Source organism: Pedobacter miscanthi (assembly GCF_032678605.1).
Taxonomy (GTDB): Bacteria; Bacteroidota; Bacteroidia; order Sphingobacteriales; family Sphingobacteriaceae; genus Pedobacter; species Pedobacter miscanthi_A.
The window spans coordinates 1-57,671 of the sequence record NZ_JAVTSU010000027.1 but is presented as its reverse complement, the minus strand read 5'-3'; the positions used below and the strand labels follow the sequence as shown (position 1 = coordinate 57,671).

Sequence of the window (57,671 nt, the reverse complement as noted above, 5' to 3'; positions counted from 1 at the left end):
ATCTGATTTTTTGCAGCCCGCCATAAACAGGAGTACCGCCAAAGAAAGGATGATTGCCGTAAAAGACTTTTTCATATCGTTGCTGATTAGTTTAATTTTATGGCTCAAAATTAGAACGGACAGCACAGGCAATCAATACCCCCTCGGGGGTATATTTATAATTGATCTAAATAAAGATATCGTTTAGGTAACTTAAAATCAGGATCAGTTCGGAGGCATGTTTAAAGGTAAAACCCAACTTTTTGATGATGTTTTTGCGGTGTGTTTTGATGGTGTGTACACTCAAAAATAGCTTATCGGCAATGTCCTTATTGGTCATCCCATCGGCTATAAGCTGTACAATTTCCACCTCTCGGTACGAAAGATTGGGTTCTATGCCATGAAAAGGATTAACAGCATCCCGGCCACGTATGGTTTGTAAAGTTTGTTCACAATAAAAACGCTCTCCTTTGGCAGTTGCATAGATGGCCTGAATAATTTCGTCGCGACTGCATCTTTTGAATACCAAATTCTTCGCGCCTTTATTGATGAGTTCTAGAATATGGTCTCTGCTTTCTTTGTTGGAGAGTAAAAGAACCCGAGAGTCTTCCAAATGAGGATAAACAAGAGTGTCATCGCTAAAATCGTTGTCCATCAAGACTACATCAGGCTTAAGGTCGTTTACCAGTTTCACCAGTTCAGTAATGTTTAATGCCGTGCCGGAAATACCGATATCGTCAACTGTAGATAAAATAGATACCAGGCCTTCTTGGGTAAGAATTTGGTTATCTGCAATTACTACGTTGATCATTGTTGTTATTTAGACTTTGTATAAACAAAACTACGTAAATTATATGTCCATTGGAAAATTGTAATAGTATTAATAGGGTTTAATAAAAAAACTATGATTTTTCCTTTGTGGCAATACGTGAGAAACGACTAAGGAGTTGCCTCAGTAAATTTTTTCCCTGATCAGTTTGATCAACAAATCAGGTTTGTCGTTTTATGGAGTAATATGGTTATGGCTGGGAAATAAAATTTCCAATGTAATTGTTTAACCGATAATTTTTCTCTTAAAATCTGAAAATATCATCTAATTCTACAATGTGTTTCCCATTTGGAAGACTATTTGGGGCCTTGGCCAGTTTTTCGGCCAGCAAGGAAGTGGGGAGGGGCTTGAATTTTTTGATCAAACCTAAAGCGTTCAGGAATTTTAACACACCAGCCGATATCTTTTCACCCAGTCGATCAGAGTCTTTTCGCAATAAAAGTCCCGGTCTGAAAATGATGTACTGATCCAGGGCCAATTTTGAAATATCCTCTTCCAGTTCGCCTTTTAATTTAGAATAAAATACTTTGCTGGTAGCAGAGGCACCATAAGCAGATAATAAAACTACCCTGGTCATATGGTTTCTTTTGGCAATCTCTGCAAATTTCAATGGGATGGCATAATCGATATGCCGTTGTTTATCTTTTGATCCGGCCGCTTTTAGTATGGTGCCAAGGCATATAAATAATACATCGCCATTAATCTGTGCGGATACTTTTTCCAGATCATCAAAATCAGTCAGAATTTCTTCCAGTTTGGGATGGGTGATTTGAGTAGTACGGCGTACAAATATGACAACCTCTGTATAGGTGTTATCCTGCAACAATACATTCACTAGGTCTTTTCCGGTAGCACCCGTGGCTCCGATGATCAGCGCTTTAAAACCTTTAATCACGTATTGGAAGATGAGATCGTGAAACGCGCGTTCGGTGAGGAGACCGTCTATTATTTCAAAGTATTGTTTACGGATCCACGGGGCTGGAATTTAAGAAATCAGGTAGCGCATGGCTTGCTAGAGCCGGAGCACTTTAACCAGCAAACGGCCCAGCGCCTGATGCATGCGTTCTTCTGCCTCGGTATGATTCGTTGGCAGAACGACCCACCTATTACCCTAGAGGAAGAATAGAGACATGAGCATCGAATTAGCGCAAGAACACAACTTGAACTATTACAGGGAATTAGCACTGATTATGAACAATGATTAAGAGAGGAGACTTTAAGGCATGCTTTCCCTTTACGGATGCAAGGGTACATTATATTTTCCTTGCCCGTTGTTCTGCCTGACATGGATGCTAAAAATATATTCCAGTAAACGAATTACGATTCCATCAGCATCTTCGATACGGTTTACTACTTTGACAACGACAACTTGCAATTGCGCAGTAGATTAGATAGAATTAAAGTCAATACCTAGCAGTTCTACATCTTATCTATTTGGGCGAAACTTACAGAATAAAATTTTACTATTTTAGTATTGAAATAATTATCTAAAAAATGACCGGCTTAATTCAATTCTTAACCAAAATACAAACTTTCAACCTCCTTATTGTTACCACAGGTGAACTGAAGAGCCCCATGAAAGAAGATGGAAATAAGCCAGCTTATAGCCTTGCGCACGAAACCCACTATTATGATTCGTTTACCTATAAGAGTGAATCCATTGTATTGCCTTTATCAAGCACCCGTTCGATAACGGTTTTGTAACTCCTGTTCCAGTCCAGTTTGTCAAAATCAAAGTCCCAGAACAGTACCTTTGGAAGGTCTGGTCTTCTGACCTTTTGTATCAGTGGCTGTCTTTCAATCTTGATTTCATCGTTTTCGAATGGAACCTGGATAAACCGCTTCAAAGTGACCCCATCTCGCCAGAAATAAATTCTATATAAAGTATTGTTTGTCATTGGGTTATGAATTTGGCGACAAGGGGTCAAATAAATTGGTTTGTCCACTATTGGAGTTCTACCCTCTTTAGTGGCTGATTATCGGGAGATGTTGGTGGAAGCGGGAGAACTGGATGACGAACCAAGCTGTTCGCTTGCCGAGGCATTGAACAAACAGGATCTTTTTATCAATTCGGTTCTGGCCAATATGGGGTCATCATTTCTGTGGCAGATGTTGCGTACAGGGATAATAGAAAACCGTGGTTTCTTCCTTAATCTTGGCGGTTTAAGGACACAGCCTATAGGGATGTAGTTGTTTTTTAAAACTTTCCGGCGGCGGGCTTCGCCCGCCCGTTTTTCGGCAGCGGTTTTCCCTGGCACCACGCCCTGTCAAAAACAGACTGCCGCGTTTAAGATGTGCCTAAATCATCAATGTAGTCTATCAATAAGTTGGACGCATTAAGGATTTATAGTATTTGCCTGTTTTTGTTGAGTTATCTACTGATTCAATCCTTATCGTAAATGTCATATTCACTACTGCAAAGTACCTCGAACTTTTTGAAAAATTCGCCCCGATGGTAAAACATGTAGGTAACCGGGCTGGTCTTTAAACCTGTTCCCGCTATGTGCCAGTCTGATTCACATATTATCTCCATCAATTGGTCTTCCGTAAAATTGTATATATCTTCATTTTGCACGTAAATCAGTATACAGTTGTTTTTTCCTGCGGTTACCAGCCATCCGCGCTGAATGAAATATTCGGCCAGGAGCAACGCTCTCGCCTTAACATAATCGCTTGACTCATTATAATCCTCGCTACTTCATTAACTCTAACGGTTCGAAGTGTTCTCATGAACTTTTTTTTCTAACCTCTCGGGGTTTGATGTCAAAGCCCGAAAAACAACATTGAACTGTGATGGCAAAGCTGATCCCCAAAGGTCATTAGCCCGGTCTTCCGGAAGTCTCGAAGTGCGTCCTATCTTGATAATGCCGGGCATCGCTTCGTTGGTCAGGATATAAACAAAGCCTACAGAGAATTCTATCATAATTGGTAGCTGGTTGAACAAATTTTAAATTAACCTGCAAATCACCATGCTGAAAAACAAGTGGCCAATTTTTGGGATATCCAGGCTTAAATTTCGTTATATTCCCACACGCCGGAAATGGTAAGCAAAGTCAGTCCAGGTTGTTTTTCACCATAGCTGAAAACACAAATATATTTTGAATGACAAGACGGACAATCTGTTCCAAAGTACAATGTTGGTAAATTATTTACTGTCAATTCTCCAAAGTGAAGTAAATTTATGGAGGTTTCGGAGACAATTTTATTTTCTAATAATTCATTTTTAGCTAAAACCTTTTCGTTATTGTACAATTGGAAAATCGGAAAGCCTGATTCATAAGGTGTTATTTTGATGATATTTTCGTGGCTACAGTCAGAACATTTGAATTTTACCTCTGCTGAGTTACCAATCTCTGCATTACTGAACGTGTTTTTAGCAACAGAAGCCTGTTTTTTAACGAATATTTTTTTTGAAATCGAATACATCTAAATGATTTTATTGTGCAATAACTACGCCAACAGCCCCCGGGTATTTTCCACTCGGGTTTTTCTTAATTGTTACTTTAATATACCCTTCCTGAGCCAATTTATTCCAGGTTTTTTGGTAGCCAGTCGCTGGATCGATCGGGATTTTCCACATCGTCTGTTTTCCATAACCCGCCTGATTAAACCAGGGGATAATATCTGCTGTTTGGCCTTTGAAATTTAATGAATTATTTAAAACTTCTATTTCATAATAAAAATCATAAGTATTTTCCGGTTGATTCAAGGCCCTTTGCCCGAAGGTATACACAATTCCATTGATAACTGGACTCGTAAAACTTCCTCCTAAGGTTGGAGCTCCTGTTCCGCTGTAGGTTCCAATCGCACCACTGTATCTATCGTATTTCTGTCCCATTGTGATTGGTGTATCATCTACTGTATTAAAACCTCCGTTTGCAGGTGGCCATTTTTCGTTTAAATTGTTGTTTATAAATAGCATTTCCAGTTCGCCCCACTTTTGTTTCTTATATAAATCGTAAACCTGGTCCCTCATCGTCTGGCTTACAGTGTTTGAAGGATCATAGGTCGCAGCCAGTTGGTTTGCGTTTTTGTAAAATTCAGTGGTTACCGTAACTGGTGGTTCATCTAAAAGACCATCCTTATCTGAGCGACAAGCCACAGAGAATAGTGCAATGTTTAAAAGTAATAGGTACTTTAATAAATTTTTCATAGCTGTTAATTTAGTTTGGTAAAGGGATGATTTTAAAAATGGATTGGTAATGACAGTAGAATAAGACATCAAACTGCATTGCGAATCTAATATTTTTTAATGATAAAAAATACAACTTAACAACATTATCAACTATATATTGCCCTCACTGGCTCATGTATGCGACTTGTGAAAATATGCAGAAGGCATGCTTACACCAAAGCGCCGAAATAAAAAAACTGAAATTATGCGATTTTAGACTTAACATTTCGAAATGATAGATGAGCTTAAACCGGAAACACCGGGTAAGTCCCAGCTACTGGAATATCCAGGTGAATCTTAAAAATGTAAAGCGAACTGTATTTGAACCGACGGTAATGGCAAATAGGAATTTGATCTTTTATTAAGTAATTTTAGAATAAAAAAATATGAAAGCACTGATCATCGGAGCTACTGGCGCTACAGGAAAAGACCTGGTTAATGTACTTTTGCGAGATCCTGAATATACAGCAGTGACAATATTTGTACGATGTCCAACGGGGATTTCAAACCTGAAGCTGACTGAAGTCCTAACCGACTTTGAAAATTTGGATGAAGTTTCTGGTCAAATTAATGGAGAGGTGCTATTCTGTTGTCTTGGAACGACATTAAAAGCTGCCGGTTCGAAAGATAACCAACAACATATCGATTATGAAATTCCGTTAGATTTCGCTGTACTTGCCAAAAGCAATGGCGTTAAGCGCATGGTATTGTTATCTGCCTATGGCGCTTCCGCCAAAAGCAGGGTATTTTATTCGAGGCTCAAAGGTATGCTTGAAGACGGCGTTGCAAAGCTTGGATTCGATCAATACATTACCTTCAGGCCTGGTTTATTGGTGCGGAAAAACTCAGATAGGGTAGGCGAACGTATATCAGAAGGCCTGTTGAACTTTCTCAATGGGATAGGAATAGCCAGAAAATTCAAGCCGCTACCCACCGCATTACTGGCAGAAAAAATGGCCATGGCACCAAAGGTTTTTAATGGCGGTCAGCTCTTTTTGGAGCTGGATGAAATCTTTAAAGACAAATTGGAAGCAGGTGCGCCTAAGAAGCAATAGTGGAGACAGGTCTGTTCATTTTTGATACTTATTTGCCAATCACACCATTCTATATCCTGGTCAGAAACGAATATTCTTATTGTCCGTTTACATATTTACTTTAATCCTTGAAAGCCTTAACCGATTAAAGAATGCAGCGTAACTGGATAGGGAAAAGTTTTGGTGCATCTGTTAAGTTTAAAATTGAGACTTCAGACTCCGGACTATATTGAAGTTTTCACCACGCGTGTAGATACCATTTTTGGTGTTTCTTACCTGGTACGCTGTTTTTAACAGGGTATGTGTAAATTTTTGCCATTGGTATGTAATTGGTATTGCTTTAACAGTTAATTTACAAATGCCCGGTATGAACCGATTTATACTAACGCGAAACAGGCTGTTGTTCTTTTTCTACTTCTTAGCAGACGCTGTTATTCACAGGTAAATATTGACGCTGGATAATATTTTTTCAAGATATAAACAAAGGAGTCCTGGTTGCCAGTTTTCTTGATGATGAATAATCGGTTAATATGTAAGATCATGTCTCAAAATGGTGGTCAATTGTTTTTTTTAAGGGCCTGTATGTATTGTAGGGGTGATTTTCCGAACTCTTTTTTAAACGCCCTTGAAAAAGTAGAGCTGCTTTGGAGCCCGGTTCGTTCGGCTACTTCATAAAGTGGAACATCCTCATGGGTCATAATTTTAATGGCTTTTTTTAACCGTGTTGTTCTGATGAAGTCTCCAACTGATTGATTGGATATACTTTTAATCTTCTGATAGAGCTTTGTTCGGCTAATGAAAAGGCTGTTACAAAGATAGTCGACGTCTAACCCCGGATCTTTGATGTTGTCCTCTATCACATTCAAAAGTTTGCTGACAAATTCTTTATCTTTATCAGAATGCACAAGTTCCGTTGCTTCGCTTAGGTAATTTTTAGCATACTTATCTTTTATTCGCTCCGATTGTTCGAAAAGGTTATGTATGGTTAGCAGCAGGAGCTCAGCGCTTATGGGTTTTGCAAAATAAAAATCTGCACCCGATTCCATACCGGCAATTTTGGCATCAATGGCATCCCTTGCAGATAAAATAATGAAAGGAATGTGTCGGGTTTCAAATTTTTCTTTGATCAGTCTGCAAAATTCAATTCCATTCATTCCAGGCATCATCACATCACTGATAATCAAATCAGGGATGTGTTCTATGGCGAGTTTAAGGCCATCATTGCCATTTCCGGCCTGATAAATTTGATAGGTGTCTGATAATGTTGATTTTAAATAAGCTAAGAGTTCATCGTTATCTTCTACAATTAAAACCCGTTTTCCGGATTTCTCCTTAGAAAAAAGGCTGTTATCTTCTTTTTTAACTGATGGGGCAAGTATCGAATGGTCTATTGGTTCAAGTTTGTGCTCCAGGGAATGATCGCCTGATAAAATTTCGTTTTCCAAGTAATCGCCCTTACCGATTGGGATGCCGATAATGATTTCAGTTCCCTGATTTCTTTCGCTATAGACATAAATGTCGCCTTTATGCAATTCGGTAAGACTTTTTACCAACGCCAAACCAACTCCGGATCCTAAATGCTCTGTGCTGACGCGATAGTAGCGGTCAAAAATCTTATGGATGGATTCATTGGATATTCCGATGCCTGAATCATAGATACGGAAATAGATATGCGCTTTTCCATTATGGGTTTCGTTGATCAGTTTAAAACCGGTACCATATGCAGGCTCAAACTTGTTGATGTCAGTCAATATTTCAAATAAAATCTCTCCGCCTTCTGGTGTATATTTAAAGGAGTTGTTCAGCAGATTGAAGAGGATCTTTTCTACGAGTTGAATATCCAGAAATCCTGTTAATGATAGGAAAGCATCCGGTGTGGTCCTTGTGGTAAATGAGATGTTTTTTTTAGTTGCTAATGCATTAAATTCTTGTGCCAGATTATTGGCGAAATCTTTAATAGTAACTTCCTGCACCTGAAGTTTGATGATTTGGTCGGCAATCTTCCTAAAGTTCATAATCTCACTGATAAGATTTAACAGCCTTTTTGCATTTCGGTGCATCAGCTGATATGAACTGTCGAGTATTTCACTTTGGTTCTGTTTGATTAAAGTTTCCAGGGGTCCAAGGATCAGCGTAAGCGGCGTTCTGAATTCATGTGAAATATTAGTAAAAAACATCAATTGCTGATCGGAAAGTTCTTCCTTATGCCTGTGCATTTCTGCTCTTCGGTTTTCATTTACTTCCCTGATTGCGATTTCTCGTTTAAGCCTGTACCAACGTGCCTGAGCAATGTAAATAGCGGCCAGGCCGGCAATAAGAATAATAATATAGAGCGATTTAGCCAGGGTTGATTTCCACCATGGAGGTGAGATTAAAATAGATGTTTCTGTGGTAATATTACTCCAGATTCCATCATTATTTGTTGCCTGAAGGATAAATTTATAAGTTTTAAAATCCAGGTTGCTGTAAGCTGCACTTGGGTTTTTTCCATCTGTATATTTCCATTCGCTGTCGAATCCTGTTAGCTTGTACCTGTAGTTACATTTTAACGGATTTGCAAAATGCATGGCCGAGAAAAAAATGATAAAATTATTCTGTTTATGGTCAATCTCAATTGCATTCCCATAACCGATTGCATCACTGCTTAAATGTGCTGTAGAATTAAGGTTGTTATAATCAGGTTTAAGGTTGTTGATCAATATATCGGTAAGAATGGGTTTTGCCTCAATGGTATTTGGTTTAATATCCATTGGATAGAAATAATTTAAACCGTTAATCCCACCAAAATATAAGGTTCCGTCCTCACCTTTAAAAGATGCCCCTACCTTAAAACTATTGCCCTGTAAACCATCATTTTTATCATATCGCGTTAATTTTCCTGTTTTAGGATCAAGACATTCCAGTCCGTTTCCGCCCATCCAGATATTTCCATCATCATCGATTTCCAAACTCTCAACATCATTAAATACGCCGTATTTCCCGTTGTAAATTTTTATGGAATAAGAATTATCTTCTTTCAGGTCAAGCCGGTTTAATCCACCCCCTATGGTACCGATCCAGTAGGTATTGTCACGCTGTTTACTTATCGGGTAGGTATAATCAGAACTTAGCGAATTCTTTTTCTCCGATCCCCGGTATTCAAAGGTTTTTGTAATATTGCCCTGTTTGTCAATGTAAAGCCTTTTTAAACCATTGGTACTCGAAACAAAAAGCTGCGGTTTATTTCCATCTGCAAAAATAAAATAACCCTCACCATAATATTTAACTTTGAAATTGTTTTCGCCGTCTCGGTATATAACACCAAATTTCTGGGTATGGTTACCAAACCAGATATTTCCATAATAATCTTTAACCAGTGTTTCGATTACATAAGATGGGAAATTTTCATATCCTTTTGGTTTATAAATGGTGGTTCTATTTGGTGCCAGTATCTCTATTCCCCCGTTTGTACCTATCCATAAGTTTCCGTCGTTATCTTTCGTTAATGCCGTTACCACATCATTTTTTAACCGAGTGGACGAATTGTATGTATTATAAAAAGTAAAGTTTTTCGACTTAAAATCATACCGGTTTAAGCCATTTCCTCCCGTTCCGATCCATAAATAATTTTTCTCCGAAAAGATCGATCTTACAAAATTTCCGGAAAGGGAATTAGCAGATTTAGGATCGTTTTTGAGGGTGTAAAAAAGTTTTTCGTTTAAGTCACAATAATTTACACCGTTGCCAAAGGTGCCGAGCCAGAGGCAGCCAGATCTGTCGATTATTGCCTTGGTAAATGAATCTGAACTCAGGCTGGGCGTATTCTTGTTATTTACGGACTGAATAAAATCCAGATTATGATTTAACCTGATTAACCCATTGCCTGTATTTAGCCAATAATCTGATTTTCCGTTCTGAAATATGTCTTTTATCCTGCTAATCTCCCGATGGGTAAATTGTTTGGTCACTGTTAATTGTTTGTTGGTTTTTGCGGGAACCAAATAAATAGTGCTTGCGTCTGCCGTAATCAGGTTGTTCTCCTGGTCAATATAAACGAGTGATAAGTTTTGCCCTGGCAAGCCTGTAATCTTAATGCGATTTAGGTGCTGGGTTTTATCAATCGTCCAGATCCCCGTATTGCTCGATAAATAGATGGTTCCGTTGTTGCCAAGAAACAGATCAGAAAACCTGGTTTCGTTAGGTTGATTGACTTTTAATGGCATTAAAAAAGTATCTTGAAGGTTGTAGACCTTAAGCACTCCGTTAATGAGTCCATAAATGCGGTTATCAGAAGATTTCACCATTTTACCTAAATATGGAGAGATCTTACTTGTTGTTTCTACCAGATCGTGATAACGTTCTTTGCGTGGATCAAAATACTGCAGTCCATCTTCAGTACCCAGCCAGATATTTCCATCGCTGTCTGGATAAACAAAGCGGATCCTGTTTTTGTAGGCATTTTTTATCGGGTGGTTATTATTATAATACTTATTAATAGTATAACCATCAAATCTATCAAGGCCAAAATAAGTGGCAACCCAGATATAGCCTCTATTGTCTTGTGCGATATCGTTGGCATCAGTATGCGATAGCCCTTCATCAACAGTAAGGTGCTTAAAGTTAAACGAATATGGTTGTGCTGAAATATTGGAACTTCCTCCAAGGATGATCAGAAATATTAAAAGAGCCATTTTAGCTACCTCTGTGGCAATCAGCGATGACCGGTTTTTACTCATCATTTAAGCGTTTGGGTTTTGGTGGTGGAATAGCTATTTATATCCTTAGTTGAATTAGCAATTTAATGACAAAAGTTCAAATATCTTTTCTGCGATTGTAATTTATTTCTTGCGCTATAGGGTTAGATAAGGATATAAAGCAAAAATGAATTTATAAGTTGAATAATCAGTTTTTCGGCCCGATAAAATGTACATGCGGCTAAAAAAAATGCATGATTGGACAATCAGGCAAGGTTATTATTTGGAGTAATTTGTAACAACCAAATAGGGGAGATCAAACAGCGGCGAAATTATCCCGTACCTGAAGGTTAAAAAAATGAAACACAAACCTGTCATCATTATAGATCATGGTGATGATACACACAAATAACCAACCTAATAATCAATTTCTTAAAGCCTTTATGTGCAAATTATTCCTTAACAAACCCATCTGGATCCTCGTTCTTTTACTTGCCTACTTTACTGATTCAGATGCTCAACATAAAGAAGGCAATTTTTTATCTAAACAGGATACCGCATCGGTTCCCAGAGAGATCGAAGATCCTGAGAACATCGGCATCAATAAAGAGGCAGCCCATGCAACCTTAATGCCTTATGCCAGCTTAAAGCAGGCGCTTGCAGCCAACAGGCATGCCTCAACTTTTAGTAGAAGTTTAAATGGCATGTGGAAATTTAATTGGGTAGACTGGCCTCAGAAACGTCCGGTTAATTTCTATAAACCCAGTTACGATGTTTCTGGCTGGAAAGAAATCAAGGTGCCATCCAATTTTCAGGTAGAAGGATATGGTACACCTTATTACAGTAATTTCAACTATATTTTTCAAAAGGATTTTCCCCGTGTGATGAGCACACCTCCTGAAAAATTTACCGCTTTTAAAGAGCGAAACCCGGTGGGGAGTTACCGCCGCGATTTCACCGTTCCGGCAGAATGGAAAGGCCGCAGGATCTTGATCACCTTTGATGGGGTAGATGCAGGCTTTTTTATCTGGGTAAACGGACGCAAGGTTGGCTATAGTGTAAATAGCCGCAATGCCGCAGAGTTCGATTTAACGAAATACCTGCAAGCGGGCAAAAATACTTTGGCTGTAGAAGTTTACCGTTTTACCACAGGAAGTTACCTGGAAGATCAGGATATGTGGCGTTTGAGTGGCATCTTCAGAAATGTTACCCTTTGGAGCGCGCCATTACAGCACATCCGCGATTTCTTTGTTAAAACAAATCTCGATAAGCAGTTTAAAAATGCTGAAGTAGTAGTGTCTTCAAAAATAAAAAATTATGGTACCACAATTACCAAAGCTAAATTTATTGATGTTTCACTGTACAACGGCTTAACATTGGTTGCCGGTGCTTCTAATAAAAAAATGATACCAGCCTTAAAGCCTGGCGAAGAGGTAACGGTCGATTTAAAATTTAATGTCAGCAATCCCAAAAAGTGGACTGCCGAGACACCAATACTTTACACCACGGTAATCAAGCTCAAAGAGGGCAATAAAGATATAGAAATGCTATCATCTAAAACTGGTTTCCGACAGATCAAAATAAAAGGAAGGCAGTTTTTAGTCAATGGCGTGCCTATCAAATTAAAAGGTGTCAACCGTCATGAAAACTGGCCTGATGTTGGTCACGCGGTAACAGAAGCACAGATGATCAAAGACATAGTGCTGATTAAACAGGCCAATTGTAACCACGTTCGTACCAGTCATTATTCTAACGATCCACGTTGGTATGAACTCTGTGATGAATATGGAATTTATCTTGTGGCAGAAGCCAATGTGGAATGCCATGGGGCGATGAACGAATTTAACGATGAGCCGCGTATTAAGGCCGCTATTATTGACCGGAATGTGGCCAATACGGAAAATTTCAAAAATCATCCTTCCGTAGTCATCTGGTCGTTAGGCAATGAAAATGGCAGTGGGGGTAAAAATTTCAGGGCAGCATTACAGGCCATAAAGGATATCGACTCCACACGCCCAACCCATTATGAAGGTTTTGGTATCGGTAAAAATAATCCTGCAGATATCGACAGTCAGATGTATACCGATGTGGCAAGCCTTGAGCGACATGCGAATGATCAAAACCTGAGTAAACCTTTTTACCTGTGCGAATATGCGCATGCCATGTTCAACTCCATGGGCTCGGTTGATATTTATAATGAACTTTTCGATAAATACCCGGCTTTACTCGGTGGAGCCATTTGGGAATGGCAAGATCAGGGTATTTATAACAACCGTGATCCAAAGCATCCGATTACCGCATTTGGCGGTGGTTTTGGCGAGTATCCCAATGATCAGTACTTCATTCATAAAGGCGTGGTGTTTTCTGACCGTTCGCTTAAACCGCACTTTCCTGAATTAAAACATGCTTACCAATGGATCAGTATCCGCGAAAAAGACCTTAAAAATGGTGTTATAACGATTAAAAACCGTTATCAGTTTACCGATATCACCAGTTTAAATGCCAAATGGGAATTAACAGAAGATGGAAAAATACTTTCTTCGGGTGTATTTGTAACTGGATCAATCAAGCCAAATAATGAAAAAGAGATCAAAATTCCCTATACGGTTAAACCTAAAGCAGGTGCTGAATATTTTGTAAGGATTTCTTTCGAACTTTCTGCTGATAAAAACTGGGCGAAAAAAGGATATGAAGTTGCATCTCAACAATTTGAACTTCCGGTTGCTATTCCTGCCGCATCTACACAGGTTTCGGGTAGTTTAACCATGAACGATTCGAAAGAAACCATAGCGATTAAAGGAAGTGGTTTCGCCCTTGAATTTGATAAAGCGAGGGGTACTTTTTCTAAAATGGAAAAAGATGGCAAAAACATTCTTCAATCTGGAGGTGGCCCAATGTTGCACCTGTGGCGCGCACCACACCGTAAAGATGATATGTGGGCCTATCCAGATTGGGAGAAAAAAGGTTTAAAGTCGATCAGTTGGGTAGCCAGCGATCTTAGTGCCAAACAAATTGATAAAGGTACAATCGAAATTAAAGTAAAGCTTACCGGATCGGGTAAGCAGGATTTTACGGTGCATCACCAGGTTACTTATACCATTAATGCAAATGGATTGATCAACGCAGAAAATAGTGTCGATTTTAGTGATCCTAAATTAATATTGGCAAGAATTGGTGTACGTATGTTTTTAGATCGGGATCTGAATAAAATCGACTATTTGGGCCGCGGACCAATGGAAAATTATGCCGATCGGAAGAGTGGCTTTGATATCGGTCACTATTCTGGCAGTGTGGTAAGCCAAATGACACCTTATGAGAAACCGATGGAAAGTGGAAACCATGAAGATGTAAGATGGGCGAAAATCACTACGCAGGGCGGACTTGGATTAAACATCAAACGCGGAAAAGATCTTTTTCAACTTGGCGTTCTGCCTTACAGTGATGAGGAAATGGAAAATGTGGAATATAAAATCGATTTGCCTAAAAGCAAGGGAACGGTATTGTGTATCAGCCATAAAACATTGGGCGTAGGCTCTTGGGGCTGCGGACCAAAACCGTTAGAACCATACCTCGTTTATGCAAAACCAACCTCTTTTAGTTATCAGATTTTACTTACTGGCAAACAATAAAAAGCAATTTAACCGGGTCTATAGTTCGCTATAGGCCTGCAATTGTATTAAAGTAGTTAGCTAGTATTACCTAAGCGCAAATTCCATTATCTTGTAAACGCCAGATTTAAAGACGGTAAAAAGTTTCTAAATCCAAAAACGGTTACTCATGCTAATTCCAGATATCTCATGATTAAAAAATTACTTTCTTTGATTTTATTATTGGTTTCATACCAAGCTTTTTCGCAAGAAACCATAAGAACTTACCTTTCTGGTACTGATAAAGACCATACCAAACAGTGGGATTTTTATTGTACAGAAGGCCGTAAAAGTGGTGTGTGGACCAAGATTGCTGTACCATCCAACTGGGAATTGCAGGGTTTCGGTAGTTACAACTATGGTCATGATAAAGATAAAGCCAAAGAGCAAGGTATCTATCGACACGAGTTTAACCCAGGTAAAATAACGGGTAAAAAGGTATTTCTTGTTTTTGAAGGCGCCATGACCGATACCAGGGTTACCATTAATGGAAAACTTGCCGGAGATGTTCACCAGGGAGGATTTTATCGTTTTAAATATGATATCACTACCCTGTTAAAGCCAGAGGGTAAGAATTTACTGGAGGTTACGGTTAATAAAATGTCCGATAATACTTCCATTAATAACGCTGAACGGAAAAGTGACTTTTGGGTGTTTGGTGGTATTTTTAGACCAGTTTATCTTGAAACCGTTCCCGATAAATTTATCGAACGCGTAGCAATTGATGCAAAGGCAGATGGTTCGTTCCAGCTTGATGTATATGGTCAAAACCTGAATGCGAACGACGTGATCGAAGCACAGGTGAAGAAACTGAACGGAGAAAATGTAGGTAAGCCTTTTTCAATAAAAGCAAATCTTGCGGATGGCATGCAAAGCCTGAAATCCAGTTTCTCACATCCTTTGTTGTGGAGTTCAGAATTTCCCAACTTGTATCAGGTAGTGGTAAAGTTAAAAAATCAGCAAAAAATACTTCATCAGGTAAAACAGAAATTCGGTTTTCGTACGCTCGAAGTACGTAATGGAGATGGCTTTTATGTAAATGGCGTTAAAATACTGCTAAAGGGTGTTAACCGCCATAGTTTTTGGCCTGAAACCGGACGTACCTTAAGTTTGGCGGTGCACCTGATGGATGTAAAGTTGATGAAAGAAATGAATATGAACGCCGTTCGCATGTCGCATTATCCCCCTGATGCCGAGTTTCTGGATGTTTGTGATTCGTTAGGTTTATATGTAATTAACGAACTTACGGGTTGGCAGGCTAAATATGACAATACGGTTGGGCACAGATTAGTTAAGGAACTGGTGATTCGGGATGTGAATCATCCATCCATTATTTTTTGGGCCAATGGCAACGAAGGTGGCTTTAATACCGATCTTGATCACGATTATGCGATGTACGATCCACAAAAACGTACCGTAATACATCCTTGGGAGAAATTTAATGGTACCGATACCAAACATTATCCAGACTATAATTACATGGTTAAAGCTGCAACTTCCGGTCAGGAAGTTTTCTTTCCAACCGAATTTATGCATGCCCTGTACGATGGTGGTGCAGGCGCAGCTTTGGATGATTTCTGGAATCAGATGTTAATCCATCCGCATGGTGCAGGTGGTTTTATCTGGGCCCTTGTTGATGAAAACGTAATCAGGACAGATAAAAAAGGCATCTACGATGGCGACGGAAATCATGCACCAGATGGCATTGTTGGGCCTCACCGCGAAAAAGAAGGTAGTTTTTATACGATAAAGGAAATCTGGTCGCCTGTTTTTGTTGATCTGCCAAAAATCGATGAAAAGTTTAACGGTAAAATATCCATAGCCAACCGTTTCGCTTTTACAAACTTTGATAAATGCACTTTTAAATGGAAACTGGTCAACTTTCCTTCTGCTAAAGATGCCTCAACAAAGGCCATTATCCAGGCGAATGGATCTGCCTTATCAAAGCTTAAACCAGGTACAAAAGGGATTCTTGATGTGCCATTACCTAAATCGTGGGCACAGAGTGATGCTTTATATTTAACCGCTTACGGACCCGATCAAAAAGAAATATATACCTGGAGCTGGCCTATAAAGGCGGCGAAACTGATTGCCGATAAACAAGCGGGCATCACATCAAATTCTGTAATCAAAACATCAGAAACCGATGGAATGCTTTTGGTTAAACAGGATGGCAATACCTATTATTTTGATAAGGCGACAGGTTATCTGGATAAAGTTGTTAAACCGAATACTTCTATTTCATTATCGAAAGGTCCTTTGCTGGCAGGGGTAAATACGGAGCTGAAAAATTTCACTTTTAAAGCACAAGGACACAAATATATAGTCGAGTCCGATTATCAGGGTACAGGGAATCTGCATGCAAAGTGGACATTCGAACCCGGAAAACTGCTTAAACTCGAATACCAGTTCAGCCAGCAGGGCGATGCTGATTTTATGGGCATTACTTTTAATTATCCAGAGGAGAAAATCACCGGAATAAAATACCTTGGCCGTGGGCCTTACCGCGCCTGGAAAAACAGGTTGAAGGGACAACAGTATGGCGTTTGGCAAAAAGCTTATAATAATACCATTACCGGCGAAACCTGGGGATACCCGGAGTTTAAGGGCTATCATGCCGAAGTAAACTGGGTAGTGGTAGAGAATAAGGAAGCCCCATTTACGGTCTATATTCCCGATCAGGATACTTACCTGCAAATGTACCGTCCGGCACGCGAAGCTGCTGCATTAAGCAATAATAATGTAGAACCTGCCTTCCCCGATGGGAGTATTGGTTTTTTAAAAGGCATCAGTGCTATTGGTACTAAATTTCAATCTGCTAAAGTTATGGGCCCGCAAAGTCAGAAAAATCAAACTGACGGCAAAACCTTTAGCGGAACTTTACTTTTCGATTTTATCCATTAAACACATACCATTTAACCCAATGAAAAAAATAATTTCTCGTAACACTTCTTCCCGTTCATTTTCAATCTTTCTATTGGCCGCTGTTGCGACGATAACAGTTCCATTGTTTGCGCAAAAGAAAACCACAATTAAAAAGGAAGCTCCAATTCCTGCCATTTCAGTAGGAGTAGAGGTGATCGCTTCAGGCATACAGGCGCCTACGGCAATTGTTTTTCCAGATCATGAACAGGCATGGGTTACCGAGCAGTCTGGGAAAATCAGAGTTGTAAAGGGCGGTAAATTGTTGGATGAACCGTTGATCGATCTCAAAGAAAAGATGGTGAAGTTAAATAGAGGTTATGAGGAGCGCGGCCTGCTTGGCATTGCACTGCATCCGGAGTTTAAGGCCAATAAAAAAATATATCTGTATTATGATATCCCTTCCGTTCAAAAATCCAATCATACCGGAGTTTTGGCAGAATATAAACTTTCAGCTAATGGTGTCAAAATAGAAGAGGTAAGTGAACGGATTATTCTAACCATAGAAGAACCCGATGGGAACCACAATGGTGGGTGCCTGCAGTTTGGGCCTGATGGATACTTATATGTCTCTTTTGGCGATGGGGGCGGCCAGGGTGATGAACATGGCAAAATTGGCAACGGACAGGATATGAATACCTGGCATGGTAAAATATTGAGAATCGATATCAATACTGAAACGGGCTATAAAGTGCCAAAAGATAATCCTTTTATGGGTAAAGAAAATATTAAACCTGAAATATATGCCTATGGATTCAGAAATCCCTGGCGTTTTTCTTTCGATAAAGCAACGGGCCGGTTATTTGCAGGAGATGTTGGCCAATCTACCTGGGAAGAGGTAGATATTGTAAAAAAAGGTGGTAATTATGGCTGGCGGTTAATGGAGGGCACACATTGTTATAATCCCGATAAAGGATGCGAAATAAAAGATATGATTGCACCTATTACCGAATATCATCATAGCGAAGGTGTTTCGGTAACGGGTGGTTATGTATACAATGGCACTAAAAACCAGCAGATAAAAGGCAAATATATTTTTGCCGACTGGACGGGTAAGGGCTATTACCTTAAACCATCAGGAAATAAATGGACAAGGGGCAAACTGTTTTTTACCAATATAGCCGACAATGCTAAAATAACGGCTTTCGGGGAAGACCCATCTGGAGAGCTGTATATGTTAACGAATACTGATACCGGACCTGAAAATAAAAATGGTACGGTATATAGAATTACTCAAAAATAAGCTTGTTTAAACTCCGAAAATTATCTTCGAGGTAGCGGCATGTGGGGCGGAGTGCAACGCATTCGAAAACCATGAAGTGTTCAGCTATCTAAAACTGGTGAGGCAAATCTCCTTATTTCGCTGTTAATTAAGAAAAAGGGTTTCACCTTGATTTTACGCCACTCATAGTAATATGGTTTCAAAGTTACTTTGATTTAGCTCTACCCATGGTAGTGAGCTTTCAAAGTAATTTTGATTTGGTGCCACCACGGTGGGAAGGTTTCAAAGTGAAATGAGCGCTAAGCAGCGTGCCAATACCTAAAATTATACCTCTGTAAAAATCAGGTGAGAAGATGTCTAAAGGTGGTCACAAAAAAAACAAACAGCCTGTTATAATAAACCATCTAAGCCACCTGAGTACATCGAAGTGCTTAACAACCAATTTTTCTTAAGCACTCGGTGCTTGAAGCATTCACCATGTTACAAATATGGGCGTTTAAGCGCTCAAAAGTCTTAGCATAAAAACAAATCCATATTTTTCCTTGCCCCCCGGCAAAAATATCCGCTTAGCGGTAGCCATTATCCTAAAAAAAAAAACATCCTCTACCGCTGTAATCTTCATTTATAGCTGATATATGTACGATCTGCCAAAAAAAATGGATGATTGGACAATCTTCTGAACCACATATTTGAAGTTATTTGTATCAACCAAATACGAATATTATAAGCATCCTTTTCCGAAAAAACGTGTGTTCTTTTTTGCCGATACCATTGATGAAATATAGAAGCTAAAGTTTAGAATCAGTAAAACCTTTTACGTGCTATTGAAACTTCTTTTTAGGTTTCCAAAGCTGTGCTAAAGCACAAATAAATTTTTTACTGATCAAGAGACGTTTGGAGACGGATTTCATTTATAAACAAAGAGATTAAAATTTAAAGCCGATAACACACAATTGACGTTTTGAAAGTGGAGCGGCCGGTATTTTGCCGGCGCTCTTTAAAGCCCTCTGGTAGCTTTTAATATCAGAAAAGCAAAATACCTAACCGGTTTTTTGTGCAAATAAGGACCGAAAAAAACTGACCAGGTGAAACCATGAGCCACAATAATTTTAAATACCAATTCAGGCATCAGTGCAAAGATGAATTCCTTTTGAGCGATAAGCAGACGATCTACCTATGGATTGCATATCCATTATTTCATTCAATCCCATCTACCTTTTTGAAATTTCATGAACTGAGTTTTAACAACAGCAGAAAGGAGGCCACTTTGATCAGATAATTTCCTTAAATCATGGGTGCATCATCAGGCTTAGGAATCGATTTTCAAAATCTACTGTCAGCTCCAGATGTCATCCAGCCAACAATTTTCCAAACAAATATTTAATTAAAACTAACCAAATGTATAAAACTTATACAGCATACCGATGTGGTAAACCATTCCACGTAGAGCCAAAATTAATCTATTCCATAAAAATGTTCTTTGCTGTGGCATTGCTGTTGCTTTTTACGAATGTATTAATGGCACAACAGCTTCAGATAAACGGTAAAGTAAGCGATGTTAAAGGATTGCCCCTTCCCGGAGTTTCGGTAAAGCTAAAAAACGGCAGTGCTTCTGCGCTCACAAAAAAAGATGGTACTTACAGCATTGGCATTAACTCAGCCAATGCAACCCTGATCTTCAGTTTTGTAGGTTTCCTTAATCAGGAAATTGTAGTTGGCGATCGTACAAACCTCAATGTCACCCTAAAAGAATCTGAAACCGGGCTTGATGATGTAGTTGTTGTTGCGTATGGCCAGCAGAAAAAGGTTACCTTAACCGGCGCCATCAGTACTGTAAAAGCTGAAGAACTTAAGCAACCTGTAGCTAATCTTACCAATTTACTCGCCGGGCGGGTAGCAGGGGTTATCGGTGTACAACGTAGCGGCCAGCCAGGTTATGACAATTCCGAAATTTACATCCGGGGTATCTCAACCTTTACCAGTAGTGGACCTCTAGTTCTGGTAGATGGTGTACAAAGGGAATTTGCCAACGTAGATCCTGAAGATATTGCCAGTTTCAGTATCCTTAAAGATGCCTCTGCAACTGCTGTATATGGCGTAAGGGGTGCCAACGGTGTAATTATTATTGAAACAAAAAAAGGTAAACTGGGTAAACCGGTTATTAACCTTCAATACGACCAGGGCATAACCCAATTTACCAAGATCCCTGAATTTGCCGATGGTGTAACTTATCTGCAGATTGCAAACGAAGCATACAAGAGTAGCAATCCCAATGATCCCAATCCAAAATATTCGGCAGACAGGATCAATAAAACTGCTTCTGGAACAGATCCGGATTTATATCCAAACGTGAATTGGTTTAATGAACTGTTTAACAAAACAGGGCAAAACCGGCGCGCAAGGGTGAATGCCAATGGCGGTTCGGAAAATGCACAATATTATCTTTCTCTAGGTTATTATGATGAAGAAGGTCTCTTTAAAACCGATGAGCTTGCAAGTTATAATTCAGCCATTAAATTTTCCAGGTACAATTTTACCTCAAACCTAACCCTTAAAGTAACCAAAACTACAAAGGTTGATTTTGGTGCATCCGGCTGGATCAGCAATGGTAATTATCCGGGCAGTTCAAATGAATCAATCTGGGGCTCGGCCTACATCATGCCACCAATCCTGATACCGAAGGTATATTCCAATGGGTTAAATTCCGCAATCAGGACCGGGGATATTGCCAACCCATACACCCTATTAACACAAACGGGTTACATCACCGAGTTCAGAAGTCAGTTATGGAGCAATATCAGGGTTACGCAGGATCTGGGTATGCTGTTAAAAGGGCTCTCTGCTACGGCTATGTTTTCTTTTGATAATTATAATTCACATACCATCAAACGCACAAAGTCAGTGGATGGCTATCTGGCTAAAGGAAGAGATGCGGTTACCAATGCCCTTTTATTTGATAAAGTTTCTAACGGTACCAGTTTTCTTGGCTACGAAAGAAGTAATGGCGGTACAAGGCAGTTTTCTTCTGAAGCCCAGATTAATTATAACCGTAATTTCGGTAAACACGCTGTAGGCGCAATGGCTATTTTTAATGCACAAGACCGAGAAGATGCTTTTGCAGGTGATTTTATCGCCTCAATCCCTTACCGCTATCTTGGTGTTGCAAGCCGTGCCACCTATGCATATGATAATAAATATCTGGCCGACATCAATTTTGGTTATAACGGTTCTGAGACTTTTGCGCCGGGCAAACGTTTTGGCTTCTTTCCCGCTTTCAGTGTGGGCTGGGTATTGTCTGAAGAAAAATTCTTTAAACCCATCACAGATATTATCCAGTTTGCAAAAATCAGGTATTCGTGGGGGCAGGTTGGTAACAGTGATATCGGAGGGCGTAGGTTCGGCTATATTGCTACAGTTAATGGCGGTAACGGCAATTATTCTTATGGTAACGGAGTTGAGCAAAATATCAATGGTTACGATATTGGCGATTATGCCGTAAACGTGAGCTGGGAAAAGGCAACCAAACAAAACCTTGGGCTTGAGCTGAAAACGCTTAACAATAGTCTATCCATCACAGCAGATGTTTTTCAGGAATATAGAACCGCTATTTTCCGTCAACGTGGAGATGTTCCTGAATATGTGGGCGTGAGAACCTTGCCTTATGCAAATCTTGGCGAGATACATAACCGTGGTCTGGAAGGAACCATCGACTATAATAAAAGGCTGGGTGATGATTGGCAGTTGGGCCTGAGGGGATCTATGACCTGGACCAGGGCAATGGTGATTAATGATGCCAATGCTCCATGGCCATACCCGTGGCAACAGCGTATCGGTCGAAAATTCGGACAACGTTTTGGTTATACAGCCCTTGGCCTTTTTACAAGTGATGAGGATGTGGCAAACAGCCCTTACCAAACCGGCACCAACAAAGCTGGTGATATTAAATACAAAGATTTGAATGGTGATGGAAGAATTGATGGATTTGATCAGGGGCCGATTGGCTATGGTTCAATCCCGGAGATTGTGTATGGTTTCGGTCCGACAATTAACTGGAAAGGTTTTGCGGTTTCTGCCTGGTTTAAAGGGATTAGTAATGTTGATGTAAGCCTTAATGGTGACGGCCTGCAGCCTTTTAGCCAGGGTGGCGAACGTGGCAATTTATTGGCACAGATTACCGATAGATGGACACCAGAAAATCAGAACCAAAATGCAATGTACCCAAGACTAACCTATGGTAACGACAATATGAACTATGCAAATAGCACCTGGTGGGTGAGGAATGGAGCTTTTTTACGTTTGCAAACCCTTCAGCTGAGTTATGATTTCAATAAAGCGAACTGGCTTAAAAAAACAGGCATGTCTAATCTGAGCATTTACTTTATTGGCTATAACCTCTGGACGGTTAGTGATTTCAAGCTATGGGATGTAGAATTGGGTGATGGTAAAGGGGCAAATTATCCTTTGTTAAAAACCTATAACCTGGGCATCAAATGTACTTTTAAATAAATACCTGATTTTTAAAGAAATGAAAAATTTAAATATAAAAATCTGTACTGTAATGATCATTACATCATTACTGGCAAGTTCAGGCTGTAAAAAATACCTCGATCAGGTTCCTGATGACAGGATTACCATTGAGTCGGTTTTTCAAAAGAAAGGCCCTTCAGAGCAGTACCTGGCAAATGTTTACAGTTATGTAGATGATGTTTCGAATGTTTGGGAAAATACGCCCTGGGAGGGGAACTCAGATGAGATGGATATCACATGGTCTAAATACTCCAATTATAGCTTAAACATCGGTAATCTTGGTGCAAGTAATGCACTTTTCGACCGGTGGGGATACTATTATAAAGGTATACGCTCAGCTACTTATTTTATGAACCATATTGATGGGAATGCAGAAATTTTAGCCTTAAACGGTCAGCGCCAAATCGATCAATATAAAGCGGAAGCACGCTTTTTGAGGGCATATTTTTATTTTTTGCTAATGCGGCAGTATGGTCCCGTTGTATTATTGCCCGAAACTGAAATCCCTGTTGATGTAGAAGCCAGCGAAATGCAATTTCCACGCAACAGCTATGATGAATGCGTAAATTATGTGGTAAGTGAACTTGATAAAGCAGCAGCAGTGCTGCCAAACGTACCATCAAGTAACGGACAGCCCAGCAATAACGAATTTGGCCGGGCTACAGTAGGCATCGCCCTGGCGGTAAAGTCGAGGTTGTTGCTATATGCCGCCAGTCCGGAGTTTAATGGAAATTCTGATTTTGCGAACTTTAAAAATAAAGACGGTAAGGTTTTGATCAACCAAACTTATGATGTGCAGAAATGGAAAAGAGCAGCTGATGCCGCTAAAGCAGTGATCGATCTGGGGCTTTATAGTTTATATAAAACATCAAATGGAGATCCTTTGCAATCTTATATGGGCATATTCACCCAACAATGGAATTCTGAGCAGATCTTTTGTAGGAAAACCAATGATTTGCCAGGTTATGATACCAATAGTATGCCGCGCCAGGCAGGTGGATGGAATGGAGTAGGTGTAACGCAGGAACAGGTTGATGCTTATTTTATGAGCGATGGGAGGCCGATTGCTGAGTCTGCCCTCTATTCCGAAACAGGTTTCACCACTCAAAATAACGTTAAGGTTTATAACATGTATGTTAACCGTGAACCGCGTTTTTACGCTTCTGTAACTTACAATAATGCAATTTTTCAAGGTGGTAATATGTCTGCCGCTGCGCCGATCTCATTTTTATTTTTAGGAGGAAGTGGTAAAAATGGGCATGCTACCGACTTTACCAAAACCGGTTACCTGGTGAGAAAAAATGTCAACCCTGCAACCAACAACGGCTCTGGTGGTAACGGAACAAAGGCATCACGCACTTTGGCCTTATTCAGATTGGGCGAGATTTATTTAAACTATGCAGAAGCTTTGAATGAATATGCACCTGGCAATGCCGATATTCTAAAATACCTGAATTTTATTCGTGAGCGTGCGGGCATCCCACAATATGGAAGCGCTAATCTGCCAGCACCTGCTAGCCAGGCTGAATTGCGGACCAAAATATGGCAGGAAAGAAGGATCGAACTTGCTTTCGAATCCCATCGCTGGTTTGATGTTAGGCGTTGGAAAATCGCCGCACAGGTGATGGGGGATATGCATGGTATGGATGTAAACAAAAATGATGATACCTTTTACAAAAGGGTAGTGGCAAGCCAACACCTGTTCCGCTTCCCTGCATCTTATTTTTTCCCGATCAGGCAATATGAAATGGACAGATCTAAGCTAGTAGTTCAGAACCCAGGCTGGTAACCCGGCCTTTAATCAAATTGAAAATTATGATAAGTCAAAAAAAATATCAGGCACTGTTTATGCTTTTCGGATTAATAAGCTCAGCCATTTTACCTGGTTGTAAGGATAATGTTGACCTTCCGGATCAGCCCCTGGAAAATTATGTGAATGTTTATATGCCGCAGGGCATAAACGGGCCTGTAACCGCCAATTTAAAAGTAAAAGAGAATTTGGTGCAAACCGTTGTTTTTGGAGCAGATTATGGTGGCTACGGTTATCCTGATGCAGATGTTCCGGTTTCATTTGCTGTAGATAATTCGCTGGTAGCTACCTATAACGGAGCTAATAAAACCAGTTATCAGGTGCTGCCCTCAGGTGCTTATACTTTATCGGCAACAAGTTCGGTTATCCCCAAAGGCAAATTGGCAACAGCACCGTTAAAGGTTAGTTTCAAAACAACCGGTACAGGTGCAATAACTGCTTTTACCACCTACCTGCTGCCCATTACGGTGTCTTGCCCAACGGTAAAAGTTCGCGAATCGCTAAAAACAGTTTATTACATTGTTACAGCACTGCCCGATCTGGCAGACTATCCAAATTTCGACCGCTCAAAATTCAGTATTGTGGATTTTTCTTCTCAGGAAGCAAATGGAGAAGGCCCGAATAATGGACGAGCTGTATTTGTGCTGGATGGCGTAAATACCACATTTTGGCACTCACAATGGCAGAATGGAACAGCATCTCCACCTCATTACCTCACCGTTGATATGGGAGAGCTTAAAACATTTCATGGATTATCCTTTTTAACCAGGCAAACTAATGACAATGGCAAGCCGAACGAAGTAAATCTTAAACTGAGTACTGATAATGTAACATGGACAGATTATGGAATATTGAATTTGGCGAATACCCAAAATTTGCAATCCGTTTTTTTTCCTTCCGGATTTAATAAACAAGCCCGTTATTTTAAGGTAACCATCAATTCATCTTACGGGTCTAATGTTACCCACCTGGCAGAACTTTACGCTTTTTAAAGGAGTGGCCTTACCGGCATAGTATTTGGTCCCCGCTGGTAGGGCCCTCTTTTAACCTAAAAATACTTAGATCAAACAGGTGTTTACAAACGCATCCAGATCGTTTTTAATGACCTGGATGCATTTAATTTCCAAAATAAATATTGCTTGCAGCTGATTTGTTTAAACGTACCAACCGTAATTTTCTACCAGGTTCGGGTCTTTGTCAATCTCCGATTGTGGTATGGGCATCAGGTAGTGTTTATCGATAAACACCCGGCTTTGTAGCGTAACGGTTTTGTAAAACACTGCTACACCTGCTGCCTCACTTGCTACATCCAAACCGGTAGCACTTAGCTCAGTTGCTTCCTTCAAACTAATTTTTGTGCACTGCTTAAAATTTATGTTTTTCTGGTTGTGTTTTTATCCGACGAGTTTTTCGATATGCTGATTTTATGATAGGAATGAGTTAGATAGGGGTACGGCGCCAGGCCAAATGATCCGGTTAAATGATTTTGTAGTTTTTTCTGAAGGTAACCTCTTCACTTTAGCCGGTGATTGAGATTTGAAAAAGAAGAATACTTTATTATATTCGTGGCTAAGGAACTGGCCCAGGATCAGATAAGTTTTATCTGATATTTTACAAAAAACAGTACAAAACAGATGGGAAGTAAGGAACGGATTGAGCGCTTAAAGGAAGAAAACAGCAAGCTGATTCTTGATGTTTCAATGGATATTCTTAAAAGCGAAGGCTGGGAGGCGGTCAGTATCAAGAAGATTGCCGATATTATGGAATACAGTTCCCCTGCAATCTATTCTTATTTTCCAAGTAAAGAAGCTATTCTCATCGCTTTATCGCAAAAGGGCTTCATGATGCTCAATAATTTCATTAAGCAAGAATTAGATGTTACTGCTACTTCCAGGGAAAGGATGGAGAAGTTTCTTTTTGCTTATATCCAGTTTGCACTGAAAGAAAATGAACTTTATCACCTGATGTATTCAACGGGGAAAAATGCAGAGGATGTTGGGAAATCATTTCCGGGGCTTGCTACATTTATTAACTTATTCAGAAAAGAAATGGAGGGATTACTAAATGATGCAGAACTTTCAGAAGAGACTTTTAGGGTGAATTATCTCATCAGCATTTCTTTTGCACATGGTTTTGTAGCCCTAAACAGTTATTTCAAGGATATCGACCCCGCAACCAACTCGCTTGTGTTAAACAAAGCCATCAAAGAGATTATTGCAACAATGACTGTACATTCTTAAATGCCGGTAGAATGTTATGGGATGATTTTATGTAAGGTGATTCCGGTTTTTTCTTTTTCAATACAATAGCCGCGGAAGTGACTCACCCTGGACGACTTGCCGTTTTATTTGGCTGAAATATTTTTTAAAGGCTTAACAAACTATTGATAATTGTCGATAGTTTGTTAAGGTCACCCCTGGGTAAGAAAGAAGATAATATTTGAGCGAAACCTTAGGCTATTTCAGATTCGGTGCGCCCTTTAAATAATTCTCCAGATCGCCTACGCTTACGTTACTGGTTGACCTGAAGGTATCAAAATCATAGACCATTAATACCCCAAAATCGTGGTGTTGTGCGAGAAAAGAAGATAAATCAATGTTTTCGTTAAGGGCAGTTAACATCGTTACAACATGCTCATAAACCGGTTTTGGTGTAATGAGGAGATTGGTGAGTTTATGCTGGCCAATAGTTGAGGTTTTACCGATTAATTCCTGGTTATTTTTAACCAGTTGCGCTGCTTCATTAAAAGTCATAGGGTGCAAATTTAATACAAATCAACTTGTTAAACGCTGATTTCTGAACAGAAAGTTTAACCAGGAAAAGCGGGTGAGGAGAAAATTATGGGGCCGAAATCCATCCTTTTTTCGTAAATTTGCAAAAAAAAAGCCCGCCGTTTTGCTACATGAGCATTAGAAAGTTGAGTAGAAAAATTTCCATTATATTTCTTTTAGCCATTCAGGTTATTTTTTTGTTTGCCATTTTTCGTGAAAATTTGCAGTCCTGGTGGTCTATTATATCAATACTGTTGATCAGCCCTTTGATTCTGGTGGCTTATTTAAGGGGACAGTTGCACCACCACGAACACCAGTACGAACATGTTTTAGTGGTATGCTGGATTCCGATTGGCGCAGTAACCTCTTTTTACCTCAACCACTACCTGTCCCTCGGGCCGGTTATCTCCGCTTCAGCCGTCGGTCTTACAGGCTCTTTTTTGCCGTTATTTAGAAAAAGTTCAGCGTACCTCAGGCAGTTGCCCGCTGCAGTTTATTGCGGTGCATTTATCGGGATGTCGAGCACGGCGGTTGCGCCCAGCATCCTTTTTGTACTTACCGCCAGTTTTTTTACAGCCATACTCATTATCGTTTCTAAAAGCCTTTTTTCAGGTGTGGGAGGCAAGCTGGGCACGCTGGCTTTTGCAGGTGTGGTAATCACTTCCTTTATTTATTATCTCATTTCCTCCTATGCTTAATGAGTGCATATTGCTATTGACTGGCTTTTTTGGTGCCATGTTTACCTTCTATGTGAATGAAGGCTTGGAGCAGGGACCAGTCCGCTCATCGGCCATGTTATCCCTTACTGTAGCACTATTTTTTCACTTTTTTCCCAGTATAACCAATGCTTATCTTGTTAAAAACATACCGCTGGTGTTTATTGGTTCATCCTTTATCGGAATGGTTTCCGGGCGCCTGGTATCCGGTTACTGGTTAATTGGCCTGGCGGGCGTGGTGTTCTGCATTATTTTTCTGAATGCGAGCCGTTTTTTTACCGGTTACGGAGGCGCGCTGGGCATTTCAGCCTGTATTTCGTTGCTGGCCATTTTAAGCATCCCTATTGTAACCAAAAAACACAGGTTGACCAATGGCTTTGCTTTACTGCGAAAAACGGTTTTCAAAATCAGGAAAAAGTAACCAGAATTCTCTACCTGAATTTCTTTCAGATCAATGTAAAATACGATCAGAATGAAACATTTTTGTCTCTTTTTCGGTAGTATGGTAAACTAAATTTAAATCAATTTATCCATATGGAATACAGAAGATTAGGTAAATCGGGCTTACAGGTAAGTGCGCTTGGGCTTGGGAGCTGGCTGACCTTTGGCGCCCAGATTAGCGATAAGGTTGCTGATGAACTGATGGGCATTGCTTATGATGCAGGTGTCAACTTTTTTGATAATGCTGAAGGTTACGCTGAAGGAAAATCAGAAATAGTAATGGGAAAAATCCTTAAATCACAAGGCTGGGAGCGCGAATCATTTGTCGTATCGAGCAAGGTGTTTTTTGGTACAGAGAACAAAGGGCCAAATCAAATGGGGCTTTCGCGCAAGCATGTTACAGAAGCCTGCCATGGTGCATTGAAGCGACTTCAGGTAGATTATCTGGATTTATACTTTTGTCATCGCCCCGATAAAAATACGCCCATTGAAGAGACGGTGCTGGCCATGAATACTTTAATCCAGCAAGGTAAAATTCTGTACTGGGGAACTTCTGAATGGAGCGCCGCTGAAATTACAGAGGCCATCGCCATTGCTAGAGATTACCGTATTGTTGGCCCCACAATGGAACAGCCACAATATAACCTGTTCGAAAGGAAAAAACTGGAGGATGACTTTCTGTTACTTTTCAGGGATCATGGGTTGGGTACAACCATTTGGTCGCCTTTAGCATCAGGTTTGCTATCGGGTAAATATACAAAAGGCGATGTGAAAGATACCCGCTTGGCAGATGCAAAGCTGGGCTGGCTGAAAGATAATGTGCTGCAGGCCGACAGGCTTAAGAAGGTAGAAAAACTGCAGGAAGTTGCGGATAAACTGAATGTTTCACTGGCCAAATTTTCACTTGCCTGGTGCCTGAAAAATCCGAACGTAAGTTCTGTTATTCTTGGCGCTTCCAAAGGAGCGCAGCTAAAAGAAAATTTAACAGCGCTGGAAGTGGTGCCGTTGTTAACCGATAAAGTTTTAGACCAGGTTGAAGAGATTATGGGTACCAAACCCAAACTGCCACAGTTTTAACCCAGTTATTTAATAGTATTTGTTTACTAAGCACGATAGTGGACACGCTATCGTGCTTTTTGTATATTAATTATTTGCTGCATTGCAGGGATTAATGCAGCAAAGAAAACTGTTAAGCTAATAAACGGAAAGCCAGTTTTTTAATGTCAGTTTAGCTGATAGAATTTTACTGATTTATCGGTTCAGCTTTTGGTTGTTTCGGTTTTCGTATAAAAGTTGCAAGCACAAAAATTACATATCCAAAAAGCCAGGTCGAAAATAACACGATAAAGAAAATCTCTCTAATGGAAGAATGAAAATATCCGGGCTGATAAAATAAACGGTTTAAAGTGTTTACTTTTTCAATTAATGCATTCCGGTCGAAGTTGTTCCTGATCAGGTATAACTGTTCCTGATCTTTATCCCTAAAACGAAAAACATCCTGGGTAAGGGCTGTAGGGTTAATGGAAGATTCTATGTTGTATTTTTTCAGTAAGGTATCCAGCTTTTTAAATGCGTGAAGTAAAGAATCTTTGTTTAGTTTATAAAGTAGCTGATATCGTGCTATAGCATTTTGCCGCTGTTGTGTTGCTACAGTTTGGTCGTTAACCGGACTGATCAACACCTTGTTCTCCAGGAAAATGCAAATTTCTTCGTCATATTGTGGGTTAACTTCAGATCCTTTAAATACAATTACTGTGCTGTCTTTTCTAACGGTTTTTGATATGATTCTTTTCTGTAATTCTTTCTGATCAAAGCCGAACAATTCCTCTGCAGCGCTGGTGGCGCTTTTTAACTTTTCATAAGCTGAAGTAAGTATTTTTAAAGTGTCAATACTGTGGTATGCAGATTGCAGGCTAAAAGATTCTTTATTGGCTAAATCGTAGAAAACAGTGTCTTGTACCTCAATTACCGGATAGGGTTTTGGATATAGGATATCGGTTACCTTAAATAAGTTTTCTGAATTGTAGGAAGAGCCCGGGTATAAAAATGGATTTAAAACATTTAATAATGTTTTATCAGCATTAAATTTTTTCTCAGGTAATTCTTGCTTAAGTTTAGCGTTCATCCCGAAACTATAACTGATAAAAAAGGTTAAGGATAAAAAGCCGATCGGAAACAGGATAATCCCGATTTTAAACAGATTTAGGAAGTTATATTTTTGTCTGGAATGATTGCGGATCAGTAGAATAAGAATGGTCAGTAAAAATAAACCGGTTACAAAGAAGTGGGAAATGGATACATCGTCGTAAAACTTGAAACGGTAAAATTCAGTGTAAATATTGATTTGTTTTATACCTGTAAATTTAAAATAACCATATAAAAAGTAAGCTAAGTGTATTAACACAAGTACAATGACCGATTTTAGAAGAAACTTTTTTAGGTTGTGGCTCATATGGTTTAATGCTGATTATAGTCAATTTGGGATGTGGCAAAGGAACTCTTTTGTAATGGTCAGTGCTATTCCGTTTCTGGATTTTTAATAGTGTTGTGAAAGATTACGCATCGTTCCTGGACTTGATTTCTTTTTTTACATCATGGTATCTTTTATAGATGGAAAAGAAGATGGGTAAAAATACAAACGGTAAAAAAGTGAATATGGTGGTTCCTTTTCTGATTGTCATCATCATGCCTGCCACTGTCATCACTACAAGGGTGGCAATATAAAAGGATACCAACGCTCCGCGTCTTTTCTTTTCGGTGTTTAATTCTGATAAGCTTAATTCAGGTAGTAGGATTGTTTTCAAGGGAGTTGCGTTTTTTTATGTTCTTCAAATATAATAAACCAGATTGAAATACAAAGTTCAATCGGGTATAGCAGGTTATTAGCCGGCTGTTGGGTAAGTAGAAAACAGGATCCGGTTGAATTTGTTTTCCGGTTTAAATTGCGCTGTATTTTGAGTACTGTTTTAATCAGATTAGTCACGAGCCAAACGTAGCAATTGCCTTGAATATTAAATTTATTTATGATCTTTGTTTATCTTGGCTGTGATAATGTAAGCAAGCCAATCAGTATTTAACGCACGCTATTTTTCATGATAAATAAACGCTCTTTCTCCAAAGCCTGCCTTCCGGTAGCCTGCTTTTTATTCATTATATCAGGTTTTCTGGGCTGTAAGAAAGCTGATTCACCAGAGCCTGTTCCGGATAAAAAGAAGATAGACAGTGTTGTTGCGCCGGTATTTGCCCAGGAGGTTTATTCGGAAACAACTGATCTGCTCAATATTTTTGTAAAATACAAACTTTTGGTACCTGAAACCGAAACAGGGATCATCTACAATACCGATTCGCTTTCCCTTACCACTGATGTTGGCAAAAATGCAGTTGGATCAAAGCTTAATCAGGGTTATGTATGCTATATTAAACTTGAAGCCCCTATAGCAAAATTCAGGGTGTGGTATAAACTATATTATAAAAACAGTGTGGGTAACCGGATTTATTCGAAGATTTACCGGCACGATATTGAAGATTTCCATGTCCGCAATAAATATGTAATGCGTGGACTTGCGATTGATAATAATTATGGCAATGAATTGTTAATCAATTATGAAAAAGGACAATATGGGCCCTTCGATAACTCATTATGCGTGCTTAGCCCAAATAAAAGTGTTAATTTCAGTCGCTACAAGGTAACCATCAACGGGATTCAGGTTCCCCTTGGTAAAACAGTTAATTCATTGATGACAACTGAACTTACCCAGCTGATTTATGATGTACCTGAAACAATTGCACTTGGCCTTGCAAAGGTCGAATTTTATGATCTGGGTAAACTGGTATCCAGCACCGAGATTGTTATCATTGACGGCGGACTGTTCGATAAAATATTGCATCCTGTAGCCGATAACAGCTATGGCGATTACTTTGTTCACAATAACGAACTTTACACTTACTTTAACCCTTGGACGGAGCATAACCCGCCTTCCAATGCAAAGTTCTATAAATGGTCTCCTTTATCAAAAGTATGGACAAAGCTGCCCAATCCGCCCAATTCGCGTTTATCAAACCACCATGCTGCGCAAAGTTTAAATGGGATCATCTATTTTGCACCCTCTACAGAAGATGATGGAAATAATTATCCATTTATGTATAAAGAAGTGCTATGGTCATTTAATCCGGAAGATAATACCTGGGTAAAAAATGTGTTGTTCAGTACTGCAGATCCTATTAAGATCAGAACAGTGGTGTTTGGCGATTGTTTTGTATATCAAGGTAAAATATACTGCATTGTAAATGTTTATAAAGGTGGCAGTGTAGATTATGAAATGGATATGTACAACCCTGCAGATAAAAGCTGGAAGAAATTTATAGACCTTCCAAATAATGATAATACAATTGTGCACCAGGCAGTGGTTAACAATGGTAAACCGTACCTGCTTATTTCCAAAACGGCATATCAACTTGGCACAGGCAATGTAACCAGAAACGAGTTCTCCGAAATAGACATAGACAGTAAAACATTAATCAAAAAAAGCTGGATACCGGATGTTGGGGTATTTGTACCAAACCTTGCCAGCCATAAAGGCAAATTATACGCTTATGGTGGTGGAGACGGTCAATACTCCGCGGTTTATTCTTCGCTGTCTGCCGTTTATGATACTGCCGGAGATAAATGGAGTCCTGCCAGTGCACCTGGATTTTATACCGCGTGGGCCAGTCAGACGGGTGGATTCTTTGTTTCGATGAATGACCAGCTTTATGTAGGTTTGGGGGTCGACCGTTATGTGATCTCTTCAAAAGTTCAAACCAACAGCAGCATCTACCGTTTATCGCTTAAGTAGCGCCCGGGGTTTAGGCGAAGAAATTAAACACAGCAAAACCTGATTTTTTTTAATATTCCAAAAGAGACGAAGCGGATTTATCGGTATTTTCGCTAAAAAATAATAATATGAGTAGTATCCAGCAAAAACTTAAACACCAGCAGGTGCAATATCTTGAATTTCTTTCCCGCGATCTTGAAAAGGTAAAGGCATTTTACTCGCAGGCTTTCGGATGGACTTTTACCGATTACGGACCAGCATATACAGCCTTTGAAGGAGATTTCGTAGATGGAGGTTTTACCACAGGAGAGCCTTTGAAAGGGAGTATTTTAGTTGTCCTTTATTCACAGGATTTAGAAGATACCAGAACAAACGTACTGAATGCCGGAGGTGTGATTTCAAAAGAAATATTTGCCTTTCCAGGCGGACGCAGGTTTCAGTTCCTTGATCCTGATGGCTATGAGCTTGCCGTGTGGTCGCTATAAGCAAAGGCCTGGCGAAAGATCCATTAATTACTTGTTGTAAAGCTCTTGTGCAAGTCCTATGAGAAGGCCCTCTGATCCCCGGATATAGCAGAGTTTATAGGCGTTCTCATATTGCACTACTTCACCAACGAGTGTAGCGCCATGTTTTTGCAGTCTGGATAACAGCTCTTCTATGTCCGAAACAGTAAACATCAACCGCAGGTAGCCCAATGAGTTAACGGGTGCTGTGCGGTGATCTGAAATGGTGTTAGGATTAAGGAACTGCGAAATTTCAAGCCGGCTACAACCATCAGGAGTAACCATCATTGCAATTTCCACACGCTGCTCCCCAAGTCCCGTAACCCGGCCCGCCCATTCCCCTTCAACAATGGCCTTGCCTTCGAGCCTCAGGCCGATTTCGGTGAAAAAAGATATAGCATTGCTGAGCGAGGCTACAACAATGCCCATATTATCCATTCTGATCAATTGGTTCTGTGCCATAATCGTATTTAACTTATCAATTAAAAATAAGGAATTTTAAATCGTAAACTGAAAGTTAATGGATTATTTGTGCAAATCAGAACAGGGGAGATGATATGGACTTCTGCAGTTTCTTGATAGATTAATTTAATATGGTATCGGGTGGCAATGGTGCATTTCTGTTGTACACCATTACATCAGCCACTTGTTGTGCAATACCGGCACCATCCAGTTTTTCGATAACGTAGAGTGCCCCATCTATCCCCGAGGTAACACCACCAGTGGTTACAAAACTTCCATCGGCTACATAACGCTGGTTTTTAATAAAGCTAATATTGGGATATTGCTTCTGAAGATCTTCAATTGCCTCCCAGTGTGTGGTTACGTTCTTTCCGGTGAGCAACCCTGTTTTGGCAAGGATATAAATACCAACACAAACGGACATGATGGTGATCCCTGGATGTTGCGACTCCCGGGTAATCCAGTTAAGGAGTTTGGTTGAGCCACTGCCAAAGGTGAGTGGACCATTACCGGGCATAATCTGCCCCGGAATAACGATAATATCAGGCTGCGGACAGTTTTTTAGTGTAAAATCGGGTGTAATGTGCACGGCCAGACTTTCACTTTTTATGGCCTTGGCCGTTTCGGCAATGGTAAATACCCGGTACTTGTTACCATTGTAACGGTTTGTTTTCACAAATACATCCAGCGGACCGTTCATATCGATCAGTTCAACGCCCGGATAAATCAGCACTGCTACATTGATTTTAGTTTTTTTGGAGACCATAATCTTGAGTTTATGATGTGGTGTAATAGAAAAAAGCTGTCTCAATTGAGACAGCTTTCTTAAAAGAGGTTCAGTTTATGAAACCTGCATATTAAACGCCGAACTGTTCATTAACAGTGGGGCTTCTACAGCCAATCCTTTTACTGGGCCGGCCATTAGTTTTACACTGTCTGCTGCTCGGGCAGTAAGCAATTTATTGGCATTGGCCTGGTTTGCGACCGTAAACTTGGCAAATTCTGCTTCATTGCCCGATCTGCCGTTAATCTGCACATCAAAAAGGGCCCTGCTAATTTCATCTTCTGTAAACTGGTAAAGTGTAAATGATGCCGACACTTCGAGGTGGGTAAGGCAGTTTTTGCAGGCCACTACGCGCCACCTGCTTAATACCGGCTCTGCACCCAGAAAGTGACGTACCCCATCTATAGTTGCATAAGCAGAAAGTACGAAAGAACCATTAATTTTAGCGCGGTTAATGCCGTCTATCGTCAGTACCTTATCACTTTTGTGTACCTCTTCAGGTGCAGATGCTTCCAGTTTCAGCGCATTTTCCTGGTCGGTATCATCAAGTGAAAGGCTTTCATAGGTAAAGCCCAATTGATTTTCGATATCAAAAGCATCGCTGGAGCGGTAGTAACGTTCCTGCCCGTTTTCCACCATTTTGAAAGGGAAAAGTGGCGAATCCATGGTGAGCTGTTCGCTTGGCTCATAACCCACAGGCGGCTGTTGCCCTTCGTTATTGGTTCCCGGATATTGTTTATCGGCTGGGAAACCTGGTACCGATAAGTCTAGGTGATCCGTCGAATTGTGTTTTTTCTGCCACATCCAGAATACCCGGTCTACATTACAATGGTGGAAGAAGAAAATGGGGTCAAGGCCTGCGGTTTCATTCTCGCCCATATCGCCATTGGCATTTGATGGAATATTGGGATTAGGAGAATTCGGATTTGCATCCTGTCCGGGCATATTAACACCACCCACCGATAGGTGGATACTGCCATGAGGCGATTCAAGCGATTGCGCATTGATGTTGCCATATTTGGGGTCATTCCATTCACTGCGCGATGTGTTGTTCGAGAACACCGTATAACAAGGTGCATCGAGGCTTTTTTTGTAACTGTCGTATACCCCGCCCCTAAATTTGCCTACCGGGGTAAGTGGATTGCTGGGGTTAAACTGATCAGGTATTTCTACTGTACCTCCGAGCCAGCCGATCACGTTATCATTTAATAATTGGGTGGTTAGTTTTACATTAATGGTATTGGTGCCCGGTATATAATAGGCACTGTTGTTTAGTTCGGCAGCGGCGCGGTCTGTTGGTCTTCCCACCAGGCCAGATAGCGGATAACGCACCGTTTCGTAACCCTGTGGTTTGGAGTATGAACTTACTTCTACATAATCATGTAGTGCTACTGGTATTATAAATGATTTTAAAGGGTTCGGGATGGTTACATTATTGGAGAAAGTGAAATACTCCTCGGTAAGAATAGGGGGTACACCGAGGAACTCCTTTGTGCCATCAGGTTTGGTTATCTTATAGGTTTGGTCCCAATAAGGTAACATCACGCTTTCGCAGCCTGGAACGCTTTGTAGTGCCTGTTCCAGCTTGTGCAGGTATACGCGGTGCCAGGTAGGGAAGAGTACATTGCCATGGTTACAATAGCCGCCCCAGTAGCTGCCATCGTAAGCACCACGACCTACAAAAGGTTCGCCATGGAAACCTCCAAGTGTCATAAATGAGTTGGGGTTATCGGCCGGTAGTGCCTTAATAAATTGCCAGGCCACCATAAGCTTTTCGAGCGCTTCTGGTTTGCCATTATTAAAATCGTTGTAGAGGTTCTGAATTGATCTGCGGACCTTTAGTGTTGGTTTCATTGGTTATTTTTATTTGAATGGATACATTTATAATTGGGTAATTTGCGGTTGGGCAGGGGTAATGCGCAGGCGCCCGGCCGAAAGGCTGTTAAGTAGCGAGCCACCTATAATAAAGGCCATACCTATCATGAGTAACGCCTGTTCGGAAGGGAAAAATAAGCGGGAAACAATCAGTGATAGTGCGCCGAACAAACTGACAAAAAATGGGAGATAGCCTACGTTCTGCGCCCTGCGAAGTAACAGAAACATGTGCAGCCCAAGGAAGAGAAACAGCACCGGAAGCAGCCAGCCCATGTAAGGAAGCCTTGCGATACTTAGCGAGCCAAACATGCTCATGTAGGCTGCCCAGCACATCGGGCATTTTGGGAAAAAGGCAATAAGCACGCTTAACAGTGCCGAAAAGAAAGATTGTAGTACGCTCTTAGTTTTTGCAGGTAACGGGGGTGGCGCATCTGCCTGTTTTGCTGCCGCATTGCAACAGCATTTTGGTGTTGAATTTAGATGGTTCATATTGAGGAGATTTGTTTAGTATGGTTCGGTTTAAGATGAATATCCATATTGCCAGGCAGGCGAAAAGTGATGCCGGAGCCAGGGTTGAAATCGGAGTATAATAGTATAAAGGATGGGCTTCATAAAAGGAGTGCGTTTGTATGATTATATTTACTTTTAATAGGTAGTTTAAAGATAAAGCCTGGATGCGCCAAAAAAAACCGTTTTAATACTGTTTTTTATCTCGATTATTTTTTTATATTATAATTCTTTTTATCCACCAACTTTCTCCGCCTGCGCGGAAATCTTTTTTTAGCGCAATTAGGTCCACTTGATTCATTGGGCACAGCAGGTAAATTCCACCTTAATGATGAAGTTCAAAAACATCCATTATATAATAAAAATCATTCAGTTTCGGGGAGAGCAGATCAAGGTATCTTTGCAACAGAACCGGCAATGAGAAACTGTTTCATGATGGTGTCGCATCCACGCTTTCTGAACCAATCAAAAAACGGATTATCGTTGAAGCGAAGCGCGAATGTACCTCACCGATAAAACGATTAAAGAATTGCTTATCAACTTGGCTATGAGGACTAATACTACTTCAGCAGGGTTTTTAAAAGCAAAACAGATATATCTCCTCAATTTTATAAAAATACCATCGGTTTTAACAAAGGGGAACTTTAAAGAAATAAACCATATTTTGAAATATTTTTCTTTTGGATTATTTTTACCATAAAAAAAAATGAAAAAAATCTTGCTGGCTTCACTTTTATTCATTGGCGGACTTTCTGTCCATGCGCAAACCTATCAATCGGTTACCAGTAAGAACAAAACCTATCTGGAAACGGTGAAAGGACTTTCTTACACCTATAAAAATGGAATGGTTACCCTGAAAAATAACGGAAAATATAACCTTGGCACCGTCAGCATCATTGCTTCTTCTAAAACAGATCCGGCCCTTTTTGGGATTGCTTTGTTCGAAGACGGGTTAGAAAAAGGACAAACAGCCCGGGGCAGCGTTTATTTTACCACCGGTGAAGGAAAAGATACACATGAAATTCCTTTAACCGCGGTAGATCAGAAAAGCCTGGTATTCTCTTTTGATAAAGCAACCAGGGCAACACCTTAGAAATCAACGGCATTGTCCTTTAACGGATAGGCCTGCGCCTTATCCGTTGTTCTTTTCAATAAGTTGAAGCATGTTTTTATTAAATAAAGCAAGCTTAGTATCCAATGTGGCAAAAAAATCCAGATCGGCATTTTCGACTTCAATAATTGCTTTTTGCAAAACAAGTTCTCCATCGGTGGTTAGCCGGATTGTTTTTGCCCTTGTATCGGTTTCGTGTTCCTGCCGGGTTATAAACCCTTTTTCTTCTAACGTTCGCAATACTTTCGATACCATCATCCGGTCGGCATTGCTTTGGTTGGCAATATCAACCTGCGTTACCGCATTACTTTTTTTCGAAAGCCAGCCTACAGCGGCAAGTAATACGAATTGTGTTTGTGTTAAGTCCAGGGGATCCAAAACCTTTTTTTGTTTCCGCTGCCATAACATGGTCACCTGACCAAGTAAATAACCCGGACTATCTTTTGGACTTTTAAAATGAAATTCAATTTCTTTAGACATAGTGATGTTTGCGCATTTGAGATGAAATTAAATTAAAATCGTGTTGGTTAATTTGAAAGAAACCGAACCGGAATGGATAACCCCAGCTTTTTTTGTTCTGAATAAAATCTAAGTTATCAATTAAAGGAAGAATAGAGGTGTCTTCACATTCAGAAAATTCAATTTTGCGCCTTGAAGGACAAAAATCTTCTGAAACTTGAAACTGATAGGTATCATCATCCACCACTATGCCAAATGCCGTAAACTCCTGGCATTTTTCGGGCTTTCCTAAAGTTTGTTTCCCTGAATAATAAATAACAAAATCCCCCTTTTTCATTCTCCTTAATGGTGTCGATTTTCCATGGCAGGCCTGAGCAATTCCTTGCTCAATGCCGTTTTTAACATGGTCTTTTGAGGCCACGATTACCCAATATTTTGCAGTGCCGTTAACCATTGCTCATCGTTTTTCCTGTTCCAAAAATGTAATGGTATAACCATCAGGGTCTTTTGCCATTAATGTTTTTCCAAATGGAGTATTATTTATTGTCCCCAAAAGCACAACCCCTTTTTCAGTCAGTTCACTTTGTAATAGTTCAATTTTTTCATTGATCGAAAACCAAAGTGAAACACCAACGCCAGGTTCTTTTCCTTCCAGGTTCCCGATAGGTGTTCTGATGGCAAAACTTGCCTCGCCTTTGTTGTAGGTAAAAATGCAGGCTTCAGAATTTGTCATTTCCGATAATTCAAATCCTAATTTATCGGTATAGAATGCTTTTGATACTGCTAAATCTCTAACCTGGAGAGATGAAAATATTAATGTTCTCATGTGATTTATATTTTTTGTTGTCGCAAATATAATATACACGACAACAATATGCAAATTTTTTCATTTTTTAGTTTTAACTAAAGGATTTTCACCTGAAAGTAATTTGTCGATGATTTCTCTCAAAAGCCTGTCTGGAGTATATAAATTTGGCTAACGATCCGTTATAGGCTCATTCTGGCTGTAATTTGCAGCTGGCCATTTAATTTTTAGTCTCAAATATGAATTTTAGTAAATTAATCATCCTAAGCATGGTTGTAGCTTGCATGGCAGGCTTATTGGTTCCATCTGTAACCAGTGCTCAAGAAAAAGAGAAAAAACGAATAGAAGCATCAGGCGTTGTGCTCGATGATTTTGGAAAAATGAAGGAATCTATCCCTTCTTCGCTGCTTAAGGTTACCGAGGGAATTATTATTGTACCCAAATTGCTTAATGCTGGTTTTGTAGTGGGTGGGAAACGTGGCAGGGGCATTGCGATGGTGAAAAGAGAAGATGGCAGCTGGAGCAATCCAATATTTGTGACGATTACCGGTGGAAGTTTCGGGCTGCAGATAGGCGTTCAGTCTGTAGAACTGGTACTGGTTTTCAAACATAGCAGCAGTATTACCAACATCAAAAAAAGCAGTTTCACGCTGGGTGGTGACCTTTCTATCGCAGCTGGCCCTGTGGGACGTAGTTCTACCGCCAATACCGATTATAAACTCGATGCTGAGGTGTATTCCTATTCGCGCAGTAAAGGTATTTTCGCAGGTGTATCCATTAATGGCGCTTCGCTTGATATAGATACAGCTGCAGATACGCGTTATTACGGTAAAGGTATGGGACCAACAGAAATATTTGCTTCGCAGGGAGATCCAGACGATGCAGTAGCGAAAATAAAATCGCACTTGTCTTCTTTGAAATAACATTTGCGCTTGTTGTTTCCCGCAGATCATACAGAAAAGGGTACAGATTTTAAATGAATCTGCACTTTCTGTCAAATTAAAATAACAGTTAGCGTTTATTGTGATTGAAAAATAGGGTTGAGCAAAGCACTTAAATTATCTGCATAATCTGCGTTTTTATCTTTTTAAATCTGCGGGAAAAATAGCAAACTATTGTCTCCCGCAGATCACACAGAAAAGGGCGCAGATTTAAAATGAATATGCGCTTTCTGTCAGTTTTAAAATAACAGGCAGGTCCTACTGGCGAGAGCCTAGATCACGTTCGCGCTCATCTCCGCTTACCAGACGGGTTAATTCGTTGCAGTAGATTATCTTATCGTTCTTTATGCGAAATTCAGCGATTACGTGGATAAGTGCATGCCTGTCCTCATTAGTCTGTATTTCTACCGAATGGTTGGTAAATACAATGTCGCCCTCTTGCACCATCGTTTGAAAATCAATTAAGGAGGATTTAATCGCGAGTTTCTGTGCTTTCATGTGTTTGCAGAAACCATCGAAATCCAATTCCTCGCCATCTACGTATTGGCGGTACTCCAGGCTAAAGTATTTTTCGATGATGTTAAGATCGTAACTTGGGGTTTCTACCACTGCCTTAAAAGCGTTTCTTATCAGTTCTTTATAGCTGTTCATTTTCTTATGATTTGATGATACAAATTAAGGCCATAAGCGTTGCTGAAAACAGGGTTCGGATCAGGTAAAAGCTGGACTATTTGCGGTATGTTTACGAAAAGTTGCAGGGGAGATGCCTGTCGATTTTTTAAACAAGCGCATAAAATAGGTATCGTCGGCGTAACCAAGCTGGTACGCAATCTCTTTTACAGCAAGCCTGCTGTATGCCAGTAAGCGTTTGGCTTCGAGCACTGCCTGTTGCTGTATCCAATAGCTAACTGGCCTGCCAGAAGTGGTTTTTACACACTCATTGAGATAGCTTGGTGAAACATGCAGCAGGTCAGCATATCCTGAAGGTCGTTTTTCATTCCTAAAATGTTTTCTGAGCAGAACCTGAAACTGTTGGAAGAGATAAACTTGCCGGGAGGGAAGCCGGTGATCTTCTGCATTGGGCAGGATTGACGTGAAAAGTCCGGCGCATACCGAAACCGAATGGAACAGTAACGAAGCCTGGAGGCTGCCGACTGTATTTTCTGAAAGCAGATTAAATAAGGATTTTAAATAACCCTCGAACTTATTATAGCCTGATTGGTCTGTTTCAACAGGTTTTTGTTGTCCATATTCCCGTTCCAGTATATCAAGGTAATTTTTATCTATAGATAGTGGTTCTGCTGCCAGGATCCAGCCGCTTGTATCGTTTGATGAAATAAAATGGTGCACCTGGCCGGGGGCGATAAAGTAAATGCATGAACCATTTAAAGTCACGGTTGCAAAGTCTACCATTAGCCGGCTTTCTCCGGTTTGCTGAAAGATAAAAATGTAATAACTGTCGCTGTGTGCGCTTTCCAATGAGGGCCGGGGTGCAGCGTAATCCCTCAAAGGCCGCAAGTGGATATCAGATTGTGCAGTACCTAAACTGTGAATGGGGATAGGTGCTGATTTCTTACTCATCAGGTAAAGATAATATAAAACTTTGTGGTAAATGTATTTCGTACTACAGATAAACCCTGGCCATAAATTTGGCCGTAACTAGGGCTTATCCAAAATCGGATGGGCTTAGTTACATTTTAATGTGAAATACTGTTACAGCAACCAGATTTAAAAAGAATAACCCCTTTTATTAGCATAACCAGCAATTAATGCACCTGCTTCAGCATCCAGTAAGATTTCGCAGTTGGGATGTAATTGCACTACTGATGCCGGAATATCGGTGGTTATCGGACCTAGAATGGCTTGTTTAACCATTTCAGCTTTATGTGCGCCTTTTGCAATTAAAATGAGCTTACGGGTATGCATGATATTTTTTATGCCCCTGGTTAAACCACCCAATTCGATTTCTGGTGGTACCTGCGTTTCCCTTCGTACACGGGCTTCAAAATCAGGATCCATTGGCGATACCCAAGTTTCGCGCTCAAATGGCGTTCCGGGCTGGTTAATACCAATATGGCCGTTGCTGCCTAGTCCAAGCATTTGTAGGTCGGCACCGCCACGTTCGCTGAGTCTTTTTTCAAATAATGCACTTTCTGCTTCAAAATCATCCGACAGGGTTGGAGGCATGATAAAGTTTTCGGGTGGAATACCAAGCGGACCGGCAATCTGGTTTAAAATCATGGTATAACAGCTTCCTGCATACTCGCGGCTTAGATTGGTTAATTCATCCACATTAAATAAGGTAATATTTGCCACATCAAATGGGTATTTCGTGTAAATTTCTGACACAATCTGGTGCATATTGATGGTGGTTTGGCCGGTAGAAAGGCCAATTACCGAATTTTTCTTTTCCAGCATCTGGGCAATGATGCGCCATGCCGATACGGTATCAAATTCCTGTTCGTTTTTGGTAATGGTAATCTTCATTTATAGGTTTTTTAATTCTGTGGTAAAAAACTGATCAATATTTGCTGATGCTGCAAGTTCATCTTCGCCTTCAATGGATACCGAAACGGTTTCTCCTCCTTTTACATTTAAAGAGAGGATATTTAACATGCTATTCAGTTTAATGGTTTTTTCGCCTTTTTTTAGGCTTATGGCAGACTTGTAATGCTTTGCAAGTCTGATCAGGGTTGTTGCCGGTCGTGCATGAAGCCCTTGTACGGCTGTAATTACATAATCTTTGGTTATCATAGTGTTTGTTCTAAATAGGAGATGATCTGTACTGAACTGTTCATTTGCATAACGTGTTTGCAAATTTCCCTTGCTTTTTCCATACTGCCGTACAGGATAATTTTTTTAACAGCGGGAATCGAAGCGGCACTCATCGAAAACTCTTCCAGCCCCATGCCCATCAGCAATTGGGTAGCTAAAGGATCTGATGCCATTTCGCCGCACATTGCCACATGAACATTATATTTGCGGCCCTGTTCGATTACATTACTGATCAGCCTCAGTACACCGGGATTAAAAGGATCGTAAAGGTGGCTGATTTTCTCGTTCATACGGTCTACAGCCAGGGTGTACTGGCAAAGATCATTGGTGCCAATGCTAAAAAAACTCACTTCCTCTGCCAGAATATCGGCGGTGATTGCTGCGGAGGGAATCTCGATCATGATGCCCACTTTAATATCCGCATTAAAGTTTATATTTTGTTGAATGAGGCGTAATTTGGCTTCTTCGAGGATTTTTTTTGCCTCCCGGATTTCTGTTAAATTGGAGATCATCGGGAACATGATTTTCAGATCACCAAATGCAGCCGCCCTCAATATGGCTTTCAGCTGGGTGATGAACAGGTCTTTTCTATCTAAGCAAATCCTGATGGCACGGTAACCGAGAAAAGGATTTAATTCTGCAGGTAAATTGAAATAAGGCAAGTGTTTATCGCCGCCAATATCAATGGTTCTAACCACTACGGTTTTGCCCCTGGCATTTAAAGCAATGGTTTTGTAAAATTCAAACTGCTCATCTTCATCAGGGAAGTTATCGCGGTCCATAAACAGCATTTCGGTGCGCAGTAAACCCACACCTTCGGCACCATAACTAAACATGTTTTCCAGCTCGCTGGAACTGGAAATATTGCCCGAAAATACAATCCTGGTGCCATCAGTTGTAATTGCGGGTTTATCCTTCAACAGGTTAAGTTCTGTGGTTTGTTTCTTGTAATCCGTAATCATTACCCGGTATTCCCGCAACACATTTTCATGTGGATTAACGTGCAGCAAGCCTTTGGTGCCATCAAGAATAATTACATCGTTATCCTTAATCTCGTGTATTTGTTTACCACAGTTAACAAGGGCCGGAATACCTTTCGATTTAGCAATGATGGCCGTATGAGAGGTTTTACTCCCTGTTTGAGTGGCAAATCCGGTTACGTACGTGGTATCCATCGTAATGGTGTCGGAAGGACTGAGGTCTTCCGCTATAATGATGGTATCGGGTTCGAAGGTATAATCTTCGTTTTCTGCTTGATTGAGGTGTTTGAGGATGCGGCGGGCAATGTCTTTCATATCTGAAGAACGTGCACGCATGTACTCATCATCCATGTTTTCGAATAACTGTACTATTACATCCAGTACCCGCAATAAAGCATCATTGGCATTGATTTTTTCTGCCCTGATTTTTTCAATAACATCTTCCCTGATTTGCGGGTCGTTAATCAGCTCTGTCTGGGTTTCTAAGATGGCGTATTCTTCATTATTCAACACAATGGTGCTGTTGCTTTTTAGGTTTTCTATTTCTTCTAGCGCAAGTTGAACTGCATGGTCAAAGTGCTTAATTTCATTAAAGATTTCGCCTTCATTATTCAGTAACTGGCTACTTATTTTGCCCTGCATCCTTTTGAATACCAAAGCCCTGCCGATGGAAATGCCTGGTGAAACGCCGATTCCGTTAATCATAGGTTTTCCGGTTAAGCAAATAAATGGATAATGCTGCCTGCAAATCCCAACGCAAGCAATCCGAGTAATAAATAGGTGGTTTTTACATTCTTTTTTACGAAGTAATACACCAGAAATGTAAGTCCAAGGGGAATTATGGCGGGCATAATCTGATCTAAAATACCTTGCAGGCCTACAGCAGATTGATCACTTCCCATGGTAAGCGGGGTAGTAATGTTCATTAATGTAGCGGGCATGGCGCCAACCACCATTAAACCCAATATCGAAGCGCCTTTTGTTAGCCTGTCCATCACCTTGTTTTTTGCCAGGTTTTGGAGGAATGTAGTACCTGCCCGGTAACCGATAAAAGTGAGCTGGTAACGCAGCAGTAAATGTGGAAGGTTAAAGATCAATAGAAAGAGGATAGGACCTATAATATTGCCCTTAATGGCCATAGATGTACCCACACCGGCCGCAATTACTTTAAAGGTTCCCCAGAATAATGAATCGAAAACCCCTGCAAGTGGTCCCATTAAGCCTAACTTAACGGAATTGATTGATTCTTCATCAAAATCATCATGATTGCTGTTTTGCTCTTCCATGGCTGCGGTAATGCCAAGGATTAAGGTTGAGCCATACGGACTGGTATTGAAAAATTGTAAATGTCTTTTCAAGGCTGCTGCCATGGCCTGTTTGGTAGTATAAATTTTTTTTAATACGGGAATAATCGCATAAGCAAAACCCGTGTTTTGCCAGGTTTCGAAGTTGAAATTGGCTTCAAGCAACATAGAACGCCAAAATAACGACCGGATGTCTTTTTTGCCCAATTTAGATTTTGTTGCAGGTATCGCAGTAACGGTTTCGTCTGCTTCCGTAGCAAAGTCGTCATCATCTGTAACTGGTTTCTCCTGAGTTTGCGTAACCAGTAAGGCGATAATCAGTCCAAAGCCACCAATGGCGATAACCGGTAATTTTAAATAACTGGCCAGCATAAAGCCCAAAAAGAAATAAGGGGCAACTTTTTTATTAAACATCAGGTTCATTAGTAAGGCAAAACCCAATGCAGGAAGCATATTTCCTGCAACCTGTAATCCGGTTTGCACCCACATAGGGATGAGGTCTAAAAATGATTTCATCGTAGTAGCCCCAAGTTGCAACGCAAGGAAAACGATAATACCCATTAATAAAGGTTTCAGGCTGCCCGAAATGAGATGCAATTGCTGGATACCCTTAAAATTACCTTCTCCGGCATATTGGTTAAACTTTTTATTAAATATGGGTCGGAACACAAAAAGACCGCTGATGACCATTTCTGCCAGGATGGAAACCGGGATGGCAATGGCCAGTGCAATAGCCGGCCCTTTGCCCGACATGATGGCGAAAGCCGTGCCTAAAACTCCACCCGTAATCACATCAGGAGGGATAGCAGCACCTACTTTTATGTTGCCCATAAAAATCAGTTCGAGGGTAGCGCCAATGATGGTACCCTGGGTTACATCGCCAAGCACCAGGCCAACGAGGGGACCTAATATCAGCGGGCGACTGAGTAAAGTGGTGCCCAAAAAATCTTCTGAATGGCCAAACATCGCGATGATTGCGATGAGCAGGTATAATAACGACAATATATTTTTTATTTAGGTAAATGGATAGTCGGTGATACAAAAATTAAATCAGTTCTTTAACCAATCGCTTATGGTCTGTTGGTACCTGCCTTACTTCCAGTTCGATTCCATTGTCCAATAATTCGCGGATAATTTCGATATCATCTTCGTTCACAGCAAAGGCCTTAGAAATCAGTTTCGATCCATCTTTTGATCTTAAACCACCCAAATTAACCGAAGTAATTTCCGGAACCTCGGCCACCAGTGTAGCAGCATCTTTTACATTGTTAATCAATACCAGGATGGTTAGCGGTTTACTTCTCTCATCGTTTAAAAAAACAGCTGCATCAGCTACTGATTTGATCAGTAATTTAATGCCGGAAGGTTTGGCAAGGTTCAGCGTCATTTTCTGGAATTCATCCTTCACTACTTTATTATTTGCTACCAGAATGCAATCTATACCCAGCGAAGGGGTCCACGTAAAAGCTACTTGTCCATGCACCAGTCGGTCATCTATACGGGTTAACTTAATCATTGTTGTTATTTTGTATGGTTAAAAGTTTATTTACATACACCATTTGTTCTTTTGCGCGTGTTATTGCCACGTCGATTACCTGCCCGGCAGGAGTTTCATTTTCTGCAAGCATAATTTCTATTATCAAACCCAGGTTAAAGCCGGCAACAATGTATACGTTGTCTTTTAGGCCATATTGGAGGATTTGATTGGTTACACTGCCACCCAGCAAATCAGTAAAAACAATGAGTTCTTCATCATCGCCGAGTTCTCCAGTAAAGGCTTTGATTTCTGCTTCGAGTGATTTGTTTTCTTCCACATAAGCCTGCATCAGAAAAACGTTGTCGATGGCTCCAATAATAATGTCCAGCGACGATTTTACCCCTGAGGCAAGGGTACCATGTGTGGCAATCAGGAACTTACGGTTGTTTACGGTTTTATCCATAAGGTGGTTTATTCGGTTAGGTTTTTTAGCAACAGGATTTTCACTTGTATGCGGGAAATATTTGGTTAGGTTAACACAGTTTTGCGCTGTACAATTATCCGTGAAACTTTGCTTAATTGCTATTTTATTACCACTACAATGCCTCTACAAAATAACCTGATTTAGTTTATTCGTTATGTTTCAGGTATGTTGATGTAAAGCAGGATGGTTTGTTTTTCAATGAGGTATTATTGATGGGCCAATTCGTTTCTTCACTTTTTTCAGGGTAGTGTTAATGTAGTGGTTTTAAAATCTTTGAAAAAAATGAAATCAATTAGATTTGAAAAACAAGATAATCCTGCCTTTTAATCTTTGTGTGGCGAAATGAAGGTCGTATGATATTAACTGGCGGGATTTATATCAATACTTTCGAAAAATATAACCCAATACAGAAATGAAAAAAATAATCATATCATTCATCCTTTTACTGGTTAATGCGGGCGCATTATGGGCACAAAAAGTACCCAAATTTAAAGTAATTGCGCTTTATGAAAATGGCGGTCACCATATTGAATATTCGAAAGCCGCAGTGCTTTGGCTTAATAAACTGGCCACCGAAGAAAATTTTACAATTGATTATATCCAAAGCACGGATAAAATAGATAGCACATTTCTTGCTCATTATCAGCTTTTTATCCAGCTGGATTATCCGCCTTACGCCTGGGGAGATAAGGCCGTAAAAGCTTTTGAAAACTACATCGATAGCGGTAAAGGAGGGTGGATCGGGTTCCATCATGCTACTTTATTGGGCGAGTTTGATGGTTACCACCTTTGGCCCTGGTTTTATAAATTTATGGGTGAAATTAAGTTTAAAAACTACATCGCCAAATTTGCAAAAGGCAAGGTAAATGTTGAGGATCAGAAACACCCTGTAATGAAGGGCGTATCGCCATCTTTCTGGGTTGAAAAAGAAGAATGGTACACCTATGATAAAAGTCCGCGCCCTAATGTTACGGTACTTGCAAGCGTAGATGAAAATACCTATGAACCGAAAGATGGCATCACCATGGGCGATCATCCGGTAGTATGGACCAACCCGGCCTGTAAATCAAGAAATATTTACATTTTTATGGGGCATTCGCCAATTTTGTTTGAAAGTAAAGATTACACCACTTTATTTAAAAATGCAATTTTCTGGGCCGTAGGTAAGAAATAAATAACCAAACGCCAGAGGTCCGATGCCCCATTTATCTCATCTTGCACAAGAATGTAAAGATTCTTTTCCCGCTCTATGCCCTATCGTGTGGACACAATTAATTATAAAGATTCTTTTCCCGCTCTATGCCGCGGCGGCAAGGTACTTTGGGGCGCCAAAGTACCCAAAGCGCTTTGTCAATCCGGCAATGTGGCTTCTCACCATCCCACGCTCATCAAAAAAACAGCGGCACTTTGTTTTGCTCGTTTCTGCTCAATGAAAGTTTGAGTGATATTTTCACAAAACCACTGCGTTTCAGGTTTGGTAGTGCAAGTTGTTCTGTTTTGCAACTGTTTTTTTGATTTCCCAGCATTTGGGATCAACGGCGTTGTTCGGTGAAACCTGTTTGTTTTTCAAAGCCAGCCAGCTTAACGGTCCTGAAGTGATTAAATGAAGGCATCTAGTTAGTCGATTCGATTAAAAAATCATAAAGGTTTACTTCTGTTGGCAGCTGTAGTTTTTTACGCAGGCGGTACCGGCTAATTTCGACTCCTTTTAAGGAGATGTTGAGCAGCTGTGCCGTTTCTTTTGACGAAAGGTTAAGCCTTAAGTAAGCACATAATTTCAGGTCGGTTGCACTGAGGTTGGGGAATTTTACTTTCATTGTTGCCAGGTAATTGTTATATACCTGATCAAAATAAATGGCAAAATGATCCCAATCTTCATCACCATTCTCTGTATCGCTTAATAGTTTATATACCTTGCGGAAATGATGTTCAGCATCAGGAATGTTCAGCTTTTGGGTTTGCGCAATTAATTCGTCCTTTATCGCCTGTAATAGTTTACCACGGTCTACCAAATGCATGGTAATGGTGGCCAGTTCGCGGTTCTTATGGCTTAGTTCTGCTTCAAGGTTATCGTTTTTCAGCGTAACAATTTCTTTCTCATTGCGGTCCATCTCCAGGCCATGCAAATAGTTAAGCCTTTTCTGTTCTTCTTCATGCTTTTTCTGGTGAAGCATAAATCTCTTTTGCTGCCGGTTAACAAAATAATAAATGATGGAAACCAGAATGATCAGGTAAAATAAATAAGCCCAAATTGTTTGATACCATGCCGGTTCTACAATAAAAGTATAATTTACAGGTTCGGATGCATTACCCAGGTTATTACGCACTTTTACCGAAAAAGTATATTTTCCATAAGAGAGGTTGGTATAATCTTTTTCTGTTTTGGTAGACCATTTAGACCAGTCGTTATCAAAACCAACCAATTTATACGAAAATTCTTCGTTGCCCTTTTGGGCAAAAAGAGTAGAAGAATATTCAAAATGGAACGAGTTCCAATCTTTAGAAAGACTGGTTACCTGATCTGATGTTTGGGAGGTGGAGAGCTGGCCATTTTTCAGAAAATAACCCCCAAAAATAAGGCTGTCTTTTTCGTCGATTGCCTTTACTGAGGTAAGCATTACGTTGAGTTTGCGCTCTGAAGAAACGTAACGTTTGTAGTTGAGGTGGAAAACGCCATCATTAGCGCCAATAAAGATATTTTCTGTATTGTATGGATAAATATGTTCGGCACCTTTAACCGTTTGCCCGGTAAGCTCCGGAAAATAAATCAGTTTAAATTTTCCTCTTTGTGTGGATCTGCTAAAATCAACAAGGCCCACACGCTGGTTGCTCACAAACCACAAATTGCCATTACCATCTTCTGTTAAATAGGCGACAGGATTATCGCCAAATATAGGTGTATAGAAAGCTGAAGGCATAAATTTGTTCTTTGCCGTATCATATTCATATATGCCTTTTTCTGTAGCTGCAATAATTTTGTTCTTGATAAAATAAACGCGGTTATTTAGTATAGATGGTAAGCCATCATCTTTGGTGTAGATTTTAAAATTAAGTGCCGTTTTTCTATCGGTAGATAGTTTTACTTTAAAAATTCCCCTGTGCGGGTGCGTGGCCCATAAATTATCCTGATTGTCGCGGGCTAAGTTGCCCAAAGATTCATAAATACCGTCAATTTTTCCAACGTTTACAAAACCGTCATTTTCAGCTCTTAACAGTTGAAAACCGGTATAAGTACCCGCAATTACCTCTTTAGAAGGTGTAAATGCTTTAACCATCCAGGCTCCGGGACCATTGGTAACCAGTTTTGCCTGGTTATTGATGATGTTCATTACACCATCCTGATGCCCGGCAAGCAAGCTGTTATTTACCTGCGTTAAACTCAATACAGCTCCTCTGGTATTTTCTACTTCGGTAAACAAACCTGCGCCCATGCTCATGTCCTTTTGCTGATTATTAAGGGCTGCGCTGTATAAACTATTGGAAGATCCTATATATAACCTGTTGTTAAATATGGCCACCGCGTTGCCCTGAACATGGTTTTCCCTGCTCGGATAAATGTGTTTTATCGAGGTATTGTAATTGATAAAGTCTAAACCGTTTTCCTGTCCCAACCACAGGTTTTTGTTATTATCGAGCAGAATACTATTGACGTTGTTGTTCTGCAGGCCATGTTTGTTGGAAAATTGCTCAATCAGTTTGCCATGCCCATCAATAATGATCAGTCCTTTGGATGCCGTGCAGATGGCGAAGCTATTTTCGGCTATTTTTGCCGTGGCATTAATTAAACTGGTACTGAATATTTCATCTGCCGAAGTTGTCATTTTTTTCAGCATGGTTGCAGTCATCAAAAAAAGTCCGTTTTTTCGGGTAGAGAGCAGCAATGAATCTTTGCTATAGGCTATAATACCAGTGATTCTAAGATCAGAGGTATTTAGTTGACCAGATTTTTCACCAATACCATATGGCTGCCATTTGGAATCCTTAAAAACCGAAAGGCCGAGGTCCTTATCTGATGCAAATAATGTAGAACCCACCCTGTTTAAGGCAATCCAGCCTCCAGGTGCATCATAAGTGTAGATTTTGTTGTTCTTGAGCTCAAAAATGCATTCTATCGTCCTAAAGAAGACTTCATTTTTATAAAGCACAATGTTCCAGATGTCGGCAAATTGCCTTGCACGCTCCGGCATCAGGTGTTTTAGCGAATGGAACTTTAGAATACCGGATTGATCGGGAAAAAAATAACCAATTTCATCCTGTCCACCAACATATATCTTGCCTGAGGCATCAATTTCAAGCGATTTGATCGCACTTTTGTTTGGAAGTGCATAAGTTTTCCAGTAGCTGCCATCAAAAGTGAGCAGCCCGTCATTATTGGCCAGGTAAAGTATTCCGTTTTTGCCCTGTTTAATATCCCATATTCCACTTCCGGCATTATAATCAGCTGTGGTGTAACTTTTAATTGAAGGTATGGCAAGTTTAGATTGTGCCATTAACGCACCTATAAATACATTGCAGATTAGGACTAATAAGGGAAATTTTTTCATTAATGGATTTGGTGAAATGGGATGATCCGCTTCATGAATTAGAGTTGGGCTAAAATTGATTAGAATTGAGCTGTAATTTAGGTAACATTTTGTAGAAATGGTAAATGTTTTACAAATGAATAATTCTTGTATTATTAAGGGCTAATTATGGTATAAAAATGAATATTAATGATGTTGCCCATCCGCACAGTCTTTCCTCGGCTACCGATGGGTTCTTTCTTTTGCTGCCAAAAAGAAAGAGCCCACCGGCTGAAAATTTATTCATTTTTTTGATGTAATTTTCAATGGTATTCATGAGGGCTTACGCCGTTTTCTTTCGAAGTCAGTGGTATGGCTAGAACAGTGGGGCCCGATCCCGATGCCTTGATCGGGAGTTAGGCCGGATTTATTTTATAAATCTTCGACTCCACTCAGACCTAACAACCGCAGGGCTATCCCAGTGCTGTTAATGCTTTAAAGCCCAAAAAATACAGTTACGAAACAGGGTGGTAAAGTTTTTATCCTCCAAAAGTTCAGGGAAATGGCCCATTGCAATGTATATGTTTTTTGCCTTAACGCATTGATTGCTCCATATTACCGGATGATCTCCCATTTTAACTTCTTTATTGGGGTTGTAAGTAGATTCATCAATGCTGGCCAGTACATGTACATTTGGTCGTGGGCTTTTGTTATAAATGTACCATTCGTCTCTTGTGGTAAAAGATGCCGGCAATCCTTTTAATACCGGGTGTTTTTTATCTTCGAGCTTAAGCGTAGCATAAGTACCACCCGGAATATGGCGTTTAAATTCTATTTTACCCATAAAATCAGAGAACCATTGCCACATAGGGTAGTTGTCGAACACGCCTAATAGCGTAGGGTGGTGAAAGCCGATCCATGCGCCTTTTCCATTTTGAATATAATCTTCAAAAGCTTCCTGAGCTTCTTTCTCCCAGGGATATGGAGGATAATCAAGCTGGATAAAAAGCTGGTATTGTTTCAGGAATTCTTTGTTGATTTTTTTTGTGTCGCTGGCATAGTCGATGATGAATCCCTTTTCTCCGGCCAGCTTGTTTAACCACATTTGGGCTGCACCATCAAACAGCGCATGTGCACCACCGCTTTCTGCAAGTACGAAAATTCTAATTTTTGACTTACCAGGTTGTGTTTTTGCATCGGCATAGCTACAAGTAAAGAGGAGTATGGTGAGGTAGAGGAGTATATTTTTTTTCATTATTTAATTTTTGGGTTTATTTAACATACTTTATAGATTTCTCCACTGCGGTCGAAATGGAGAAATCTTTTAAAGTTGTTAGGGTTCAATTCAGGTTTAAAGATTTCTGCGCCATGTTTGGAATAACGATGTCGAGAAATATTGTCCTTCAGGATGACGATGCTATATGCTATTTTTCCTTCCCGAGCCATAACAGCCCATCGATGATAAATTTATTCTGGATCTCGCTGCCAAAAGTAGATGACTTTCCAACATTGGCGGCGTAATCCATCGCATTGTGCCCAAAATTGGCATAGAGCATTTTATATTTGTTATTGGTCCAAATAATGGGGTAGTAGCCGCTATACCAGCTTTGTTTAGGATCTGTACCTAGCGGAAAACTGCTTTCGTGCACCGAACAAAGAATTTTTATATCCGGATTCTGACGCAGGTCTTTAGCCCAGCTATACCATTCGCTAACAGAAGAAGTAAAGATTTCCGGAAGCCGTAATGTGGCGGGGTGTTTTTGATCTTCGCATTTTAAAACGGCTGTAGTAGGGAACCAGGTATTGCTTTTAAAGCTTCCAACCCCTAAAAATTTATTGTAGTACCAATCCCATTCTGCAGGGTTTGTATTAAATGCGCAAACATGGAAACCCATCCAGGCGCCACCTTTTTCCATATAGGCCTGAAAGGCAGCTTCCCTGGCTTTAGGAGCCCGGTCATCAAGAAAAAGAACCACCTGGTATTGCGAAAGAAACGTTTCGTTAAGCTTGCTCCAATCGTTGGTGGCGGTGTAGGTAAAGCCATATTGTTCGGCCGCTTTTGGGAACCATTCATTTGCTTCTTTAACAAAATTAATGTGCGCGAGATCGTAGGTGCCATTATAAAAGGCGATGACATTAAACTTTTTAGCTACCGCAACTTTTTTGGTCCCCTCAATTTCTTTGTCTTTAACCGAGGCTACAACTTTCACGGTGTGTTCTTTGTTATCTTTAATCAGAAAGCTGAGTACATTACTATAAATGCTGGCTCCAGAAACGCCTTTTGCATCAACCTCATCTATAAACCATGAAATCTTATCGACTTTGTATTCATAAACGGGCGTAAATGAAACCAATGAACCGATTTCGGGCGTTTCGTTATTGGATTTAATGGAAATGGATGTGGCGTAAACCGGTTGATTAAGAGATTCATCCTTGGATGCTGCTTTTTTACACCCTATAAAAAGGATGAGCAACGCAATGGCCGCTGAGAGTAGTGATTGTTTATTCATATCATAATTGGTTAGAAATTCAGGCTGATTGCCCGTTTTCGAATTTATAACCTTATTGATATACTACAGGCCGATCCTGCCTCTACATTTGCTCTACAATAACATATTTACCACAAAAAGATCATCATCAGCCTGTAAATAGGCTAAGATTAGTCTTATATTGTAATGGTTTAAACTAAATTAACAGCTATCACATGAAACTAAAATTCCTATTGTTGTGGGTATCAATGATTTTGACCCAAAACGCATTCTCACAACTCAAATTAACAGCGTTATCGTCGCCCAACCGACCGGGCAAAACACAGGCTGATACCGTAAAAATGAATCCTGAATTTTTACTGTTAGGTACTTTAAGTGATTACATCAACAGAAAATATGTAAATAACGAAGGACAATTTGACCAGTATAATGCCTACGAAAAATCACTTAAAAAATATGTTGATAGTTTGGTGAAAAAGACATTTAACATTTCCATGGTAGAAAAGGGAGATCATTATATTTCTGCAGAAATGTCGGAGAAAATGGAGGCCTTTTATCGTGGTGATCGGCTAAACGATAGTATTTTATATAGGAGCACCGAGAATAAACTTTCGTTCCTTACTGGTGTATATCTTCGTTATGGTGAAAAGATAAATGATAATTTATATAAGATCTGGCTCAGAAATTCAGCTAAACACCTCAATTGTTACGAGATATTAAAGCAGCTTGGTTGCGTACATATCTATTATAAACACCTAAATAATATCCCGGCAAGTGATTTTCTTTACTTTAAGCCAACCCCATTGATGAAAAAATATTTTGCTACTGTTGCAGTATATCAGGAAAGCGTATTGAATGATGAATTAAGTTATCATTTCAAGAGCAGTACCAACCCAAAGGAATCTTATCATAAAATTTTTGAAAGGGAAACGGGTAAGGTGGAAAGTCTGTTTAGTGAGCCTTAATAAAAAGATGTTTACAGGTGTTGAAGGCAATAAATTTGCAGCCGCAGCTGTTTCATGTTTTACTGTCAAAAGCAACCCTACATCTCTACTACTGAGCTGATATTCGGGTTGGACTGTTTGTTGCAATGGATTGGTTTTATTCTATTTGCATCACAAACAATCTATTCTCCACTAACCAAAAATGAATAAACTATTATTTTTATTGATCTCTACGATGGTGCTACCGGTTATCTGCAGTGCGCAACAGCAAGTAAATATGAAAGCAGCTTACACAGCAGGAAGCATTAAGCCCAACCATAAATCTCCAGTACAAATAAATGCCGATCTGAGTGTGGTATACAACCGCTGGAAAAAGAACTACCTCACCGAAGATATTGGTGTAAAAGGCCAATACTATATCAAGAGCCAACCTACCGGCACAGTCACCGTTTCTGAAGCGCACGGTTATGGCATGATCTCTATGGCTTACATGGCCTGGTACGATCAGGATGCCAAATTATATTTCGATGGTATGGTACGTTTCTTTAAGGCACATCCAAGTAATGGCAATAAACATTTAATGTGCTGGCAGGAAGGAATCCGTGATGGTAAAGTGGTTTCAGTAGGGGGAAGTAGTGCTACAGATGGCGATATGGACATTGCCTACGCTTTCTTGCTGGCTGATAAAATGTGGGGTAGCAAAGGAGAAATCAATTACAAGGCTGAAGCTTTATTGGTAATTGATGCGCTGATGCAATCGATCGTCCATACGAAATTTAAAACGCTTAAAATGGGCGATTGGGCAGGGAATGAAGGTAACAGGGTTAGTGATGGCAGCCGACCATCAGACTTTATGCTTCAGCAAATGAAAGCCTATCAAAAAGCAACAGGCAATAACAGGTGGAATGCAGTAGTAGATAGCACCTATGCCATTACACAACATATTTTCGCAGCCTATAGCCCTGCAACGGGTTTAATGCCAGATTTTGTGGAAAGAAAGGATGGCCAGTTTATTCCGGCAATTGGTGAGCTGCTGGAGGGGAATACAGATGGAGCTTACTCCTATAATTCGGCTCGTTTTCCATGGCGGTTGGCTACTGATTACCTTACTACCGGCGATAAGCGTGGAATTGCACAACTTAGGGCACTAAATACGTGGATTCAAAAAACATCATCGGGCGAAGTGAATAAAATTTACACCGGGTACAAAATGGATGGTACTGTGCTTGCGGGAAGAGATCATACCGATCTGACTTTCCAGTCGCCATTTATGGTAAGCGCCATGATTGATAAAGACAATCAGTTATGGCTTAATAAACTTTGGGATAATGGTGTGAAGCGATCGGGCAGCTATTTCGGCGATTCGATTACACTGCTTTGTATGATTGTGGCTTCTGGTAACTGGTGGACACCTGAATAATTTACCGCTTTAATAATCCGGGACCGTGTTTAGCCACGGATACCTGGATTAAGGTATCGGTTAAGTACTGGATATACGCTGCGTTTCTGAGTGGTTGTAATACAATTGAGTTAATCATAGGTTTTTTAATTTAATGGTTGATGTTATTTTTACGTTTTACTTTGATTTGTCGCTGCACACTGCAGGAGGGTTTCAAAGTAACTTTGATTTGTCGCTGCACACTGCAGGAGGGTTTCAAAGTAACTTTGATTTGTCGCTGCACACTGCAGGAGGGTTTCAAAGTAACTTTA

51 protein-coding genes and 1 pseudogene (1 of these 52 running past the window's edge) are annotated in these 57,671 nt (G+C 40.2%); 22 read left to right on the top strand and 30 right to left on the bottom strand.

The genetic code is table 11. The annotated features are described in order from the left end of the window. From R2R28_RS26745 to R2R28_RS26735, 3 genes are all read right to left on the bottom strand, one after another. Positions 1-75, bottom strand: partial view of a DUF4856 domain-containing protein gene (locus tag R2R28_RS26745; protein WP_316828722.1) — the 5' portion only. The gene continues 1,023 nt to the left of window position 1, outside the view; only the first 75 of its 1,098 coding nucleotides appear in the window; the start codon lies at positions 73-75; its stop codon lies off the left edge, out of view. A gap of 91 nt (positions 76-166) precedes the next feature. Then, complete coding sequence (locus R2R28_RS26740; RefSeq protein ID WP_316828721.1) at positions 167-790, bottom strand: response regulator transcription factor; 624 nt, start codon at positions 788-790, stop codon at positions 167-169. Positions 791-1,052: 262 nt separating this feature from the next. Then, positions 1,053-1,703 carry an NAD(P)H-binding protein gene (locus tag R2R28_RS26735; protein ID WP_316828720.1) on the bottom strand — a complete coding sequence of 217 codons (651 nt, stop codon included), beginning with the start codon at positions 1,701-1,703 and terminating at the stop codon, positions 1,053-1,055. A gap of 3 nt (positions 1,704-1,706) precedes the next feature. Between R2R28_RS26735 and R2R28_RS26730 the strand changes: the two genes are divergently transcribed. Together R2R28_RS26730 and R2R28_RS26725 are read left to right on the top strand one after the other, a co-directional pair. Continuing rightward, a complete protein-coding gene (locus R2R28_RS26730; RefSeq protein ID WP_316828719.1) occupies positions 1,707-1,934 on the top strand; it encodes a DUF4209 domain-containing protein in 228 nt (75 codons plus the stop codon). A 368-nt stretch (positions 1,935-2,302) separates the two neighbouring features. Then, positions 2,303-2,512, top strand: a complete 210-nt coding sequence (locus tag R2R28_RS26725; RefSeq protein ID WP_316828718.1) for a hypothetical protein — start codon at positions 2,303-2,305, stop codon at positions 2,510-2,512. Here R2R28_RS26725 and R2R28_RS29250 read toward each other — a convergent pair. Continuing rightward, entirely contained in the window at positions 2,452-2,706 is a 255-nt protein-coding gene (locus R2R28_RS29250) for a DUF6922 domain-containing protein (RefSeq protein ID WP_410479201.1), read from the bottom strand. The genes R2R28_RS26725 and R2R28_RS29250 overlap by 61 nt on opposite strands. A 40-nt stretch (positions 2,707-2,746) precedes the next feature. Here R2R28_RS29250 and R2R28_RS26720 point away from each other — a divergent pair, with 40 nt between their 5' ends. Next, complete coding sequence (locus R2R28_RS26720; RefSeq protein WP_316828717.1) at positions 2,747-2,998, top strand: hypothetical protein; 252 nt, start codon at positions 2,747-2,749, stop codon at positions 2,996-2,998. Between the two features lie 517 nt (positions 2,999-3,515). Here the strand turns inward: R2R28_RS26720 and R2R28_RS29245 are convergent. The 3 genes from R2R28_RS29245 to R2R28_RS26710 form a co-directional block, all read right to left on the bottom strand. Further along, positions 3,516-3,731 carry a GIY-YIG nuclease family protein gene (locus tag R2R28_RS29245; RefSeq protein WP_410479200.1) on the bottom strand — a complete coding sequence of 72 codons (216 nt, stop codon included), beginning with the start codon at positions 3,729-3,731 and terminating at the stop codon, positions 3,516-3,518. An 86-nt stretch (positions 3,732-3,817) separates the two neighbouring features. After that, positions 3,818-4,234: a hypothetical protein gene (locus R2R28_RS26715; protein WP_316828716.1), complete on the bottom strand. Its 417-nt coding sequence runs from the start codon at positions 4,232-4,234 to the stop codon at positions 3,818-3,820. Between the two features lie 10 nt (positions 4,235-4,244). Further along, positions 4,245-4,961 (bottom strand): hypothetical protein, encoded by a 717-nt coding sequence (locus R2R28_RS26710; protein WP_316828715.1) that lies wholly within the window; start codon positions 4,959-4,961, stop codon positions 4,245-4,247. 407 nt (positions 4,962-5,368) lie between these two features. Between R2R28_RS26710 and R2R28_RS26705 the strand changes: the two genes are divergently transcribed. Together R2R28_RS26705 and R2R28_RS26700 are read left to right on the top strand one after the other, a co-directional pair. Further along, the gene (locus R2R28_RS26705) at positions 5,369-6,037 is read left to right on the top strand and encodes an NAD(P)H-binding protein (RefSeq protein WP_316828714.1); all 669 of its coding nucleotides are present in this window, start codon (positions 5,369-5,371) and stop codon (positions 6,035-6,037) included. 131 nt (positions 6,038-6,168) lie between these two features. Then, positions 6,169-6,298: pseudogene (locus R2R28_RS26700) on the top strand (hypothetical protein); the annotation flags it as partial. A gap of 275 nt (positions 6,299-6,573) precedes the next feature. Here R2R28_RS26700 and R2R28_RS26695 read toward each other — a convergent pair. Then, the gene (locus R2R28_RS26695) at positions 6,574-10,734 is read right to left on the bottom strand and encodes a two-component regulator propeller domain-containing protein (RefSeq protein ID WP_316828713.1); all 4,161 of its coding nucleotides are present in this window, start codon (positions 10,732-10,734) and stop codon (positions 6,574-6,576) included. 398 nt (positions 10,735-11,132) lie between these two features. Between R2R28_RS26695 and R2R28_RS26690 the strand changes: the two genes are divergently transcribed. From R2R28_RS26690 to R2R28_RS26665, 6 genes are all read left to right on the top strand, one after another. After that, positions 11,133-14,318 carry a glycoside hydrolase family 2 TIM barrel-domain containing protein gene (locus R2R28_RS26690; protein WP_316828712.1) on the top strand — a complete coding sequence of 1,062 codons (3,186 nt, stop codon included), beginning with the start codon at positions 11,133-11,135 and terminating at the stop codon, positions 14,316-14,318. 168 nt (positions 14,319-14,486) lie between these two features. Next, positions 14,487-17,240, top strand: a complete 2,754-nt coding sequence (locus R2R28_RS26685; RefSeq protein ID WP_316828711.1) for a glycoside hydrolase family 2 protein — start codon at positions 14,487-14,489, stop codon at positions 17,238-17,240. 19 nt (positions 17,241-17,259) lie between these two features. Next, the gene (locus R2R28_RS26680) at positions 17,260-18,501 is read left to right on the top strand and encodes a PQQ-dependent sugar dehydrogenase (protein WP_316828710.1); all 1,242 of its coding nucleotides are present in this window, start codon (positions 17,260-17,262) and stop codon (positions 18,499-18,501) included. A gap of 1,377 nt (positions 18,502-19,878) precedes the next feature. Next, positions 19,879-22,986 carry a TonB-dependent receptor gene (locus tag R2R28_RS26675; protein WP_316828709.1) on the top strand — a complete coding sequence of 1,036 codons (3,108 nt, stop codon included), beginning with the start codon at positions 19,879-19,881 and terminating at the stop codon, positions 22,984-22,986. A gap of 19 nt (positions 22,987-23,005) precedes the next feature. Beyond that, a complete protein-coding gene (locus tag R2R28_RS26670; RefSeq protein WP_316828708.1) occupies positions 23,006-24,796 on the top strand; it encodes a RagB/SusD family nutrient uptake outer membrane protein in 1,791 nt (596 codons plus the stop codon). 26 nt (positions 24,797-24,822) lie between these two features. Then, complete coding sequence (locus R2R28_RS26665; RefSeq protein WP_316828707.1) at positions 24,823-25,809, top strand: BT_3987 domain-containing protein; 987 nt, start codon at positions 24,823-24,825, stop codon at positions 25,807-25,809. A gap of 162 nt (positions 25,810-25,971) precedes the next feature. On the opposite strand, the gene R2R28_RS26660 is transcribed toward R2R28_RS26665, so the two are convergent. Beyond that, entirely contained in the window at positions 25,972-26,163 is a 192-nt protein-coding gene (locus tag R2R28_RS26660) for a RagB/SusD family nutrient uptake outer membrane protein (protein WP_316828706.1), read from the bottom strand. A gap of 288 nt (positions 26,164-26,451) precedes the next feature. Between R2R28_RS26660 and R2R28_RS26655 the strand changes: the two genes are divergently transcribed. After that, a complete protein-coding gene (locus R2R28_RS26655) occupies positions 26,452-27,057 on the top strand; it encodes a TetR/AcrR family transcriptional regulator (RefSeq protein WP_316828705.1) in 606 nt (201 codons plus the stop codon). A 216-nt stretch (positions 27,058-27,273) separates the two neighbouring features. Here the strand turns inward: R2R28_RS26655 and R2R28_RS26650 are convergent, their stop codons facing one another. Beyond that, positions 27,274-27,570 (bottom strand): hypothetical protein, encoded by a 297-nt coding sequence (locus tag R2R28_RS26650; protein WP_316828704.1) that lies wholly within the window; start codon positions 27,568-27,570, stop codon positions 27,274-27,276. 149 nt (positions 27,571-27,719) lie between these two features. Here R2R28_RS26650 and R2R28_RS26645 point away from each other — a divergent pair, with 149 nt between their 5' ends. The 3 genes from R2R28_RS26645 (at position 27,720) to R2R28_RS26635 (ending at position 29,822) form a co-directional block, all read left to right on the top strand. Continuing rightward, complete coding sequence (locus R2R28_RS26645) at positions 27,720-28,286, top strand: hypothetical protein (protein WP_316828703.1); 567 nt, start codon at positions 27,720-27,722, stop codon at positions 28,284-28,286. Positions 28,287-28,323: 37 nt separating this feature from the next. Continuing rightward, positions 28,324-28,725 carry a hypothetical protein gene (locus tag R2R28_RS26640; protein ID WP_316828702.1) on the top strand — a complete coding sequence of 134 codons (402 nt, stop codon included), beginning with the start codon at positions 28,324-28,326 and terminating at the stop codon, positions 28,723-28,725. A gap of 113 nt (positions 28,726-28,838) precedes the next feature. Continuing rightward, positions 28,839-29,822, top strand: a complete 984-nt coding sequence (locus tag R2R28_RS26635) for an aldo/keto reductase (protein WP_316828701.1) — start codon at positions 28,839-28,841, stop codon at positions 29,820-29,822. 166 nt (positions 29,823-29,988) lie between these two features. Here the strand turns inward: R2R28_RS26635 and R2R28_RS26630 are convergent, their stop codons facing one another. After that, the gene (locus R2R28_RS26630) at positions 29,989-31,197 is read right to left on the bottom strand and encodes a hypothetical protein (RefSeq protein WP_316828700.1); all 1,209 of its coding nucleotides are present in this window, start codon (positions 31,195-31,197) and stop codon (positions 29,989-29,991) included. A gap of 103 nt (positions 31,198-31,300) precedes the next feature. After that, on the bottom strand, positions 31,301-31,549 hold the full coding sequence (locus R2R28_RS26625; protein ID WP_316828699.1) for a hypothetical protein: 249 nt from the start codon (positions 31,547-31,549) through the stop codon (positions 31,301-31,303). A 288-nt stretch (positions 31,550-31,837) separates the two neighbouring features. Between R2R28_RS26625 and R2R28_RS26620 the strand changes: the two genes are divergently transcribed. Then, positions 31,838-33,580, top strand: coding sequence for a hypothetical protein (locus R2R28_RS26620; RefSeq protein WP_316828698.1), 1,743 nt, complete (start codon positions 31,838-31,840; stop codon positions 33,578-33,580). 107 nt (positions 33,581-33,687) lie between these two features. Next, a complete protein-coding gene (locus tag R2R28_RS26615; protein WP_316828697.1) occupies positions 33,688-34,044 on the top strand; it encodes a VOC family protein in 357 nt (118 codons plus the stop codon). Between the two features lie 27 nt (positions 34,045-34,071). Here the strand turns inward: R2R28_RS26615 and R2R28_RS26610 are convergent, their stop codons facing one another. The 4 genes from R2R28_RS26610 to R2R28_RS26595 all read right to left on the bottom strand — a co-directional run bounded on the left by R2R28_RS26610 (position 34,072) and on the right by R2R28_RS26595 (position 37,672). Further along, positions 34,072-34,524 (bottom strand): VOC family protein, encoded by a 453-nt coding sequence (locus R2R28_RS26610; RefSeq protein ID WP_316828696.1) that lies wholly within the window; start codon positions 34,522-34,524, stop codon positions 34,072-34,074. A 121-nt stretch (positions 34,525-34,645) separates the two neighbouring features. Further along, a complete protein-coding gene (locus R2R28_RS26605) occupies positions 34,646-35,290 on the bottom strand; it encodes a DJ-1/PfpI family protein (protein ID WP_316828695.1) in 645 nt (214 codons plus the stop codon). Between the two features lie 75 nt (positions 35,291-35,365). After that, complete coding sequence (locus R2R28_RS26600) at positions 35,366-37,162, bottom strand: tyrosinase family protein (protein WP_316828694.1); 1,797 nt, start codon at positions 37,160-37,162, stop codon at positions 35,366-35,368. A 27-nt stretch (positions 37,163-37,189) separates the two neighbouring features. Next, positions 37,190-37,672, bottom strand: coding sequence for a hypothetical protein (locus R2R28_RS26595; RefSeq protein WP_316828693.1), 483 nt, complete (start codon positions 37,670-37,672; stop codon positions 37,190-37,192). Positions 37,673-38,396: 724 nt separating this feature from the next. Here R2R28_RS26595 and R2R28_RS26590 point away from each other — a divergent pair. Continuing rightward, entirely contained in the window at positions 38,397-38,783 is a 387-nt protein-coding gene (locus R2R28_RS26590; RefSeq protein WP_316828692.1) for a hypothetical protein, read from the top strand. Between the two features lie 39 nt (positions 38,784-38,822). Here the strand turns inward: R2R28_RS26590 and R2R28_RS26585 are convergent, their stop codons facing one another. Genes R2R28_RS26585 through R2R28_RS26575 form a run of 3 tightly spaced genes read right to left on the bottom strand, consistent with a single transcriptional unit; the run spans position 38,823 to position 40,086 of the window. Then, positions 38,823-39,281: a MarR family winged helix-turn-helix transcriptional regulator gene (locus R2R28_RS26585; RefSeq protein ID WP_316828691.1), complete on the bottom strand. Its 459-nt coding sequence runs from the start codon at positions 39,279-39,281 to the stop codon at positions 38,823-38,825. Beyond that, positions 39,274-39,714, bottom strand: a complete 441-nt coding sequence (locus tag R2R28_RS26580; protein ID WP_316828690.1) for an EVE domain-containing protein — start codon at positions 39,712-39,714, stop codon at positions 39,274-39,276. Before R2R28_RS26580 ends, R2R28_RS26585 begins: the two co-directional genes overlap by 8 nt. A 3-nt stretch (positions 39,715-39,717) precedes the next feature. Further along, on the bottom strand, positions 39,718-40,086 hold the full coding sequence (locus R2R28_RS26575) for a VOC family protein (protein ID WP_316828689.1): 369 nt from the start codon (positions 40,084-40,086) through the stop codon (positions 39,718-39,720). Between the two features lie 218 nt (positions 40,087-40,304). Here R2R28_RS26575 and R2R28_RS26570 point away from each other — a divergent pair, with 218 nt between their 5' ends. Further along, complete coding sequence (locus tag R2R28_RS26570) at positions 40,305-40,988, top strand: lipid-binding SYLF domain-containing protein (RefSeq protein ID WP_316828688.1); 684 nt, start codon at positions 40,305-40,307, stop codon at positions 40,986-40,988. 276 nt (positions 40,989-41,264) lie between these two features. On the opposite strand, the gene R2R28_RS26565 is transcribed toward R2R28_RS26570, so the two are convergent. The 8 genes from R2R28_RS26565 to R2R28_RS26530 all read right to left on the bottom strand — a co-directional run bounded on the left by R2R28_RS26565 (position 41,265) and on the right by R2R28_RS26530 (position 48,005). Further along, on the bottom strand, positions 41,265-41,657 hold the full coding sequence (locus R2R28_RS26565; RefSeq protein WP_316828687.1) for a nuclear transport factor 2 family protein: 393 nt from the start codon (positions 41,655-41,657) through the stop codon (positions 41,265-41,267). Positions 41,658-41,717: 60 nt separating this feature from the next. Next, complete coding sequence (locus tag R2R28_RS26560) at positions 41,718-42,587, bottom strand: AraC family transcriptional regulator (protein WP_316828686.1); 870 nt, start codon at positions 42,585-42,587, stop codon at positions 41,718-41,720. Positions 42,588-42,734: 147 nt separating this feature from the next. Then, positions 42,735-43,493, bottom strand: a complete 759-nt coding sequence (locus R2R28_RS26555) for a 6-phosphogluconolactonase (RefSeq protein WP_316828685.1) — start codon at positions 43,491-43,493, stop codon at positions 42,735-42,737. Beyond that, complete coding sequence (locus R2R28_RS26550; RefSeq protein WP_316828684.1) at positions 43,494-43,760, bottom strand: HPr family phosphocarrier protein; 267 nt, start codon at positions 43,758-43,760, stop codon at positions 43,494-43,496. It abuts the gene before it with no gap. Then, positions 43,757-45,466 carry a phosphoenolpyruvate--protein phosphotransferase gene (gene ptsP, locus R2R28_RS26545; RefSeq protein WP_316828683.1) on the bottom strand — a complete coding sequence of 570 codons (1,710 nt, stop codon included), beginning with the start codon at positions 45,464-45,466 and terminating at the stop codon, positions 43,757-43,759. Before ptsP ends, R2R28_RS26550 begins: the two co-directional genes overlap by 4 nt. Positions 45,467-45,477: 11 nt before the next feature. Beyond that, complete coding sequence (locus R2R28_RS26540; RefSeq protein ID WP_316828682.1) at positions 45,478-47,067, bottom strand: PTS system mannose/fructose/sorbose family transporter subunit IID; 1,590 nt, start codon at positions 47,065-47,067, stop codon at positions 45,478-45,480. Between the two features lie 43 nt (positions 47,068-47,110). After that, positions 47,111-47,581, bottom strand: a complete 471-nt coding sequence (locus R2R28_RS26535) for a PTS sugar transporter subunit IIB (RefSeq protein ID WP_316828681.1) — start codon at positions 47,579-47,581, stop codon at positions 47,111-47,113. After that, entirely contained in the window at positions 47,574-48,005 is a 432-nt protein-coding gene (locus tag R2R28_RS26530; protein ID WP_316828680.1) for a hypothetical protein, read from the bottom strand. The genes R2R28_RS26535 and R2R28_RS26530 overlap by 8 nt, the downstream gene beginning before the upstream one ends. A 433-nt stretch (positions 48,006-48,438) precedes the next feature. Here R2R28_RS26530 and R2R28_RS26525 point away from each other — a divergent pair, with 433 nt between their 5' ends. Then, positions 48,439-49,200, top strand: a complete 762-nt coding sequence (locus R2R28_RS26525; protein WP_316828679.1) for a ThuA domain-containing protein — start codon at positions 48,439-48,441, stop codon at positions 49,198-49,200. Positions 49,201-49,639: 439 nt separating this feature from the next. Here the strand turns inward: R2R28_RS26525 and R2R28_RS26520 are convergent, their stop codons facing one another. The 3 genes from R2R28_RS26520 to R2R28_RS26510 all read right to left on the bottom strand — a co-directional run bounded on the left by R2R28_RS26520 (position 49,640) and on the right by R2R28_RS26510 (position 55,038). Beyond that, complete coding sequence (locus R2R28_RS26520) at positions 49,640-52,516, bottom strand: triple tyrosine motif-containing protein (RefSeq protein ID WP_316828678.1); 2,877 nt, start codon at positions 52,514-52,516, stop codon at positions 49,640-49,642. Between the two features lie 499 nt (positions 52,517-53,015). After that, positions 53,016-53,783 carry a ThuA domain-containing protein gene (locus R2R28_RS26515; protein WP_316828677.1) on the bottom strand — a complete coding sequence of 256 codons (768 nt, stop codon included), beginning with the start codon at positions 53,781-53,783 and terminating at the stop codon, positions 53,016-53,018. 169 nt (positions 53,784-53,952) lie between these two features. After that, the gene (locus R2R28_RS26510; protein WP_316828676.1) at positions 53,953-55,038 is read right to left on the bottom strand and encodes a ThuA domain-containing protein; all 1,086 of its coding nucleotides are present in this window, start codon (positions 55,036-55,038) and stop codon (positions 53,953-53,955) included. A 194-nt stretch (positions 55,039-55,232) separates the two neighbouring features. Here R2R28_RS26510 and R2R28_RS26505 point away from each other — a divergent pair, with 194 nt between their 5' ends. Both R2R28_RS26505 and R2R28_RS26500 read left to right on the top strand, forming a co-directional pair. Then, a complete protein-coding gene (locus tag R2R28_RS26505; protein ID WP_316828675.1) occupies positions 55,233-55,982 on the top strand; it encodes a hypothetical protein in 750 nt (249 codons plus the stop codon). Between the two features lie 181 nt (positions 55,983-56,163). Next, the gene (locus R2R28_RS26500; RefSeq protein WP_316828674.1) at positions 56,164-57,381 is read left to right on the top strand and encodes a glycosyl hydrolase family 8; all 1,218 of its coding nucleotides are present in this window, start codon (positions 56,164-56,166) and stop codon (positions 57,379-57,381) included. Positions 57,382-57,671: the final 290 nt, after the last annotated feature.

Bases quoted from the DNA above. Each gene is read 5' to 3' on its own strand.
- R2R28_RS26725 (WP_316828718.1), top strand. From the start codon at position 2,303: ATGACCGGCTTAATTCAATTCTTAACCAAAATACAAACTTTCAACCTC.
- R2R28_RS29245 (WP_410479200.1), bottom strand. From the start codon at position 3,731: ATGATAGAATTCTCTGTAGGCTTTGTTTATATCCTGACCAACGAAGCG.
- R2R28_RS29250 (WP_410479201.1), bottom strand. From the start codon at position 2,706: ATGACAAACAATACTTTATATAGAATTTATTTCTGGCGAGATGGGGTC.
- R2R28_RS26550 (WP_316828684.1), bottom strand. From the start codon at position 43,760: ATGATAACCAAAGATTATGTAATTACAGCCGTACAAGGGCTTCATGCA.
- R2R28_RS26555 (WP_316828685.1), bottom strand. From the start codon at position 43,493: ATGAAGATTACCATTACCAAAAACGAACAGGAATTTGATACCGTATCG.
- R2R28_RS26690 (WP_316828712.1), top strand. From the start codon at position 11,133: ATGTGCAAATTATTCCTTAACAAACCCATCTGGATCCTCGTTCTTTTA.
- R2R28_RS26580 (WP_316828690.1), bottom strand. From the start codon at position 39,714: ATGGTTAACGGCACTGCAAAATATTGGGTAATCGTGGCCTCAAAAGAC.
- R2R28_RS26620 (WP_316828698.1), top strand. From the start codon at position 31,838: ATGATAAATAAACGCTCTTTCTCCAAAGCCTGCCTTCCGGTAGCCTGC.
- R2R28_RS26515 (WP_316828677.1), bottom strand. From the start codon at position 53,783: ATGAAAAAAAATATACTCCTCTACCTCACCATACTCCTCTTTACTTGT.
- R2R28_RS26645 (WP_316828703.1), top strand. From the start codon at position 27,720: ATGAGCATTAGAAAGTTGAGTAGAAAAATTTCCATTATATTTCTTTTA.
- R2R28_RS26675 (WP_316828709.1), top strand. From the start codon at position 19,879: ATGTATAAAACTTATACAGCATACCGATGTGGTAAACCATTCCACGTA.
- R2R28_RS26565 (WP_316828687.1), bottom strand. From the start codon at position 41,657: ATGAACAGCTATAAAGAACTGATAAGAAACGCTTTTAAGGCAGTGGTA.
- R2R28_RS26520 (WP_316828678.1), bottom strand. From the start codon at position 52,516: ATGGCACAATCTAAACTTGCCATACCTTCAATTAAAAGTTACACCACA.
- R2R28_RS26575 (WP_316828689.1), bottom strand. From the start codon at position 40,086: ATGAGAACATTAATATTTTCATCTCTCCAGGTTAGAGATTTAGCAGTA.
- R2R28_RS26705 (WP_316828714.1), top strand. From the start codon at position 5,369: ATGAAAGCACTGATCATCGGAGCTACTGGCGCTACAGGAAAAGACCTG.
- R2R28_RS26615 (WP_316828697.1), top strand. From the start codon at position 33,688: ATGAGTAGTATCCAGCAAAAACTTAAACACCAGCAGGTGCAATATCTT.
- R2R28_RS26500 (WP_316828674.1), top strand. From the start codon at position 56,164: ATGAATAAACTATTATTTTTATTGATCTCTACGATGGTGCTACCGGTT.
- R2R28_RS26740 (WP_316828721.1), bottom strand. From the start codon at position 790: ATGATCAACGTAGTAATTGCAGATAACCAAATTCTTACCCAAGAAGGC.
- R2R28_RS26505 (WP_316828675.1), top strand. From the start codon at position 55,233: ATGAAACTAAAATTCCTATTGTTGTGGGTATCAATGATTTTGACCCAA.
- R2R28_RS26585 (WP_316828691.1), bottom strand. From the start codon at position 39,281: ATGTCTAAAGAAATTGAATTTCATTTTAAAAGTCCAAAAGATAGTCCG.
- R2R28_RS26530 (WP_316828680.1), bottom strand. From the start codon at position 48,005: ATGGATAAAACCGTAAACAACCGTAAGTTCCTGATTGCCACACATGGT.
- R2R28_RS26680 (WP_316828710.1), top strand. From the start codon at position 17,260: ATGAAAAAAATAATTTCTCGTAACACTTCTTCCCGTTCATTTTCAATC.
- R2R28_RS26610 (WP_316828696.1), bottom strand. From the start codon at position 34,524: ATGGCACAGAACCAATTGATCAGAATGGATAATATGGGCATTGTTGTA.
- R2R28_RS26665 (WP_316828707.1), top strand. From the start codon at position 24,823: ATGATAAGTCAAAAAAAATATCAGGCACTGTTTATGCTTTTCGGATTA.
- R2R28_RS26590 (WP_316828692.1), top strand. From the start codon at position 38,397: ATGAAAAAAATCTTGCTGGCTTCACTTTTATTCATTGGCGGACTTTCT.
- R2R28_RS26605 (WP_316828695.1), bottom strand. From the start codon at position 35,290: ATGGTCTCCAAAAAAACTAAAATCAATGTAGCAGTGCTGATTTATCCG.
- R2R28_RS26635 (WP_316828701.1), top strand. From the start codon at position 28,839: ATGGAATACAGAAGATTAGGTAAATCGGGCTTACAGGTAAGTGCGCTT.
- R2R28_RS26710 (WP_316828715.1), bottom strand. From the start codon at position 4,961: ATGAAAAATTTATTAAAGTACCTATTACTTTTAAACATTGCACTATTC.
- R2R28_RS26595 (WP_316828693.1), bottom strand. From the start codon at position 37,672: ATGAACCATCTAAATTCAACACCAAAATGCTGTTGCAATGCGGCAGCA.
- R2R28_RS26715 (WP_316828716.1), bottom strand. From the start codon at position 4,234: ATGTATTCGATTTCAAAAAAAATATTCGTTAAAAAACAGGCTTCTGTT.
- R2R28_RS26525 (WP_316828679.1), top strand. From the start codon at position 48,439: ATGAAAAAAATAATCATATCATTCATCCTTTTACTGGTTAATGCGGGC.
- R2R28_RS26600 (WP_316828694.1), bottom strand. From the start codon at position 37,162: ATGAAACCAACACTAAAGGTCCGCAGATCAATTCAGAACCTCTACAAC.
- R2R28_RS26570 (WP_316828688.1), top strand. From the start codon at position 40,305: ATGAATTTTAGTAAATTAATCATCCTAAGCATGGTTGTAGCTTGCATG.
- R2R28_RS26640 (WP_316828702.1), top strand. From the start codon at position 28,324: ATGTTTACCTTCTATGTGAATGAAGGCTTGGAGCAGGGACCAGTCCGC.
- R2R28_RS26695 (WP_316828713.1), bottom strand. From the start codon at position 10,734: ATGATGAGTAAAAACCGGTCATCGCTGATTGCCACAGAGGTAGCTAAA.
- R2R28_RS26685 (WP_316828711.1), top strand. From the start codon at position 14,487: ATGATTAAAAAATTACTTTCTTTGATTTTATTATTGGTTTCATACCAA.
- R2R28_RS26655 (WP_316828705.1), top strand. From the start codon at position 26,452: ATGGGAAGTAAGGAACGGATTGAGCGCTTAAAGGAAGAAAACAGCAAG.
- R2R28_RS26630 (WP_316828700.1), bottom strand. From the start codon at position 31,197: ATGAGCCACAACCTAAAAAAGTTTCTTCTAAAATCGGTCATTGTACTT.
- R2R28_RS26560 (WP_316828686.1), bottom strand. From the start codon at position 42,587: ATGAGTAAGAAATCAGCACCTATCCCCATTCACAGTTTAGGTACTGCA.
- R2R28_RS26650 (WP_316828704.1), bottom strand. From the start codon at position 27,570: ATGACTTTTAATGAAGCAGCGCAACTGGTTAAAAATAACCAGGAATTA.
- R2R28_RS26670 (WP_316828708.1), top strand. From the start codon at position 23,006: ATGAAAAATTTAAATATAAAAATCTGTACTGTAATGATCATTACATCA.
- R2R28_RS26510 (WP_316828676.1), bottom strand. From the start codon at position 55,038: ATGAATAAACAATCACTACTCTCAGCGGCCATTGCGTTGCTCATCCTT.
- ptsP (WP_316828683.1), bottom strand. From the start codon at position 45,466: ATGATTAACGGAATCGGCGTTTCACCAGGCATTTCCATCGGCAGGGCT.
- R2R28_RS26535 (WP_316828681.1), bottom strand. From the start codon at position 47,581: ATGATTAAGTTAACCCGTATAGATGACCGACTGGTGCATGGACAAGTA.